A 50,629-nucleotide genomic window follows, 5' to 3' on the forward strand; every position below is an offset into this window, starting at 1 on the left:
ACGCAGTGCCTGGTCGACGACTTCAGCGAGCGCCTCGACGACGGCGAGATCCTGCCCACCCTGCCGCCGTGGCACGTCCAGGAGAACAAGTGGCGTCTCAGGGGCGGCCGCCCCGCGGAAACCAGGCGACCGCAGACATCACCGAAAGGGCAACCATGTCGAATCACCGTGGAAAACTCCGGCTCACCGGGGTTCGCGCGATCATCGCCGGCGCCGTGGCCGCGACCGCGCTCGGCGCCACAGCCATCGCGATCACCAACAGCGGCGTCGGCGAGGCGAGTCAGTCCCCGGATGCGCATGCCGGCGCACACGCCGCCGGCGCCGCCCCGGAAGCGGCATCCTCGGCCGGGAACACCGGACCGCTCACCGAAACGGACAAGACTTTTCTGGTCAAGGTCCGGCAGGCTGGGCTGTGGGAAATTCCCGCCGGACGCCTGGCCCAGACCCATGCCAGCAGCGAAGCGATCAAGCGGGCCGGCCTGCACGTGCTCGACGGGCACTCGCTCTTGGACCAGCTCGTCCGCGAAGACTCCGCCATCACCGGCGTGCAGCTCCCCGACCAGGCCACCCCTGAGCAACAGAACTGGGACCGCCAGCTGTCCGAGGCCCAGGGGCTGCAGTTCGACCAGCTCTTCGTCAGCCTGCTCCGCTCATCCCACGGCAAGATCTTCGCCACCATCGCCGAAGTCCGAGCCAGCACCCACAACGACCTCGTCCGGCGACTGGCCAGGCAGGCCAACCAAACCGTCATGGACCACATGGAGGTTCTCGAAGACACCGGTTTGGTCAGCGAGCAGACCCTCGACGAAGTCGGTGCTGCCGTCGCACCCCGCCCCGCGAAGTAGCACAGGCGAGGCCGCCCGGCACCGAGTACGGCCACCATGATGTCGAGCAGCGTGGATCCGAGCCCACGGCGAACGGTACTGAGATGGATCGGCAAACCGCAGCAGGCCCGCTCCTGCGGCGACAGGTCCGCCACACGTCACGCGAGGCCACCCTGGCCCGGCAGCTGAGCATGCGGCAAGGCGAGGACCGTGTAACGCTGCAGCAGGTCGGCCAGGTCGGACGCGGCACCACGTGCCGGTCGACCGCCTTCCCGCCGCCCCGCCACAACGTCGTCGACGAAGCGCGCCACCTCGCCCGGTTCGGGGACGAGCGGGTCCCCGAACCGGCCCAGCACCTCTCCCGGCCCCAGCTCCGCGTGTTCGAGCACCAGGTCCCAGCCCGACTCCGCTGACCAGACGAGCATGAGGTCACGTTCAGGAGCCTGAGCGCAACGCCGGCTCAAGGCCAGGTAGGCGGCGGGCGGGTCGAAGTCCCGGCCGACACCGCCCGGGAGCACGCCGACGGCCGCTGAGACCGCCCGCAGGTAACCGGCCAAGCCGACCTCCCAGGACCGAGGTCCGCGCTGCAGCACCTGCTCCCTCTCTCTTCTGCCGCGAAACCGGAACGAACGACGACGCGCACGGCACTGTGCGTCGCCGCCGTCCGGCCCCATGCCGTTGGCGACCGGGTACGGGCCGCTGCTTCCCCGCTCGTACCTGGTCGTCGCAGAGCGTTGCCCGCCGTTTACCCCGGCAGGCTGCCCACAGCATGCCGGAGAACCGAGGAGTTGAATCTGACGAATACCTTGCGATTCGGCCTGCCCGGCGCCAGGACGGCCGCCTGAGCTGCTTCCCTCCACGCCGGAGTCAGCCGGCCACCGCCGCCACCAGTGACACCACCGCGTCGAGATCGGCTGGAGTCGTCAGATGGCCGACGCCCGGGAAGACCCGCACATCGAGGTCCATGGTCCGCCGCACCGCGGGCACCAGCCGCCGGGGCGGCAGGAACCGGTCACGCTCGCCCACTCCTACGACACATGGCCGTTCGGCGCACCGCGCCAGCGCTTCGGGCGGTAGCGGCGGAGGTGCCAGAGTGGTGCGGCAACAGCGCGCCAGCAACGTCATCCACGTCACCTCGGTCTCCGGTGGCTGCACGCCGGGAGCGACGAACAACCGCAGCATCCGCCGAGTGTGTTCGGGCGTGGGACGCAGCAGCCACACCGACGATGCAGCTGCCAGCCGCGGGTCGACGCTGAGCCGGATGAACCCGGCGGGCGAGATCAACGCCCGGGCGGCGATCCGGGACGATCGGGCGGCCAGGGCCACGGCGGCGCCGAGCGAGTTGCCCACCACCACGACACCGTCAGCCTCCACGGCCGCGAGAGTCTCGTCCAACGCCCGGCCGTACCAGCCCGGCTTCGCCCGACGCGGCCGACGCGGATCGCTGAGCCCCGGCTGCCCCGGCAGGTCCACCACCGTCGTCCTCCAGCGGGCGGACAACGCCCGCAGCCACGGCAACGCCACCGCGGCGTTGAAACCCGTCCCCGGCACCACGACCACCCGCGCCGGCCCGGTACCGGCGGAGGTGACGTGCACCCGGCCCGCGCCGGTGTCCACAGTGGCGGTGGCGAGCGGGAAATCCGCATGCGCCAAGGCGTCGGAACACCACTGCCGCACCGCCTCTTGACCACGGGAGCTCCGGTACACGGTCGGCACCGAGCCAGTGTGTCCGGCCGCTCACGCCGGATCCAGTACCGAGCTCTCCCCACACCCGAAGCCCCGGAAGCGGTCGAAGACGGCCGGCCTGGGCTCTCACCGCCGCACTGCCCGTCGGGGAGGCGCTCGACCTCGGCACCTACCCACCCCTTCCACGCCACCCACTCGAGCCGGCCTGATCCAGCGCCCGGGGCAACGACGGAGGCTGAACGCACTTCCGTCAGGCAGTGCGGGCGAGCGGTACCGGGCCGGCTCAGCCCTGGCTGCCGGTGAGTTCTCCACTGAGCCGTCCGTGCATCGTCGCGCTGGGCTCGTTGAGACCGACGATCTCGACGGTCTTGCCGCGGGCGGCGTACTTGGTGGTGACCGCGTCGAGCGTGGCGACGGTGGAGGCGTCCCAGATGTGGGCGTCGCTCAGGTCGATCACGACCTTGCCCGGGTCCCCCGCGTAGTCGAACTGTGTCACCAGGTCGTTGCTCGAGGCGAAGAACAACTGCCCAGTGACGGCATAGACGACCTGGCCACCGTCCGGATCGGTCACCGCGGTGACCTGGGCCAGGTGCGCAACCCGCCGCGCGAAGATCACCATCGCGGCGAGGGTCCCGACCACCACGCCGATGGCGAGATTGCCGGTGGCCACGACGAAGGCGACCGTGACGATCATGACGGTGATCTCGCCGGCCGGCATCCGCTTGAGCGTGGCCGGGGCGATCGAGTGCCAGTCGAAGGTCCCGAACGCGACCAGCACCATGACCGCCACCAGAGCGGCCATCGGGATCTTCGACACGACCGGCCCGAACACCAGGCACAGGATCAGCAGGAAAACCCCGGACAGAAAGGTCGACAGCCGGGTCCGGGCCCCGGCGGTCCTGACGTTGATCATCGTCTGGCCGATCATCGCGCACCCGCCCATGCCGCCGAAGAATCCGGTGACGACGTTGGCGATGCCCTGGCCGATCGACTCCCGCGTCTTGTTCGACCGGGTGTCGGTGATGTCGTCGACGAGCTTCGCTGTCATCAGCGACTCCATCAGCCCGACCAGCGCGAACGCCACGGCGTAGGGCGCGATCGTGGTCAACGTCGCCACCGCGAACGGCACCTCCGGCAAGCCGGGGATCGGCAGGGACGACGGCAACGCCCCTTTGTCCCCGACCGTCGGCACCGCGATGCCAGCGGCCACCGTCAGCACCGTCAGGGCGACGATCGACACCAGAGGCGCCGGGACCGCCGTGGTGAGCTTCGGGAACAGCAGCATCAGCACGAGCCCGCCGGCGAACAGCGGGTAGACCGCCCACGGCACGTCGATCAGGTTCGGCACCTGCGCCAGGAAGATCATGATGGCCAGGGCGTTGACGAACCCGACCATGACGCTGCGCGGGACGAACCGCATCAGCTTGGCCACCCCCAGGGCACCGAGTGCGATCTGAATCAGCCCGCCGAGGATGACGGTCGCGACGAGGTAACCCAGGCCGTATTCCCTGGTCAAGGGGGCAACGACGAGCGCGATCGCCCCGGTGGCGGCCGAGATCATCGCGGGCCGGCCGCCGACGACCGAGATCACGACCGCCATCGTGAACGAGGCGAACAGGCCGACGCTGGGACTCACCCCGGCGATGACCGAGAAAGAAATCGCCTCCGGGATCAGTGCCAGCGCCACCACCAGGCCGGCGAGCACCTCGGTGCGGGCCACCTTCGGCGACAGCCACGCCGGACGCGCGCCACGAAGACGCGCAAGAGACAGGGAATTCGGCACGAACCAACCAGACATGCTCGGGACGCGCCTCGAAGCGCGCACAACGAAGCCGGAGGCATCGGCGACCCCGGTGAACGGCAGGGATCTCACGCCGTCCTCAACTCATACCTTACGTTAGGGTAGGGTTGCGGCGGCGGCGCCCCCAACGCAGCGATCTGAGGGCGGGATCACGGGCGTCGCGCCGGATTCGGCGCCGAAATCAGGGGGCGGTACCCGCAAGTCCGCCGGCCAGGTCCGCCAGCCGAGCGCGCAGTGTACCCGCGAACTCGTCGGCGATCCGCAGCTTCGTCCGCAGCTCGTCACGGCTGCGCTCGGCCGCTTCGGCGAACTCGGCCAGCCGCGCGTGCGGGTCCGGCAGGTCCGGATCACCGGGAGCCGGATCGAGAATGGCCAGCAGCTCCCGCATCTCCTCCAGCTGGAACCCGAGCGGCTTCATCCGCATGATCAGCCGCAGGCGTTCGATCTCCTGCTCCTGGTACAGCCGGAAGCCGCCCTGGCTTCGAGCACTCGGCACCACCAGGCCGACTTCTTCGTAGTAGCGAATGGTGCGCAACGACAGACCAGTGCGTTCGGCGACCTCGCCGATCTGCATCTGCCCACTCACGTCAACACCCTTCCTTCGAGTGGATTCACCGTAGCGCCCGGAACCGCACCCCGGCTTCCCGGATACATTTGGGACGCCTGCGGCGACACTAAGGTCATGAGATCTCCATGGCGTGCCGGCGGGCCGGCGCGGTGAACGTTCCCCCTCGGTTGCGACAAGCCTGGCTGTTTCTCACCTCGAAGTGGTCGAGCATCCTGGCGTTGACCGTCGCCGCGCTCGCCCTCGCCGGACTGTTCGTCGGCTACATCGCCGACATCACCGCAGCCGTGGCGGCGATCGGCCTCATCGGACTGACCGCCCTGCCGTTCCTCGCCCTCGGCATAGTCCTGATCAGGCACGAGTGGAAGAAGCCAAGCCCACAGCGGAGCCGGTACAAAGTCGCCGGCTGCGCCGTTCTGGTCCTGCTCGCACTCGCCGCCGTCGCGCCCCGGCTTTGGAGCGTGAGCACCCAGAATCCGGCAGCGGCGGCGGCACCAGCCGCCCGGCCAAGACACCGCAGTCCCCCGACACCACCCCGACGATCGCGTCCAGTGGCACCTCCGTGCCTCTGAACAAGGACTGCCCCAAGCCCGATCCGACGGACCCGTCGCTGCCCTCGGTCGACCTCAAGGTCGTCTATTGGTGCAAAGGGGAAGTCTTCACTTCGGACGGTCGCCTCGACCTCACCCATTACCAGATCAAGCTGCGCCCCCGCATCGTCAACAATACGAGCAGCCCCATCACCATCGCCATCACCAAGCCGAGCGCCGTGCGTCTCCTGGTCACCGGGAAGCAGGTCGGCGAAAGGTGGACTCCACCACCCCGCACCGCCCAGGCCGGGGACCGGCCGACCCTCGTCCAGTGCAACGGCCGGACGTTCTGGGCGATCCCACCCAACGTCCCCCGCGACGCGACTCGCGCCGGCGAAAGCGGGTACTACACCGGATTCGCGACAACCTGGGACGGAACGGAACTCGGCCCGGGACAGAGCTACTTCCATCCTCTGCGGCACGATCAGCGCGGCAAGCCGGTGCAGGAATCGGACCTGGTCTTCCAGGTGCCACTGGACGACGAAGCCGCCACCATCTACGGCCTCGCCGTGCTGGAAACGAAACCCGGAGGCGCGCTCCTCGGGGTGGCGCCCTTCACCGACTGGGGCCCACCAGTCGAACCGTCGACGTTCTGACCTGCACGTGGTGACCAAGCCGCTGACGTGCAGTCGTGAGTGCCCGTTCGAAATCAACCGGCGAGCGAGTCGAGAGCGGCGCGGAGCAGTCGACCAGCCCGAACGCGTGTTCACCCGTCCGACGCGACGACCCGACCTGCCTGCACCGCAGTGCGCCGCCCACAGCCGCTCCGCCCAGCACGTCGGACCATCCGACGAACCAACCCTGCTGAATCGCTGCGGTTCGGCCGGCCGCCCAGACCCTCGTGCGACCACCGGTAACACACCGCCGCCGAACCGGCGGGCGACAAGCCCCGGTGGTTCAGACCGCCCGCCGGAACTCCTCTTCGGTTCAACCGTCACCGTCCTTTCGCGCCGATCTTGCGTGAGACGCGGCTATGCCTCGAACCCGGCAAGCGGGCGCACTTCGATCGGCACCGCGATCGCGGTGGTCACCCGGGCGGCCCACGCCACCGCGGCGCCGAGGTCTTCGGCCTCGATGAGGTAGAAGCCGCCGAGGTGTTCCTTGCCTTCCGCGAACGGCCCATCGGTGTTCAGCACCTCACCGCCGGACTCCCGCACCACCCGCGCGGCACCCGGTTCGCTCAACCGGGCGCTGAACAGCCACGCTCCGGTCGCTTTCAGCTCCTTCTCCACCTCGCCGAGCAGCCGATGCGACCGACGCAGTTGCTCCTCGGTGGGCTCCTCACGAACTTCGCCCTCGACGCTGTGCACGGACAACAGGAACTGGGCCATGACTTCACTCCTTCCGGCGGACGGGCGCCGCCGTTCGCTCCTGATACGAACGAGTGTCGCCCGGATCGACAGATCCGCCAGACCGAACGACCGTCCGGGCGTCGACGTCGGCGCCGAGGGTGTCCTGCACTGTCTCGTCCACCCACAGCCGCCACGGCTGGAACCAGTAGATGCCTTCAGCGACCACGACCAGTGCGCCGATCAGCCAGGGCCGGTGTTCGCGGCGCGTTCATGGCGCAGGTCGTGACCGCGCTGAGTTCCGCCCGGTCCATCCCTGGTCGTTCCCACCCTCTTCGCCAGGGCCGCAGGCCCCGACGTTGAACCGCTCGGTCTCCCCGCTACCGACTGGTCGTGCTCGTCGGCGTGCTCTGCGTGATGAGCGCTGCCGTCGGGTGAAACCGCGCCGATCAGAACCGCTGACCCCGGCCGCGGTCCCCTAGTCTGAGCAAGCGCTCGTTCAGCACCAGCATGCCCGATCGAAATGGAGGCCAGACATGGCGGTGGATCCCCGCGGCAAGGACCTCAAGCGCTACCTTTCCGAGGATCCCGGCGGTCCGGTCGTGATGCTGAACCTCCTGCGGTTCCGCGACGGTGGCCGAGAGAGCTACGACCAGTACGCCAACGCTCTCAATGAGATCTTCCTGCCTCGCTACGGCGCCGAAGTGCTGTACGCGGGCGACGGCTCGACCCCGCTCGTCGCCGAGCAAAGCCAAGACTGGGACGCTGTCCTACTCGTGCGTTACCCGAGCCGTCAAGCGTTCAGCCGGATGGTCGCCGATCCGGAGTACCAGCAGGTCACCCACCTGCGCACCGAAGCGCTGACCGAAGCGGTCCTCCAGGCGACGACCCCTTGGCCGGGATGAAACTCCTCACCGGCTGCCTCGGCGCGGCACTCACTGCCCGCCGAGTTCGTCCCTCAGTCGCCCTTCTGCGTTACTTGTCGAGAACCGACATGCGCCCCGTAGGAGCTGACAACCCATTGGCAACGAACAACAACTTGTCCGGGCTGGCGACGATACGCAGGCCGACGATACGGCCGTCGTCGATCTCCGGCGCCACCACGGCCAGCAGCGTCCCTCCGGTTGCCGCAAGGATCGCTGTGCTCGCGTTGACCTCGGCGAACCCGAACCTGACGGGCACCACGATCTTCCGGAACGCCGCGACGAGGTAGCGCACAACACGGTCCCGGCCCACGACGGGGTGACGTGCGGTGGCGACACGACGGACACCATCGGCCCACACCGTGACATCCTGGGCCAAGATCGCTTCGAGACCGATCGCGTCACCGGCCTTGATCGCCACGAGGAACTGCTCGGCGAGACGCACACGCTCAGCGCGGACCGGCTGGCAAGACGAAGTCCGGTTCGCGAGATGCCGTGTCGTGCGATGGTAGAGCTGTCGGCAGTTGCCGGGCGACAGCTCCAGGATTTCCGCGATGGCGCGGTACCTGCACCCGACAGCGTTGCGCAGCACGAACACTGCCCGCTCGTGCGGCGTTCGATACTCAAGCAGGACCAGCAGGGCAAGAGAAACCGAGTTGCGCTGTTCAGCCGTTGCCAGTGGACCGAGCGTGGCGGTCAGGACCGGTGCCGGCAGCCACGAGCCGAGGTTGTGCGCGCGGGTCGCGCGTACCGCGCCAAGCCGATCGACGCACAGCCGGGTGACGGCTTTCATCAACCAGGCATCGGGGTGCGTGGCCGCCCCGCAGTTCGCTCGTTTCCAGCTCAGGTGGGCGTCCTCGACGACGTCTTCGGCCTCGTCCGCGACGCCCAGCAGCCGGTAGGCCAGTCCGAACAGCCGCTGCCGTCCTGTATCGAACTCCGCCGCCGGGAACACACGATGAGTATGCCGCACCTCGGACTGCGCCAGGACCGGGAACATTGGTCCATTGCCCCAGGCCGCGCTCCCGGCCCACCCAGCTGTTCCGAAGCGCTCAGGGGCGTACGCGAATGACCGTCTTGCCTTTGCGCCGCTCGGTCGGGTTGAGCGCGGGAACGGCGTCGTCGAGGGTCGTGACGGTGCCGATGTGCGCGCGAAGACGCCCGTCCCGGACCCGGTCGACGATCTCTGCCAGCTGGCTCGGGACGGACTCGACGACGAAGTCGATCGCGAGGCCGCCGACCGGGTGTGCCTCCACCGGCCCGACCACCGACACGAGCGTCCCGCCAGGCCGGATGATGCTTGCCGAGCGCCGTTGGACGTCACCGCCGATGACGTCGAAGACCAGGTCGACCCCGCCGATGTCGCCGAGATCGTCGTGGCCGAGGTCGAGGAACTCGTTCGCACCGAAGTCGAGCGCCGCCTGGCGGTCCGCCGCCCGCCCGGTCCCGATGACGTAGGCGCCGAACTCCCGGGCGAGCTGCGTCACCACGGACCCGACCGCGCCGGCGGCACCATGCGCAAGGACACTCTGCCCCGCCTGCAGACGGCCGTGCTGGAACAGGCCCTGCCACGCGGTCAGACCGGAGATGGGCAGGCTCGCACCCACCGTGAAGTCGACGTTCCCCGGCAGCGGCGCAAGGTTGCGGGCCTCCACGGCCACAGACTCGGCCAGGGTGCCATCGCGATGCCAGTCGGCGATCCCGAACACCCGCTGTCCCAGCGAGAGTCCCGTCGTGCCGTAGCCAAGGGAGGAGACCACGCCGGCGAACTCGTGGCCGATGATCGCCGGAACTCGATCGTGCCCGGAGCGATCGACCCACGTCGAAGGCCACTCCCACTCGGCGGGGACGAAGCCCGACGCATGGACTTCGACGACGACGTCGTTGATCGCCGGCGTCGGCTCAGGCCGCTCCACGAGCGTGATCCCAGCTGCCTCCGCGGCTTGGTCAGTGGCGACTATCGCCTTCATGGGTGCCTCCGCATGCCTCGTGACCGTAGTCAGTTTTTGGGCTTGACAGCCCATTAACTGCAGTGAACACCCGCCAGAATGGGCTGTCAAGCCCAATCCGCGGTAAGCTGTGCGCCATGGAAGCCACGACGGAGGCACGCGTGCCGCAGAAGCTCACGAGCAAGGGGCAGGCGACCCGGGCCCGCATCCTCGAGCACGCCGCGGAGCTCATCTACACCTACGGCGTCCACGCCACGAACAACGAGCAACTCCGTCACGCCGCCGGCGTCAGCGGCTCACAGCTCAACCATTACTTCCCGACCAAGGAGAGCCTGGTTCTCGCGGTCATCGAGTGGCAGGCCGAGCGCGTCCTCACCTTCCACCGCAGCGAGCGCTTCACCCACTTCGACAGCCTCGACTCGCTTCGGGAATGGGCGGACCACTACGTCGCCTACGAGCGTTCCTACCAGGCAGGCTGCAGTCTCGGCTCGCTCGCCAGCGAGATCACCAAGACCGATCTGGACGTCCACACGGAACTCGCGAACGCGTTCCAGCAGTGGCGCGACATCTTCCGAGACGGACTCGAGCGGATGCGGCAGCTCGGGCGCCTCAGCGCTGAGGCGGATCCCACCCAGCTGGCTCATCTCCTGCTCTCCGCCTTCCAGGGCGGCATGCTCCTCGCCCAGGTCGCCCGCGACATCGCCCCGCTGAGAGACGCCCTGCAGGCAGCCATCGACCACGTACAGACGTTCGCGGTCTCGCCGGGGCCAACGACCGGCTCACCGCCGGCCGGGCCGGGGACGAGCGAATCGATGCGCTGACCGAAGGCACGAACGGCGCCCAGCAGCCGAAACGCCTGACCCCGCCTCTGTCCTGGTGAGTACGACGCTGGTCACGCAGCCCAGTGCCCTGGTCCGATCGCGCCGTTTTCGTGACGAACCTCGATCCGCCGAGTCTTGCCGTCACACCCAGCTCGAAAAATGAGGACGTCCTCGTGCGCGATCAGGTGCAGCGGCAGGCCCGCCTCACGCTGCTTGCGGATGAAGTCCCGCTGGAAAAAGCTGCCGTGTGCGACGAGTTCGCTGTCCGCAATCCGGGCAAGCAGGGCGACGCACCGCTCGACCGGAATCAGACCGGCCGCGACGCCGCACGCGATGACCTGCGAGGGCAGGTCGATCAGCTCGGCGTGCTCGCGCCACGGTCGGACGGTGATCACTACGTGACCGCCGGGCTGCATGACGCGGGCGCAGGCGGTGAGGATGCGGGTGAAGCCTGCCAGCAGGCGGTGGTGGCCGATGTTGGCGAGGTTGCCGCGGTCCAGGGCGCTGCCGTAGCGGTAGTGGCGCTTGCTGACCTTATCGACGCCGGTCTCCCTGTTCGTGCTGACCAGCCCATGCACTGACGGACCATACGGCGGCGAGGTGACCACCAACGCGACCTGTCCGACGTACTCCGCTGGCAGCAGCGTCTCGAGCTGGCGGGCGTCGCCGCGGACGACTTGGCCGTCGTGGTCGTGGCCGCGCTTGCGCGCGAGGCGAAGGTTCGCGCGAGCGATGTCGCTCCAGTGCGGCTCGTACTCGACGCCGACCGCGCGGCGGCCGAGGTCGATCGCTTCGACCAGGGTGGTGCCGATCCCGCACATCGGGTCCAGCACCAGCTCGCCCGGCGTCGTGTAGTGCTCGATGGCGTGCGCGGCGACGGCGGGCAGCATTTTGGCCGGATGCGCGGTCGACTCGGACACGTATCGGACCTTGCGCTGCGCGGCCGGTGACGTCTGAGCGGTCGCCCACACCGATACCGGCAATTCCTCTCGGTCCGTCGGCATGCCGACGGACCGGGTGTCCGAAACGTCTCCGGCGGGTATGGGCGAGGCGAGGTCGAGAGCGTTGATGAACGCGCGCGGCAGCGGCATGGTCGGCTCGTCGACCGGCGACTGCGCGGTGCTCGATGGCGTGGCGGTCATGGGGCACACCTGTCCTTCTGCTGGTCGGTCATCGGAGGTCTGCGGTGTCGGCGTGAGCCTGGGCAAAGACGAGGACGTCGCCGTGCACGCGCGTGTGCGGCGTCGGCGAGCCAGGCTTCCACGCGCGGCGGTCGGCGTCGTCGCGCACCGGCCCGTCGGCTTGAGGCGGCTGGAGGCGGCCGTTCCGGATCGCGGTGTGCAGGGTGACGATGTGCTGGAGGTAGAGCAGGTCGGCGTTTTGCGCGGCGGCGATCATCGCTCCCGAGCGGTCGATCAGGCGCCCGCTTGACCAGTCGCTGTGGGTGTAGACGGCCAGGACGCCGCCGAAGACGAGCCTGCCGGCGGCCGCGATCGCAACCGTCTCGACCGAGCCGTCGTCTTCGTGATGGGGCGGCAGCACCGTGATGATCAAGTCGGCCCGTGTGCGGTCCGTGGCCTGCTTCGATGCGTCTGCGCCGTGCGGGGTTTGCTTCTTCGGCGCCGCGAGCCTGATCGCCGCTTCTGCTGGCGATGGCGCCGCTGGGACGAGGTCGGCCACCACGGTGTCGCGCCCCAGCGCCCGCACGGCCTCGCACGCGGCGACCAACTCGCGAGCGCCGGGTGCGCTGCACACTTCGGTCGTCGGCCATGGAGCGAGCAGGATGCGAGCACCGGCGGCGGAAAAGCTGGTCGTGATGGACTCGACGATCGGCACGGGCCAAGTCGCCGTTGGGTCGATCGGATCCGGGCCCGTCGCCCACACGGTCGGCGGGATAGGGGGCAGCTCACGGGTACGTTCCGACGGGCCGGCCGTCTTCGCGGATCGTCGCGGGCGCGCGCTCGAGCCGCTGGGATCGGGTGCGCCCGGGTAGGGAATGCCGTTGGCGGGCCGGGTGCGTGGTGGGCGGCTCGAGTCGTCGCGATTGGACGGTCGGTTGGCCGGGGACTGCGGACGTCGGGTCACGAGCGAAACCTCCGAAGGCGTGCCGCTGACGACCAGGTCGGCGGCTTCTGCACTGTCACGGGCTAACTCCAGGAACAGCGTCGGCAAGAGACATCACCGCTCCGAATTAGCTTCTCCCTAAGCCGACGACCGATCGTCCTAAGAGGCCGTGCGACACGTCCGTCCGCTTCGGACCGGGACCCACGGATTTCGCGGCGCGTGTGCAGGTGTGAAACGTCTTTGATGCGACTTCGACACGGCGCTGACCTGGGCATGAAGCGGTTTTGAGGCGGCTGGACCGGCTTCCTGGTGACGTCACTTGTCGCTCGTTCAGGAGTGCCGTCATGGACTTGACCTCGTCACAGAAGAAGCCCGAATTCTGGATCTCAGCGCGCAGTCGTCGGCCCGAACCAGGTGTGTTCGACTGCGCCCGTACCGCGTTCGCCTGGCTCGTCACCGGCCCGCACCCGGTCGCCCTCGACGGCCGGCGGATTCGCGGGCTGCCGCCGCGGCCGGTGCCGCTGGACGAAGTCGGCACCACGTTGATCGCCAAGGGCTGTCCACAGGAGACGCGGGACGCGGTATGGACGGCGCTGGTTACGCGGTCGCGCGCCGAGGGCGGCACGTGGACGGTCGCCTGTGTCGGGCTGGCACTACCGGTGCTGATCCCGGTCGCGGCCAAGCTGACCAACCGGTTCCGCGGCGAAGTCCACGACATCCACGCCGCGGTGCTGACCGGCTTCCTCGAAGCGCTCACCGACGTCGACCTCACCCGGCCGGCTATCCTCGTACGGCTGCGCTGGGCCGCCTACCGCTCCGGTCACCGCGCACTGCGCGATGCGCTCGACGCCGCAGCCCCGGTAGCCGATCTCGGCGCTCGCGCCCTCGGGCCTCAGGACACCGGCGGACATCCGGACTTCGTTCTACTGGCTGCGGTGGAGGCCGGTGTCCTGACCGCCGCAGAGGCGTCGCTGATCGGCGATACCCGGTTCAGCGAGCTGCCGCTGGCCGACGCCGCGCACGCACGCGGCCAGACCTACAAGGCGACCCAGCAGGCTCGCCACCGCGCCGAGCGCAAACTCGCCGACTACCTCACCGCCCTCCGCGAAGGCGGCGCGACGCCGGCGCGGCGAGGTCGAACCGCGCGCCGGATGCAGCTGCAGAACCGGCCCGGCGCGGAGAAGACGCGGCGCCCGGTGTCTCCCAGCACCTCCAATCCCGGAGTTGGGGACCGCGGGACGCGCTTGCCCGCACGTCCTCGCCCATCCCGGTCCGAACTGGAACCGGGCGCCGTTCAGGAGACGTCCTCATGCGACTGATCTCGCTCCGCACCGGTCATCACCCCGCTGCAGCCCGCCAGCCATCGAACCGGCGCAACCACCGAACCCGAATCCCCGCATCGAGCGGTTCGCACACCAGTCCTGTGCCGAAAGCTCCGACCTCTACTCCCCGACCGCGACGTCGGTCAGGCATTCTGCTCGGCTGCGCACTGGCCGCTACGGCGCTGGTGCTCAGCGGGTCCACAGCGCACGCCGAGACCGTGCAATATGTCGCGCTCGCGCAGACGGTCGACCAGGTCTTGTCGAACATCCGCTCGTGGATCATGGGCATCCTCGCCGGCGTCGCGCTCGTGTTCCTCACCATCGGCGGGCTCCGCTACTTGATGGCGTCCAACGACCCGGGCGAAATCGAGAAGGCGAAAGGCGCCTTCAAGGCCGCCGGCATCGGGTTCGGTCTGGCCGCTCTCGCGCCGCTCGTGGTGGAAATCCTCAAGACGATCGTCGGCGGGGTGTAACCGATGTCCGCCCCGCGCCGGATGATCGCGCCCCCTCAACGTACTCGCGCTGACGAACCTCGGCGGTGGCGTCGTCGTATCCGGCGAGCCGGCCTGGGAGCCGCGTCGCTGGTGGTCGTGCTCGGCCTGATCACGTCGGCCTCGGCGGCCTCGAGCCCGCCACTTGGGGCACCCGCGAGTCAGCTCGCTCCCGCGCAACCACCGCTGCCGTTACCGCCCAATCCCAGTTGCGCGCCCGGCGCTACCGAACCGGCCTGCAACCTTCCAGGCGACCCGCCGAGCCGGACGATCCCGGCCTCTCCCCTACCACCGATCACCACGTTGCCCGCGCCGCCGACCTGCTTCCCGGGGTCGCTGGCACCCGACTGCGCGCCGCCGCCCAGCTCGCCGCCGTGTAAGGGACCGAACTGCATCCCGCAGCCTTCCACGTTGGTCCCGAGCACACCCCCGCCGGCGCTGGTTCCCAACGGGACCGGCGACGCCGCGGAATGCGGTCTGACCGACCTCACGGGATGCATGGTCGTCGCAGCGAGCGCGTTGTTCGCTGCGGTCGTCGCGGCCGGTCTGAACCCGCTGCTGGACCTGCTCGGCAAGACGCTGCTGACCACGCCAGAGCCAGATCAGCTGCCGGGCTTGGGTGCGATCTGGGTCGGATCGTGGCACATCCTGCTCACCGCCTACGTCGTGCTCGTGCTGCTGGCCGGGCTGATCATCATGGGCTACCAGACGCTTCAAGCCCGCTACACCGTCAAAGAAATCGCGCCCCGACTCGTCGTCGGTTTCCTCGCCGGCACACTCTCGCTATTCCTCGCGACCAAGGGCATCCAGATCGCCAACGCGGTCTCCACCGCCATCCTCGGAATCGGCGCCGACCCGGCCGAGATGACCCGCAGCTTGATCACGATGGTGCAGAGTTCCCTGCACGGCGGTGGGTTGTTCCTCGGCATCCTCGGGCTCGGCCTCGTGGCGATGCTGCTGGTGCTGCTTGTCGTCTTCATCGTGCGTGTGATCGCCACGATCCTGCTGATCGCTGCCGCACCGATCGCGCTGATGCTGCACGCGCTCCCGCACACCGAAGGCGTCGCCTACCTGTGGTGGAAAGGCACCGGTTGCGTCCTGGCCATCCAGGTCGGCCAGTCACTGACGCTCGTGGTGACCGTGCGGATCTTCTTCGCCCCGGGGGGCTTCACCATCTTCGGGCCGTCGTTGTCGGCTCTGATGAATCTGCTCTTGTGCGTCGCGCTGTTCTACGTGCTGATCAAGATCCCGTTCTGGTTTCTCGCCCCGCTGCGATCCGGTCGCGCCAGCCTGCTCGGACGGATCGCACGCGGCGTCATCGCCTACAAGACGATGGGGCTCCTCGCCGGCACCGCAGCCAACCGGGCCGGCGGACGACCTCGCGTTGCCGGGCCGAACGCACCTGCTGATCCGCCGTCAACTCGCTCCGGCCAGTTCTTTTTCCCAATGCGAGTGCACCGTGTCTCCCGCCCCGCCCGGAGCACGCGTCGCGGCTGGGACGAACCGCTCCGCGACGGCGCCCTCAACGAGCTCGGACCGGGACGTGGTCAGCTGTCGATGTTCAGCTCCGCCGTGCGCGACGGCGAGACGACGGTTCGCGCGAACCCGCGCGCCTTGCCTCCGAAGGATCTGCCGAACGCGCTGCCCGCCGACCAGCTCGGACTGCCGATCACCGTGCGCCATGACCCCGACCGCACACCGCGGCGCACCCTGGCCGACGATCTTGCCGACCCAATGACCTCGGCCAAGCCAAGGCGGCAGCCCGGCTTGCTGATGCCGGACGGGCGGATCAACCGCAACGCCCGTCCGCCCGCGAAGCTGCCCAACGCGCTGCTCGCACCGAGTGCCGGCATGCTCCCGATCCACCTGCCACGCCAGCCACCACGGGCCGCGCGCCGCAGCCTCGCCGACGAACTCGGCGACCCAGCCCGCACCAACCACGCGCCGCAGACCGGGCCGGGCCTGCTCACCTCGTCGGGACAGATCAACCGGGCAGCCCGCGCTCGCCGACGCCCGGCTCCCGACGTCTACAGCGGCAATCGGCCACTTGCCGCCGGCCAGTACCCGCTGCCCCTCGGCGTGCACCGCCAGCCGAAACCGACACCACCACCCGAACCTGCACCGACACGAAACCCAGCCGACAAGCAGCTGCCGTTGCCGGTGAACTTGCCGTCCCGGCGGCGCTGCCCGAAGTCGAAGTGAGGTAGCGAGGCCATGTCTCGTCCCGTGCGCATTCCCGCCGACGTCGACCGCCCCGACCGCGTGCTCGGCCCGCTCACCGCGCGGCAGCTGGCGATCCTCGGCGTCAGCGGCCTGCTGCTCTACGCCCTCTACAGCGCCACCCGCCCCATCCTGCCGCTGCCGGTGTTCCTGCTCCTCGCCGTGCCGATCGCGCTGGCTGTCACGGTGCTCGCGCTCGGCCAACGCGACGGCGTCGCACTTGACCGGCTTCTGCTGGCCGCGATCCGGCAACGCTTCACCCCTCGCCACCAGGTATCCGCGCCCGAAGGCGTCCAGCCCGCCCCGGCTTGGCTCACCGCCGGGCACGAGCCGTCGCGGAACGAGGTCGCGCCGACACCACTGGAACTCCCCGCTCGCGGCGTCACCAGCGGAAGTACGGCGGGCGTCGTCGATCTGGGATCGGACGGGCTCGCGGTGATCGCCGCGTGCTCGACAGTCAACTTCTCCCTGCGGACGCCCGCGGAGCAGGAAGCGCTCGTCGCGTCGTTCGCGCGCTACCTGCACTCGCTCACCGCGCCCGTGCAGTTCCTTGTCCGCACCGAACGCCTCGACCTCGCCCCGCAGATCGACGAACTTCGTGACCACGCCGGCGGACTCCCCCACCCCGCGCTCGAGGCCGCCGCGCTCGACCACGCCGACTACCTGACCCAGCTCAGCCAGCACGCCGACCTGCTGCGCCGCCAAGTCCTGCTAGTCCTGCGCGAGCCCAGACGGCCCGCCGTCGCCGACAGCGTCAGCTCGACGCTGAGACACCTACGGCGGAAATCCGCTGCGGAACCGCTTGATCCCACAGCACGTCAGGCAGCCGAACAGCGGCTCGCGCGACGGCTGAGCGAGGCCACCGAGCTGCTCGCGCCGGCCGGGATCGTCGTTACCGCCTTGGACGCCGCGACTGCGACCGGCGTGCTGGCCGCCGCCTGTAATCCCGACACCTTCCTACCGCCGTCGGCCGCGCTCGCCGGGGCCGACGACGTCGTCACTGCCGCACCGATCACCGACCTGTACGACGACGAATTGGAAGGTAGGTGAGCCGCGATGTCGCGCATCCATGACCTCGGATCAACGGCCGAGACGTTCACCCCGGACTCGCTGTCGGTCGGCGCCCGCCATCTCGAGGTCGGCAACGAATGGGTCGCCTCGTTCGGCGTCACCGGCTACCCGCAGGAGGTCTACCCGGGCTGGCTAGCGCCGCTGCTGACCTACCCCGCCCGGCTCGACGTGTCCGTCCACGTCCAGCCAGTCGACCCGATGACCGCGGCGAGCGGGTTGAAGAAGCAACGCGCCCGCCTGGAATCGTCGCGGCGCCACCACGCCCGGCACGACCAGCTCGACGACCCGGATCTCGACGCGGCGGCCGAGGACGCCGCCGACCTCTCCCGCCGGATCGCCCGTGGTGAAGGCCGGCTATTCAAGTTCGGCCTTTACCTGACCATCCACGCGCCGGACGAAGAAACCCTTGAGGAAGAGGTGTCGGCGCTGCGGTCGTTGTGCGCGTCGCTGCTGCTGGACGCCAAGCCGGCGACATACCGCTCTCTGCAGGGCTGGGTGACCACCTTGCCGCTCGGGCTGGACTCCCTCGGTCTGAAGAGGACGTTCGACACCGCCGCCGCATCCGCGGCATTCCCGTTCACATCACCGGACTTGCCTGCGACGGACCCGACCTCGTCGGTACCGAGCGGTGTGCTCTACGGGTACAACGTCGGCTCCCAAGGGCTGGTGCACTGGGACCGGTTCGCCTGCGACAACCACAACTCCGTCGTCCTCGGCCGGTCCGGCTCGGGAAAGTCCTATTTGGTCAAGCTCGAGACCCTGCGCAGCCTGTACCGGGGCATCCAGGCGTTCGTCATCGATCCCGAAGACGAATACGCTCGCCTCGCCGCGCAGGTGGGCGGCGCCTACGTTCACCTCGGCGCCGGCGGTGTCCGGCTCAACCCCTTCGACCTGCCCCTCCACACCACGGCGGCCGGACGGCGGACCGCGCCGCACGACGCCCTGAACCGGCGCGCGCTCTTCCTTCAAACTGTGCTCGCAGTGTGCCTCGGCTCCGAGCTTAGTGCCGCCGAACGTGCCGTCCTGGACACGGCGATCATGGCGGCGTACGCGGGCGCCGGCATCACGACCGATCCGCGCACCTGGACCCGGCCGGCACCGTTGATGCGCGACCTGCGCGACACCCTCTCGGCCGCAGGGGACGGCGCGGACCTCGCCGCCCGGCTGCACCCCTTCGTCGACGGCGCGTTCGCCGACCTCTTCTCCGGGCCCACGACCACCACGCCCGACGGCCACCTCGTCGTCTTCTCCCTGCGGGACCTGCCTGACGAGCTGAAGGCGATCGGCACGCTGCTGACCCTCGACGCGATCTGGCGGCGAGTGTCCAACCCAGCAGACCGTCGCCGCCGGCTGGTCGTCGTCGACGAGGCATGGCTGCTCATGCAGTCCCCCGACGGGGCGAGGTTCCTCTACCGGATGTCGAAGACCTTCCGCAAGCACTGGGCCGGGCTCACCGTCGCCACTCAAGACATCGAAGACGTTCTCGGTAGCGACCTCGGTCGCGCCATCGTCGCCAATGCCGCCACCAGCGTGCTGCTGCGCCAGTCCCCGCAGGCGATCGACCAGATCGCGGCGACCTTCAACCTGTCCGAAGGCCAGCGCCAGTTTCTGCTCACCGCGGATCGCGGCCAAGGCTTGCTCGGCTCCGGCACCGAATGGGTCGCCTTCCAAGCCCTCGCCTCGCTCACCGAGAACGTCCTCGTCACCACCGACCCCGCCGAGCTCGCCCAGATCGCGCAGGACCTCGGCGACACCGCCCTGGACGACGTCGTCGACCTCGGCCCTGCCAACTCGGAGGTCAGCTCATGATTTGGCACCACGGGTGGATCGGCGGCTACCTGACCGATCCGTGGAGCGCCGTGAGCCAGCTGCTGACTGCGGTCCTCGAAGAGGCGTCGAGCTGGGCACCGATCGCGCTTTCGGTGCTCGTCACCATGATCTCGGGCCACGCAGTCGGCCGGTGCTGGTGGCGAAGCCGCTGTCACGCCGCGCTGCTGACCGACGCGCGGTGCATCAGCGTCCTCGCCCCGCCGACCGTCGACCCTGCCGGCGGCGTCCTGCTGTGGTCCAACCTCGTCGGCCTGCTCCGGCCGAGCTGGCGGCGCTGGTTCGCCGGCCAGCCGCACCTGGCGTGGGAGTACCGGTTCTCCGAGCACGGCGTCTCTCTGCGGCTGTGGGTTCCGGGCGTGATCCCGCCCGGCCTCGTCGAGCGGGCGATCGAGGCTGCCTGGCCGGGCGCGCACACCCGCGCGATCCTCACCGATCCGCCGCTGCCCGAGCCTGGCCGAGACCGGCGGGCGGTCACGGTCGGCGGCCAGTTGCGGCTCGCCCGATCCGAGGCACTTCCGATCCGGACGGGGTTCGACGCCGACCCGATCCGGGGCTTGCTCGGCGCGCCGGTCGGCCTCGGCCGCGACGAGTACGCCAGCGTCCAGGTCCTCGCCCGGCCGGTCACCGGCAGGCGAGTCGGCCGAGCTCGTCGCGCGGCACGGCGGTTGCACGCCGGCGCCTCCGGACGGCTGGGCGGCCGCGTCCTCGACCTGCTCACGCCGGGCGCGGCGACTCGACCTCGACGTACTCGTGATGCCCGGCGAATCAGCCAGGACCCGCAGCTGTCGCTGGAGTACTCCGCGCAGAACCGGGCAATCGTCGGCAAGCAGCGCGGCTCGCAGTACGAGGTCGTCGTCCGCTACGCCGTCACAACCCACCTGGCCAACGCCGCTGACGCCGAGGCACGGCAAGCGCGCGACACGGCCCGCGGCCGCGCGCACGCCCTCGCCGCCAGCTTCGCCAGCTACACCGAGCACAACTACTTCACCCGGACCCGCCTCCGCCACCCGGAGCGCGCGCTCGCCGAGCGTCGTCTCGGCCGCGGCGACCTGCTGTCCGTTCCAGAGCTGGCGGCGATCGCACACCTGCCGGTCGACGCGGAGATCCCCGGCATCGAGCGCGCCGGCGCGAAAGCCGTCGCCCCGCCACCGGGCGTCGCCGTGCCGGGTCCCGAGGTCAAGCCACTCGGCGTGGCCGACAGCGGGCACACCCGCGGCGTCGGGCTGCGCGTGCCGGACGCCCGTCACCACCTGCACGTGCTCGGCGCCACCGGCTCGGGCAAGTCGACGCTGCTGGGCAACTTGATCCTCGACGACGCAGACGCTGGCCGCGGCATCGTGCTCATCGATCCCAAGGGCGACCTCGTTACCGACGTCCTCTCCCGACTACCGCGCGAAGCCGCCGACCGGGTCGTGCTCTTCGACGCCGACTCGCGGCAACGCCCGCCCTGTCTCAACCCCCTCGAAGGCGGCGAGACCGACCGCGAGGTCGACAACCTCGTCTCCGTCTTCCGCCGCGTCTACTCCGCGTTCTGGGGCCCGCGCACTGATGACCTCATGCGCGCGGCGTGCCTGACCCTTCGCGCCCAGGAAAGCGTGCCGACTCTCGCCGACCTGCCCAAGCTGCTGACCAGCGAAGCCTTCCGGACGCGGATCACCGCTGGGCTGATCGACCCGGTCCTGGCCGGGTTCTGGGAGTGGTACGACGAGCTCACCGACTCCAGCCGCAGCCAGGTCATCTCCCCGCTGATGAACAAGCTCCGCGCGTTCCTGCTGCGGCCCTTCGTCCGGGACGCGATCGCCGGCGGCCGGTCCACCGTCGACATGACCCAGATCCTCAACGAAGGCGGCATCTGCCTGGTCCGCATCCCCAAGGGCTCGCTCGGGGACGAAACGACCCGGCTCGTCGGCTCTCTGGTCGTCGCGCGCACTTGGCAGGCCACCACCGGTCGCGCCCGCGTCCCGCAACGCGAACGCTCCGACGCCTCGCTGGTCATCGACGAGTGCCACAACTTCCTCAACCTGCCCTACCCGCTCGAGGACATGCTCGCCGAAGCCCGCGGCTTCCGCGTCGCCATGACGCTCGCCCACCAGCACCTCGGCCAGCTCCCCCGCGAGCTGAAGGAAGGCATCTCCACCAACGCAAGGTCGAAGATCTTCTTCAACGCCTCCCCTGAAGACGCCCGCGAACTCGCCCGCCACACCGCACCGCGGCTGTCCGAACACGACCTCGCGCACCTCGGCGTCTACCACGTCGCCGCCCGGCTCGTGGTCAACGGCGCCGAAACCGAGCCGTTCACCATGACCACCACTCCCCTGCGCCCCGCCGTCCCCGGGCGCGCCAAGGAAATTCGCGCGGTCCTCCGCCGTCGCCAGTCCGAGCTTGCGGGGCGGACGGCTCCGCCGGACCGGACGACCCGCGACAGCTCGAGGCCGGACGCCCACGGCCGCAAGACCGATCCCCGCCGCGCGCGGCTCTGAGACCCGCGGAGGTTCCCGTTGATCACCACCACGACCCGGCAGCACCAGCTGCGCCAGCACCTTCCCAGCGGCACCACCGCCCGCGCCGCCAACACAATTGAGCACCAAGCTGCACTCGCCGCCCGCCTCACACCGCGGGACAAGTGGCTGCTGGCCCTGCTCTACGAACACCGCGTTCTCACCTCTACCCAGGTGCAGGACGCCGCGTTTCCGTCCGGCCGTTCCGCCCGGCAGCGGCTGCGCGAGCTGTACCTCTGGCGCGCCGTCAGCCGCTTCCAACCCTTCCGCCAGCTCGGCTCCGCGCCGATGCACTACGTCCTCGGACCCGCCGGCGCCGCCGTGCTGGCCGCCGAACACGGATTGGAGGTCAAGGACCTCGGCTACCGGCACGACCGCGCGATGGCCATCGCCCACAACCAGCGCCTCGCCCACACCGTCGGCGTCGGCGACTTCTTCACCTCCCTCATCGCGCGCAGCCGCAGGTTCGACCCCGAGCCGAATGGTGAGGGGGTCACCGCGTGGTGGTCGGAGTCCCGCTGCGCCCGCCACTTCGGCGACCTCGTCATCCCCGACGCCTACGGCCGCTGGTCCACCGCAACCGGCGAGCTCGAGTTCTTCCTCGAATACGACACCGGCAGCGAGTCGCTCACCAAGGTCTCCCGCAAACTGCTCGCCTACGCCCGCCTCGCCGACTCCACCGGCATCGCCACCCCGGTGCTCTTCTGGCTGCCGACCAGCCGCCGAGAGGCCGGCGCGCGCTCCGCGCTCACCCGTATCCACGCCGACCTCGACCAGACCGCCGACGTCCCCGTCGCCACCGCGGCAGCCGACATCCTCGATCCGAGCGCGACCTGCCCGAGTCCGGCCGACCAGGTCTGGCTTCCGCTGAACGCGAGGTCATCGAACCGGACTTCGCCGCGATATGCGCTCGGCGAGCTGGCGCGCGCCTGGCCGGCCCTGGCGTCGGCGGCGACCTCTGATCTTGACGACGCTACTGCCGGCCAGGCCGTGGCCTACCGGCTGCCGCCGCCTCCGCCCCTCCCGCCGCACGCCACACCCAGCCGAACTCGCCGTCCCGGGTCCTGATCACGCGAGGAGCGCTTCATGGGATCGAAGATCGCGGTCGGCGTCGCCGTCGTGCTCGCGATGCTGCCGGTGCTGCTCGGAGCCGTGCCGCAGGCCGTCGTCACCTCGCTCACGGGCACCGGCAGCATGACCTGCACGCCCAGCGGGACAGCGGATACTGTGCCTGGCTACGGGCCCGACCAGCTCGCCAACGCGGCGGTCATCACTTCGGTCGGCAAGCAGCTGCAGGTCCCCGAACCCGGCTGGGTCATCGCGGTCGCAGTCGCCATCCAGGAATCCACCCTGCGCAGCCTCGATCACGGCGACCGCGACAGCCTCGGCCTCTTCCAGCAACGCCCGTCCCAAGGCTGGGGCACGCCCGCGCAGATCATGGACCCGACCTACGCGGCGACGCAGTTCTACCGGCACCTCCAGGCCGTGTCCGGGTGGCAGCAGATGAGCCTCAACGACGCCGCCCAGGCCGTCCAACGGTCCGGCACACCGGACGCCTACGGCCAGCACGAGGCGGCTGCCGAAGCCATCGTGGCCGCGGTCGCCGGGGTGGCCTGCGAGCACGCGGGCGCCGGGGACTGCGCGAACATCACCGCGCCGACGCCCGCCGCGCTCACCGCCATCAACTATGCCTGCGGGCAACGCGGGTTGCCGTATGTGTGGGGCGGCAACGGGCCACTAGACGGCGACGCCGGATTCGACTGCAGCGGCCTGACCCGAGCCTCCTACAGCGCCGCCGGCATCCCGCTGCCGCGGACCTCGCGCGAGCAATACGCCGCCGGACCGCACGTGCCCGCCGGTGCACCGCTCCTGCCGGGCGACCTCGTCTTCTACGCCACCGCCGGGCGCGTCCACCACGTCGGCCTGTATATCGGCAGCGGCAACACGATCGACGCCCCCGACTTCGGGCAAGCAGTGAAGCTAGAGCCATATCGCCACCCCGGCGACGACTACATCGGCGCCACCAGGCCCACCACACCCCGTTGAGTTCCCCACATAGGCACTTCCGGGCGATACGTGTGTCTTGTTTGGACGATGGCTTGACATGAAGCGGCTGACCGAGCGTCCATAGACAGGTAGCCCGAACCACCGGATGCGCACCGGCGGGCCAACGCCCCGGCCGGGTCATGACCATCCACCGCTTCATCCGAAACGGAGCTCGTCATGCCCGAAACCCAGAACACCCAGCCGAACGACACCAAGCCCGAAACCGCGGAAACCAAGGTTCGCCGCGCCCTGGAGGCAAACCCCGGCACCACTGCCGCAAAGCTGGCCAGCGCGGCCGGAGTCGGACGTTCCACAGCCACGAAGATCCTTTCCCGCTGGGCCAACGAAGGAGTGGTAACCCGAACCACGGGCAAGGACCAGTCAGTCCCTGTCACGTGGACGATTACTACGACAGTGCAAGAGGCGGAAGCCGCTCCCGGCGACGCCGACGAAGGAATAGCCGATTCCTCGCCCACGACCGACCTCGACTCCCATGACACCACCGGCCAGGCAACCCCGGAAGTCCCGACGGCTGACACACCGAAGCAGGAGCGACTCCCGAAGGGAGCGCTCTACGAACTGGTGAGGGAATTCCTGCACGAGCATCCCGGCGAGGAGTTCGGACCCGTCAAGATCGGCACCGAGCTGAGCCGATCCAGCGGGGCCGTGAACAACGCCCTGGAGAAGCTCGTCACCAACGGCGTGGCGACGAAGACGTGCGAGGCGCCGAAGCGCTTCACCTCCAGCTGACTCGCAGCCAACACCGTCGCGGGCTGGTCCGGTCGTCATCTCGGCGACCGGGCCAGTCAGACGGTCTCCGCCTGCGCATTCAGCTGGTACCGGCGACGCGCCTCGGCGATGTCGCCGACGTGCTGCTCGGCCCATTCCCGCACCGGGGTGAGCACCTCGAACAGCGAGCGCCCCAGCGGCGTGAGCGAGTACTCCACCCTCGGAGGCGTCACCGAAGGGGTCTCGACCCGGTCGACGATCCCGTCGTACTCCAACGCACGCAACGTCTCGGTCAGCGCCTTGGCGGTCACCCCCTCGACGACCTTCTTCAGCTCGGTGAACCGCATCGGGCCCGCATCCAGGGCATTGAGCACGGTCGGCACCCAGCGCGCACCGACCACATTCAGCACGGCCCAGCTCGGACACCGGGCGGCGAGCAAGTCGTGAGCGGCGCCCATTGCCTGACTCCTCCTGGTTTCGTTGAAGATACCGACATCTCGACGATACCTTCGCCCGCATGAGAGAACGGGCTGAAGAAGGATCACTGTGGACCTGGAGCTGAAGGGCAAGACCGCCCTCGTCAGCGGCTCGTCGTCCGGCATGGGCCTGGCGATCGCGGAAGTCCTGGCCGAGGAAGGCGCCAACCTGGTCATGGTCGCCCGGCGCGCGGACGTACTGGCCGGACACGCCGCGCGGATCGGCGCGCACGCGATCGCGGCGGACATGAGCCTGCCCGACCAGCCCGCGCGCGTGGTCGCGGAAACCGTGGAGCGGTTCGGCGGTCTGGACATCGTGCTGTGGAACAGCGGCGGGCCACGCCCGGGCAGCGCGCTCGGCTTGACGGCCGAGCACGTGGTCGAGGCCGCCGAGCTGGTGCTGCTCCCGCTCGTCCGTCTCGTTCAGGCCGGGGCCCCGCACCTGCGGCGGAGTTCGAGCGGGCGGATCCTGGCGATCACGACGAACGGCGTCCGGGAGCCCACTCCGGGCATGGCCGCCTCCAACGCGGTCCGGCCCGGGATCCACGGGTACCTCAAGACCCTGGCGACCGAGCTGGCGCTGGACGGGATCACCGTCAACACCCTCGCACCGGGGCGGATCGCCACGCCGCGCCGGGACGAGGTGTACCCGGACGGGGTGCCGCCACACCTCACCGAGGAAATTCCGATCGGACGCTGGGGAACCGCCCGCGAGTTCGCCGACGTCGCCGCGTTCCTGGCCTCGCCCCGCGCCTCGTACGTGACAGGCACGACCACCTACGTCGATGGCGGCCTGACAAGGAGTGCGTCATGACCGGAGTGAGCCTCGATGTCGCCCTCGCACTGGTGCAAGCGGCCGCGCTGGGCGTACCGATGGCAATCGCCGTGGTCAACGGCGGTGACGCACTCGTGACGTTCGCCCGCGCCGACGCCACGCCGTTCCCGCTCACCGAAGCGGCGATAGGAGAGGGCTTGCCACCGCCGCGGCGTTCACCCCGCCCCGTCGGCCGAGGTCGCCGCGGTGATCGACGGGCACGTCGAGTTCACTACCTCGATCAACGTGGCCACCGGAGGCCGGGCGGATGCTCGGCAAGCGCGGATTGCCGATCGTCGGGGCCAGCTGGGGACCAGGACCTCGCCGTCGTCGAGGCCGCTGTCGCGACGGCGGTCGGCACCCCGTAGGCAGACGGCCGATAGCATGTTTCAGCGCTTGACGGCGGCGCGGAGCGCGACGGTGGCAGCGTAGCTGCAAGGCGGGCAACCAGATACGGGCCCGGTCGCGGGGGTGGCGACCGGCCCGCTTGGTGTTCCCCCGTCGAGCGCGCCGAACGGCCGCACCAGTCGGGTCAATTCCAAGGCTTCCGGCCCACCTCGGCCGGGTGGGGAAAGCAGCAGTCGTCGTCGCAGTCCTGCGCGCCTGCACTGATGACGAACGGACAGCCCTCCCGGTGAGCCTTCGTGAAGGTGACGCTGCCGTCAGGGTGCTCAAGAACGTACAGCGCACCACCGTGGTCGTATGCCCACACGATGTCATCGGGTTCGACGCGTTTCTCGCCATCGAAGCCGTAGCTGGTGGCCAGTAGTGCGCTGATCGCGCCGTTAACGTGGGGCGAGATGGTTCGTGTGGCCGGTTGGACCGCGAGCATTCCGGCGGCCCTGCGCAGAAGTACCTCGGCCAACTCGCCGAGGGTGGCAACGACTTGGACGTCCGAGCCCGGTGTCGGCGTGTCGTGCCACCAGTTACCGGGGCCGTCTGCGGCGACGCTCGTCCAGGCCCCGTCATCGCTGAGCACCTCTGCCACAGCGAAGCTCCGGTTGATGTAGTAGCCGCGTTCGATCCTGGCTCGCAACGTGTGTCCGGGCAACTCGACGACACGGGTGTAGTGGTAGCTACCGGAGCTTGCTCCTGATATTTCATCGCGCTCGTTCATGCTGATACTCCTAGGCCGGGTATGGGTTGAGTGTTTGCGCGGGTCAGTGCCGGGCGACGGCGCGGAGCGCGGTGGTGGCGGCGTGCCCGATGGCGCGGGCGGCGGTCGTGGGGTCGGTCAGCACGTGGACGGTGGCCCCGTCGAGCGGGGTATCGACCGGGCTGGTCGTCAGCCACAGCACGGCGCATCCGGACGCGCCCAACCGGTCGAGCTTCTTCTGCCCGTCGCGGCGGGGCTTGTCGCGGTAGTTGCCGTCGGACACGATCACCACCAGCCGAGCCGCGCCGGGGCGAGACAGGCCGAGGGAGCCGTCGAGGGCGTCCAGCGCGCGGGGAATGTCCTCGTAGTTGTCGCGGGAGCAGAACTCGGTCACCTCGGCCGGCGGCTTGCCCGGGCGAGTCAGCGGGCGCACGTGATGCCCGAAGATCACGCTCGCGGTGTCGGCAGGCACCCGCGTGTGGCGGGCGGCGTTGGCCAGAATCCAGGCTGCCGAGGCCACGTGAGCGCGCGCCCAGCCCATCGAACCGGACACGTCGCACGCGATTCCGACCCGCAGCGGCGGCACGGTCACCGGCGTGCGGATGGTCCGGGTGAACGGCTCGGCGGTCACCACGGCACCGGCGGCACGCTGGGCTTCGGCCGCACGCACACCACGCATCCGCAGCCGTCCCGGCGGCACCTCCGAGGTGGAGCGCACGGCCACGCGTTCCCGGGTTCCGGCAGTGTCCAACGCCCGCGCGAGAACACGGGCCGCCGTGCATTCCTCCGGCGTGGGCGGCCGGGTGCCCGCCGTTCGGGTGTCGCCACCACGAGCGCCGCCGGTGCCGAACACCCGCCGCGCCGCCTCTCGTGCGTCCTTCTCGGCGGCGTCTTCGCGTTCCTTCGCGGTGGCGGCGACGGCGGCCGGGTCCTCGGGGGCCTTCTCCCCCGCGACTTTCGCCGCCACGCCGCCCAGCACGGCGGCAATGGCGTCTGCCAGCGGTGACGGGCTGGCGGGGGCATCGGGTCCGGGTGAGCCGCCGGACGGGGCGGGTTGCGCGGCCGGGTCCGGGCTGTCGGGGTCGGTGCCGAGGATCTCGCACCACTGGCGCCCGAGGTCGAGCATCTCCTCGCCCGCGTGGTCAGCGGTCCGCAGCGCCTGCCGCCACACCGCCCGCAGCTTGCCGAGGACTTCCGCGCCGAGTACGTCCTCGACGACCCGGGCGACGGGGTAGACCTCGGCGTGGGTGAGCACCCCGCCGTCGGCCCGTCCCAGCAGCAGCGCGGCGGTGTGCGCAGCGTCGGCGGGCGTCATCTTCGGGGCCGTCGAGGGGTCGGCGTACAGGTGCAGGTCGGTGGCGACGATGCCCTTCACGCACGCGCGCAGCCAGTGCCGGTCGTCCGGGCGGCGGCGGATGTGCGCCGCCTCCATCCGTGGCTCTTCCAGCAGCATGGCGGCGGCCACCACGGCGGGCGGGGCGCCGTCCGGCGGTTCCCACGCGGTGTGTTTGGCGTGTCCGCACTCGTGGGTGAGGGCACCCCATGCCGGGGCGTAGCGGGCGCGGTCGGACAGGTTGGCGGGATCCACGGTCGCGGGGTCCACGCCGAGGTGGTCGCCGTCGACTTCGATCAGCGCGCGGTGCGGGTAGAAGCAGGCGGGTGCCCTGCCGCCCGCGCCGGGGGCGACGCTGACCACGAGGTCGTCGCGGTCGGCGATCACGGGGACCTCGTCGGCGAACGCGGCGGACAGGGTCAGCCATTCCGGGCGTGCGGGGAACACGGCGGCACCGGTGGCGGTCGGGTCGGCGGTGAAGTGGGCGCTCATGGCGCGGGTCCTTTCATGACGGTTCGCGGCGTGGGACGTCAGGGTTTGGTGGGGATACGGGCTCCGAGAGCGAGCGGGGTGACGGTCTTGCCGAAGACGTCGCGCACCACGGCAGCGACGGTGGCGCGGTCCTCTTCCGGCGCGATCCCGACCAGGTTCCCGGCGGCGGAGTCAAGGTCCCACGCATCGGCGAGCTTCTTGAACGCCAGCAACTCGCGTAGCTGCGGGGCCCACCCGATCTCGCCCCGCTCTTGTCGGGTGGCGAGGTTGCGCGCCACGCGCACGGCCTTCTTGTCGACCCCGAGCTGTTCGGCGAGGGCGTAGTCGCTGGAGACTTGGATGTGCACGGAGAACCGGGAGGACAGGGCGTCGGTGAGGATGGCACCGTGGACGCCGGGGTTGTGTCCGGCGACGACGTAGAACCCCGGGGCGGCGTGGACGACTTCGCCGCCGTTGGCCTTGATCAGGATTTCGCGGCGTCCGTCCATTGCGGGGTAGACCACGGCGAGCACGGTCGGCGGGATCAGGGTGGCGTCGTCGATGAACAGCGGCACGCCCGTGCGCATGGCGCGGACCAGTGGGCCGTGGACGAACACGAAGTCGCCGTCGGGGGTTTTGGTGTAGTCGCCCACCAGGTCGGCGACCACGGTGTCACCGTCGCCCTGAACGGTGAGGCAGTCGTTGAACGCCGCCTCCACCACCGACGTCTTTCCAGTGCCGGGCGGTCCGTACAGCAGGGCGGCGACCCCGGCGTCACGCAGCCGCTGTAGCGCGGTCACGTCGGGCATCCCGGACAGCAGTCGGGGGTGGTAATCCATGCCGTTCGGACGTTTCACCGGGCCGGTGACCTTGCGCGCCGGTCGCGTCGTGATGCTAGCGGTTGCGGACGGGGCCGGTGTGGGCGTGGGCGCGGCGGGTGCTGTGCTGGCGGGTTTCGGCCGTCGTGTGCGGGGCGCAGGTGACGGGGCGGGGGTGATGGCGGGCGCGGCGGCGGATGGCGTGGTCGTGGTGGCCCGGTAGCTCACCGGGGCTATCGTGACGACTTCAGCTTGCCCCCGGTCCGTCAGCGCTTGGCACGCGTTCCCGACCGCGCCGGATGACCGGTTCAGGGTGCGCGCGATGCTGCCCGGGGTGTGGGCGGTCGCGGGGTCGTCGGCGAGAACCTTGGCGACCATGGCACGAAGTTCGCCGTTGCGGAGCCGGGTCACTGTCGCACCCGCCGGGGTGGTCGGTCCCGTAGCGGACGGGGTGGGCGTAGTCATGGCGGGTGTCCCTTTCAGACGTGGCGGGTGGCCGGTATTTGCGCCGCCCGTTTCAGACGGTCCTGGATCTTGATTTCCGGATTTCCGGCGACACAACAAAAGTAGCTCGACAAACCGGCTGCGCGCAATACTTTTCCGCACCCCATTCAGGTGACACATTCCGCGCAAACGAAAGGATCGCAGATGGTTTAACCGAAGCGTTTACGCAGGTCAGCGAAGAGCAGAACGTCGACGGCAGCTCCAACACAAGGAAGCGGACGCGCATTTCTTTTGCGATTAAAAGAGAAGGGATGGTGGTCACGGACACGAGGTGAGATGACCATGGGAGCGGAGTTGCAGGAACATGAACATGGAAGCCTGGCCGACGAGGCGGGCCCGATGTGCTTACCTGCTTGTCGCCAAGCGAGTCTGGGATATCAGCGGATCCCCGCGTGGAGGTGCTGACCTGCACGTATGCGTCCCCAGGGAGGATCCGCCTTAGCCGGCCCTCGGAGCGCCAGGGCGATCGGCGGGTGCACGGGAACCCCCGGCGGCCGCCGGGCAGCCAAAGGTCGCTACCCCGGCTCGATGGACACCCGCGAAAGAGCCACCCGCCGCGCCGGCGGGGCGTCGCGTCCCTTCACGACAAGCATCGCAGGACTCCGACGACTGCGTCACGAATGGCAGCAACTCTGAACGGAAACACCAAGAGGATTTTCTGCGCGATGATGATCAGTACGTCGACACTAACATCCGTCGCAGCTGATCAGCCATTTCGGCGTCGAGGTATTTCAACCACGCCGACATGATGCATCAGCTTCCGGGCCCGCGATACCGGCGTGAAGTCCTTGGAGGCGCTCGGCGAGCTCGATTGTCGCAGGTGTCGGCGTTTCGTCTATCTCGGCGAGGCGTGCTTCCAGCAGGCGCAGCGTTCTGGGTATCGCGTCGTGCCGGCCGAGGTTGTGTTCGAGTCGCATGATGTCGCGGTAGAGCAGCTCGTTGTGCGGGTCGAAGTCCCGCGCCGATTCGAGCAACTCCAGCGTGGACTCGGGATCGCTGTGAACCCGGTCGCGAGCGAGGGCAGCGACAGCGTCAAGGGCATCGCGGCGCACACCTTCCCGCAGTGCGGTGAGCCATTCGGCTTCGACGCCGGTCGCCAGCTCGCCGCCGTAGCCGGCGACGATCGCGGCGTTGGCCACGGCGCGCTGCTGATCGTCGGTGGTGGCGCGGCGTCGAGTGAGCGCGTCGGCGAAGGACCAATAGTCGACCGTGACGACGGCGGGCTCGAGGCGATACCGGCCGTGCTGCGCGACCACAAGGTCGCCGATGTCGGGCGCGGTGGCTTTGTGGATGGTGCTGCGCAGGCGGGACAGGACGGTGCGCAGCACCGCGGCCGGGTCCTGCGCCGGGCGACTGGCCCAGAGGCTGTCGATGATCGCGGCCCGTGGAACTCCTTGCGGGTGCAGGGCGAGGTAGAGCAGCAGGTCCCACAGCCGTCGTGACAGGTTGCCGGTGATTTCGACCGTGTGGTCAGGGCGCGTGAGGTCCGGACGCCATGACAGCGTCGGCTGACCGAATACCGACAGCACCAGCGGCGTGGCCCCGTCGTGCTGGGTGTCGACGGTCAGTGCCGTGATCGGCTCGATTTTCGCGTCCGCTTGGTAGGGGGTCGGCGGGTTTGCGATCTCCAACCCCCGGGTGGGCTGGGAAGCAAATTCGGGATGTTCGTCTCGTGCGCCGTGTGCGGCATCGAAGAGGGCGAACAGCTCGCGGGTCGCGGATTCGGGGAGGGAGAAGGCTCGCCGGCCGCGCAGCGCCTCCCCCGGGCCGGGTGAGGTCGCGGTGATGGTGCCCGCGGTGTCCACGTAGGCCGTGACGCCAGGATGCCACTGGCCGAGCAGGAGCGCGGTCGTGCCGCCTTCGGCGAGGGCGCGCTGCAGTCGAGCGCGATCAGGTTCGCCTGCCGGTGCGCTGGCCACGAGGATCCATCGAGTGCTCTCGGGCGGGTTTTCGCTGTTGAGGTATTCGAGGGCGGTGGCGAGGTCGCCGACAGCGTGGACGCAGGCCGGCAGCTCGGCGCCCGGCTCCGGGACGCCGAGCAAGCCACGCAGGTCCACGGCCGGCGCGACGACCTGCGGATGGCGGGTGGAGGCCATGGCCGTAAGCAGCAGCGCGCGGGCCGCGGCGTGGCTGCCGGGGCCGATGAGACCGAGGCCGTGCGCGGCCGCGAGGTCCAGCGCAAGTTCCGCGGCCGCTTCATCGGCTGGCTCACCCAGCTCGAGCCCCGTACCCAGTTCGGGAACATCGGCGACGTCGAGTGCGGTTTGGGCGTGCTGGTGTGCCAGGTGTAGCTGATAGACGACCGGCGCGACAGGCAGGTCGTCGCCGCGTCGGCCGCTGCCAGGCCGGTAGCCAGCACGGTGACGTCGTCGAGCGACCACCAGCGCCGCGCTGATAGCGCCCGCCAGCCCGAGGCCGACGTACACGCCGGGCTCCCACAACGAGCCAGGGCCTGGAGCAGCAGCGGACGGTGCCGTCGGGCTCGACGGGGAGGCAGTTGCGGGCTCCGCGGGTGGCGGCTGCCGCTGCGGTGGTGTGGGGTCGACAGTCCTGGTCGTCGGTGGTAGGCGGATCCGGTCGCCCGGGTGGATCAGGCTGGGCGAGGTCAGCGTGCGACCGCCGGGCTGGGTGCTCTTGGCGTTGAGGCGCCAGATCTCCGGCCACCGGTCTCCGTCGCCGAGGCGGCGTTGCGCGATCCGGTACAGCGAATCGTGGACACCGTCCCACGGTGGACGCACCAGCTCGACGTCCTCCGCTCGGCTGTCAACAGCCGATGGCGCGGTGACCGACGAGCTCTCGCCGACCTGGACCGCGCTGCTCCCGCCGGACGCGGCCAGAGCGGTGCGGCTGACGAACGACACGACAACGGCGGTGATGAGCACCGCAGCGACCCGGCGGAGCGGGCCGCCGCGCCAGGCCGAGTCCGGCCGACCTGCGGTGAGGACGAGGTCGCGCAGGCACCTGGCCAGCTCGACAAGGAACGCACCCCACAGCAGCCACGCGCCGCACGCGAGCACGTCGAGCAGCAGACTTGTCGACAGCCGGGCCGTCAGCACCTCGCCGAGTTCCGCCGTGGTGGGCAGGTGATCTGGGAGGGGCCAGCCGATGAACCGCACCAGCGCCCAGGGCAGCCCGGCGCACAATCCGGACAGCAGCGCGAACGCCACACCGGCCCGAAGCAGCTGCCCTGCGCCCCGCACGAGCGCACAACGAACTCGCCGCGGTCCGGTTCCGGTCTGCCGTTCTGCAGGCACAACAGTGTCCCTGGCTCAGCTTCGCTGGCTCTGGACAACCGGCGGTTGCGTGCCCGCCGTCGGCGGCGACGCCGGTCGTGGTTCCGGCGGCGCGACTGCCGGTGACGTTCCGGGCTGGGTCTCCGGTTTCGGTCGGCGGCTGCCAGGCGGTCGACCTCGCCGAGCGCGAGGTTTGCCGGCGGTAAGCCACCTGGTGAGGTCAGCGGCCGGGACGTCAGTGAACTCGGTCAGCTCGTCGATGCCGATGACATCCGCCGCCGCGACGAGCACGGTGCCGAGCTTGCGCTCGACCTCCGCCAGCTCCTCGGCCAGCGCAGCTCGACGATGGGCAAGTTCACCGACCTCCCGGGCTGCGGCGGTCCTCCTGGCGCTCTTCTCCGCGTCGGCCTTCTCGACTCGCCGTTCGATCTCATCGGTCGTGATCATCATTCTTTACCTCCGGTGTTCAGGGCTCCAGTGCATGGCCGCCACACGTTGAGCAGCAGGCAACCTCCATCCGGCTGCCGATAACCCTTGGCGACGATACGAACAGGCAAACAACGACAATGGTGAAGGCCCCCGGCATCCATGGGTATGGCTCCGGCTCGGAGCGTATGAGGAGAGAGCAGCACGATGGCAGCAACGGACGTGGCGCTGGTCAACATCAGAGGGTGGCTTGAAGGTCCCCGGGATGACATCGCGCTCATCAGAGACTTCGTCGAAGACGAGGTCGTAAACGAGTGGTACAACTTCGGCTGGCGATTCCCTCATCAGCAGAACACCGGCCACTGGTACGCGTTCTATGGCCTGCAAGTCGAACCCGACAGCCTCAACTGGTTCCTGAACCAGTTGCGTCAGCTGGCACCCCTCGCCGCGTCCGGGATCACACCCCTGATCCGAGGCCTGTTCATCATCAGCGACGAGCAAATGACCATGACCCAGCTGCACGTCAAGGACGGCCAGGTACATCTCGAGCCAGGTGACAGCCAGCACGCCTACCTCGACGCATAGCGTCTCCTGTCTGGGCGCCACCAGCCGAGCTATCGTGAAAACGAAGGCATACATCTCAGTTCACCTCGGTCTGCACTCCAGAATTCGCGAACTCAAGGGAAATCTCGGTCACTCCGCGCTGGGGATGGGCTGCGCCGCTGCCGTGGGCGCCGATCGACGGAATGCCGATCAGCGACAACAGCTGGGTGCGCTGGCTGGTCGTGACGGTGACGGTCACAGTGTCGGCGGTGGCCGTCACCTCGCCGGTAGCGCCGACACCGGCGAGGTAGCGGCGGGCGAGACCGTCGGCTTCTGCGGGGACCAGCCGGAGCGTGCCGCTGGCCCGGTAGGCGGCGAGGTCGACCGCTTGCGCGCCGGCTCGTGCGGCGGACTCGGCCTGGCCGGTGGCTCGCACCTTCGCGGCCAGTGCGAGACCACCGTCGAGCCCGAGGCCGGCCAAGGCCATAAGTGCGAGCATCAGCACGACGACGAACGCGGAGACCTGGCCGTCCTCGGCTCGCCACCAGGCAGCGCAGCGGGCGTCCATCACGCACCTCCAACGGTCGGGTGCGATCGGTAGGTGTCGACGACCTCGCTGGCCTCGGCGCTGAGGACCCGGCTGCCGGGGACGCCGAGGACGAGGGCCTGGCCGAAGTCGACGGTGCAGCGGACGCTGACGACGACGATGCTGCCTGGGCTCGACGAGGTCGTCGTGCTGACCGTGGCGTCGCGGCACACCAGCCCGGCGTGCGTCAGCGCCGATGTGGCGGTTGCTTCCGCAGCGGCGGCGGCGGCCGCGGGAGTGCGCTGCAGGCTTGCGGCACGCGCTGCCTGGTGCGCGGCGTCGTCGAGGCGCAGTCGCGCGTCGACGCCACGGTGGACGACCACGGCGACAAACACCAACAGCATGACCAGGACCGGGGCGATCAGGACCGCTTCGACGGTCACCGACCCGCACTCGGCACGCCACCAGCCGACCCGGGGCTGTGCCGCGGTCATGGAACCGGCTCCGCGGTCGGCAGTTCCCACGGAAATCGTCCGGCGCCTGTCAGGTCGCGAGCTGCGGTGACGTACGCGAAGACGGACTTCGGCAGCTCCTCGGCGACCTCGACCATCGGGCGGATCGACGCGGCGTGCAGTTCGGCGTGGACGGCGCTGGTGTGGTCGACGAGTTCGGCGTGGCGAAGCTTCGCTTCCCATTCCCGGGTGAGCGTGACGCAGCCCTGGATGTGGAACGCCAGCTCGCCGAGCAGGGTGTCGAACTCGGTGATCGCCGCGGCGGTCGCGGTCGCGAGGTCGGTCTCCCCTGGTAATGCTGCGAGCCGTGCGGCGTGCCGGCGAGCAGGCGCTGTCCTGGCCAAGCGTGTCAGCGCGTCCCAGACCGTTTGGTGGGCTCGCTCGGGCAGCTCGGAGTCGATCCAGTCGCGTGCCGGGGTGGCGTGGAGCTCGCCGACGAGGTCGATCAGGAGTCCGGCCGTATGGTGCGCCGCGGTGCCGAGGTCGGCGAAGTCATCACTTCGAAGGAAGAACTCCCCGGGAGACCGCTCCAGCGGACAGCGGCATCCGGGCTGATGCTGGTGATCGGTCGGGAGACAGGCCGCGGTGATGCCCGCGTCGCAGAGGCCGCTCAGGAGCAGCGCGATGGCGCCACCGACCGCCAGCGCACCGCCGAGTGACTCCGCGGCGCCCATACCCAGCACCAGCGCGAGAACCAGAAGCCCCGCTGCGCAGCGAGCCGAGACTGATCGCGCGAGGAAACCACGAAGGACTTGCCAGCGCCAGCGTCTTGTGGTGAGTGCGGGGTTCCACAGCATGATGTCCGGACCGTCGGCGAAGTCGCCGACGGTCACCGCATCCGGTTTCTTGAGCAGTGACATGGCTTCTCTCCCTTCGGTCAGGCGTCCGGAACGAACCTTTCGACCTCGCCTGCGGCTTCGGCGTGCACGTGCAGGTGCATGCCGGGCAGCACCGCAACGGCCTCGCCCTGCACGCTCGCCGAAACCGAGGTCTCGGTCCGCACGACGTCGATCTGCGACGACCGCAGCGGCCCCTGCGCAAGTTCGTCGAGCATCTGCTGGCCGGCGGCCCGGCCAGCTGTGGCGGTGCCGTTCTGGACGCGGGCCGCGGCGAGCGCTTCGGCGGCGGCAGCTTGAGCGACATGGGTCGCGTGCGACCAGAGGGCGAACTGGATGATCGCCAACAGCGCCAGCAGGAGCAGCGGTGTCGCGATCACCAGCTCGGCGGTGACGGCGCCGCGCTCTCCCGACAGGGCGCGCCTAACGCGCCAAGCAATCGCGACGACCGGATTCGCCGGCATGTCAGCCGCCGAGGCCGAGGTCGATGCTGTTGGCCTTCGCCGTCAGCTTCGCGGCGATGATCGCGATCAAGGCGATGGCCAGCACCGCCATGAGGGCGGTCACGATGACGGTGGTCGTGATCTCGCCGCGGTCATTGTCCTTACGCAGCAGACGAATGCGTGCAGTGGCGAGGGTCCAGAGCGTTCGGTAGTAGGCCAGCATGGTGTGTCTCCTGTGGACTTTGTCTGAACTGTTTCAAGTTCGTTGAGCGCGCCCGCCTGCTGGCAGGGCGTTGTTCCTGGTAGACCCCGGTTCACTCGTTGGCGTGAAGATCTCGACGAAGTGTCCAGATTCTTGACGAACTGCCGATGTTCTCGACGTATCTTGGCGTCGGATGAACCGAGGTATCAATGGCCTTGACGGTGGTGCGCTCGCTGGGCAGCGCTCGGCGCCCGCGGACTGCGCAAGAGCTGGAAGACTTCGAGCAGGAACTGGTCGACCAGTTCGCACTGGCCCTTGCAGGCTCGGGCGTCAGCGACGGCGTGGTGGCTTCGGACAGGTCTGCGGTCTTCCAGTTCCTCAAGTTTGTCGGGCGTCCGGCGTGGACCGTGCAGACCGAGGACGCCGACCGCTTCCTTGCCGCGCAACGGAAACGCGGCCTCGCCAGATCCACCATCTACCAAAAGACCGTTCGACTGGCCGTCTTCTTCGAATTCCTGATCACTCGCTATCAGGGCGACATCCACGCTCTGACCGGCTACGTCGTCACACAGCCGATCGACGAGTTCAACCGGCCCACAAGCACCGACCATGGCATCCTGCGAATCCCGCCGGCCGAGGACGAGGTGGACACCCTGTTCTCGGCATGGCGGGACAGCCTGCCGGAGACCCGCAAGTTCCTGCCCGCAGCCCGAGACTACTTCGCAGCGTCGTTGTGGCGCAGGGTCGGCCTGCGGATCAGCGAGTCCGCGATGCTGGACATCCGCGACTGGCGACCAGATCTCGGCGAACACGGCAAGCTTCACGTGCGCTTCGGCAAAGGCAGCAAAGGCAGCAAAGGCCACGGTCCGAAAACCCGGCTGGTGCCCGCCATCAACTCCGTCGACGCGCTGATCGAGTGGTGGCTGACCGACGTGCGACACCAGTTCGGCTACGACTGGGCAGACCCCGACGCGCCGCTGCTGCCCAGCGAGCGCCGCGACCGCAACACCGGACGGTGTATGCGCGCGGGCCCGAATGCCTTGCGCGCCGGGTTCGTCGACGCCGTGCAACTGTGGTTGCCATCCTGGGTAGGACGTCTGACCCCGCACGTACTGCGGCATTTCTGCGCCTCGTCGCTGTATGCCCGGGGCATGGATCTCAAAGCCATTCAGGAACTTCTCGGACACGAATGGCTGTCCACCACGACCCGCTACATCCATGTCCATGACGAGCACGTCGAACGAGCGTGGGCGGCCGCCAATGACCGTGTCGCCGCCCGGTTCAACGGTAAGGAGGAATGATCCGATGCGCTGGAACCTGCGCATGAAAGCAGCCGAGGCGGGCATCTGGAAGTCCACAGAGATGCGCCGTCGACTGGCAGAGGCAGGTATGGAGGTCAGCGCCGGGAAGATGTCGGCCCTGTGGACGGGGACACCCACCACCATCCGGCTCGACGACCTCGATGTCATCTGCTCGGTGCTGGAATGCCAGCCCACGGAGCTGCTCATCTGCGAGCCGGACAAAGTGGCCGCGCGCAAGCCGAAGAAGGCCGCAGAAACGACCGGGTCAGGCGGGACACCGGTCATCAAGCCGCGGCTTGGCCGACACCGCAGCATCCCACCGGCATAAGCCGCGTTCGGCGGTGCGAGCAGTGCGGCGTCAACCCTATCGCCTACAGCGGACGCCGCTCCTGCTACGTGTGCGTACCTCGAGTCTGGAAAAGACCGGTTCGGTGCAAGCGATGCGGATCGGACAAGGACTACTTCACCGCAGGCCTGTGCCGGCACTGCCACCGCCAGGCGCCGCTGGTCACGCACTGCCGGGACTGCCTGGCCTGGGGCATCACCCGGTGGCACGGCGGCGTCTGCCAGGCTTGCCGCGGCTGGAATCACCGTTTCCCCACCCCGTCGCGGTGCCCTTCCTGCGGGCGCATGGTGCCGCTGAATGAGCGCGGCTACTGCCGGCTGTGCTGTCGGCAGGCTCACTTCGTCCGCACGCCCCACTACGCGATCGACGTCGTCGAGGCCAACCGGCAAGGTCAGCAACTGTTCATCGCCGACCTGTTCCGGCAGAAACGCCCTACCCCGCCACCGATCCCGGCCGCGGCATGGCCGAGCCACTACCCGGTCTCGCATAGGCAGCTCACACTGTGCGACCTCGAACGTGACTACACCGCCGTGCGGCCGGCAGAACTCGCCCTGCCGCTGCCCGACCTGGCCGTCGCCATCGACGACGTCCTCGCCGACCACGCCGGCCGGCACGGCTGGGGCAAAGGCTTGCACAGCAACACCCGCAACGCGATCCGCATGCTCCTCGCCACTCAGGACACACCCGGCGCACCCATCACCGCCAGCGCTGCCGCGGCCGTCTCGACCAGTCGCTCGCTGGACAACCTCAAGTCCGTCCTGGAAATTCTGGACGCCGCCGATCTGCTCGACGACGATCGTGTGCCCACCCTCGACGCCTACGCCGAACGACAGGTCGCCGATCTGCCCGAGCCCATGGCCAATGAGTTTCGTGAGTGGTTCCAGGCGATGCGCGACGGCAGCACCACACCGCCACGCTCTCGACCGCTCAACCCCGCCACCATTCGAGCCCGGATCACTCACGCCGCTGCCGCCATACGCACTTGGGCAACCAGCAATGGCTTTTCCTCGCTGCGAGAGGTCGGTCGAGACGACGTCATCGCGGTCATGCCCGCCCAGGCCTACCGCTACCGCCAGACTCTGACCGCGTTGCGGACGATGTTCCGATTCCTCAAGGCCCGCCGCCTCGTGTTCACGAACCCGACGCTCCGGCTGCGCGGCCCCCAGGTCGGCAACCATCCGTTGCCGATCGACTTGACACCGGTGCGCCATGCGATGCTCAGCACCAAACCCATTCGAGCCGCGCTCGCCGCACTCATCGCGTTCCATGCCCTGCGCCCCAAGGATGTGTGCGTCCTGCTGCTGACCGACGTCCGAGACGGGCACCTTCACATCGACGGACGCGCGATGCTCCTCGCAGAACCTGTCCGCACCAAACTCGCCGCCTGGCTTGAAGAACGTGCAAGGCGCTGGCCGCACTCGATCAACCCGTACCTGTTCATCAACCTGCATACCGCGGTCCGCGCCTGCCGAGTCGACCCGACCTGGATCAGCGCCACCATCGGCTTCTCCGCGCAAGCCATCCGCGAAGACCGCATCCTCCACGAGGCAATCACCACCGGAGACGTCCGGCGACTGTCCGACCTCTTTGGACTCACCATCGGCGGCGCCGAGCGATACACCCACACCCGGCAGCTCGACACGACCGACTGACACTTGGGTTCGCGAACCCAAGCACTCAACTATGCTGATCACGAGGACCTCCCTTCGGGTTCGTCGCGGAAATTGCTTCAGAAATCGCGAACTCATAAACTTCTTAGAGGCCGTTGAGGACCTGGGTCACGGCCGGGTAAGCGATGAATCCGAGGAAGCCGAGGAACAGCAACGTCACCGGCAAGGCCATGCGTTCGGTGGCGGCCTGGGCGTCAGCTTCGGCGGCGGCGACCAGGTGGGTCCGCAGCGCCTTGGCTTTCGCCGCCAGGGAGGTGCGGATCTTGGCACCTTCGGTGCCGGCGAGGGAGATCGATGCAGCGAGCTCGGCGAGTTCGGTGATGTCCAGCTGCTCGCCGAGGCGGCGGAGCGTCGACCACGGCGTGGTGCGTGTCAGCTGGGCAGCGTCCAGCGCGCGGCGCAGCTGGGTGAACGCCGGTCCGCGTCCGACCTCGGCGGCCGCCAGGAGCGCGACCTCGACTCCGGCGCCACCAGCGAGGGTGATCCACACGAGGTCGAGGAAGGCCGAGAGCGCGCCGCGGAAACCGGCACGCGCTCGCGCCGCCTTGGCGCGCACCTCCAGGTCGGGAGCGACGAACCCGCCCGCTGCAAGTCCAAGAGCGGCGACCAAGGGGACTTCGACGCTGACCGGCACGTCCGCGAGCGCGAGCAAGCCCTGAAGCAGAAGGGGCGCCACCAGGCCGGTGCAGCTGACGACGACCTTGACGGCGAGGTGCGTGTCGGCAGATCGCCCGAGAACTCGCAGGTCGCGTTCGAGCTTCTCCCCCGGCAGGCCCAGCCTCCGAAGACCGGGTACGAGCGGTCGCACCACGGTCACAGCCCAGCCGGCCTCCGCCACGTCCACGACCGGAGCCGCCACTGTCGAGTTCGCCGTCGAGAGGTGCTCGTGAAGAGAGGGTTGCGGCGGGACTGCCCAGGTCAGGACCATCCACAACCCGATGCCGGTACCTAGCCCAAGGCAGATGAACAGGATCATGCGCGCTCACCGTCCCAACGAGATGAGGCAGCAGCGGTCGGCTCGGGCGGCTCGCTGAGCGTCAGCATCCGCGCGCTGGCGCGGCCGGCGGCGATCCTGACCAGCCAAGCGAAGCCGGTTCCGAACAGGCTGCCGATAACAAGCAGGACGGCTTGGCCGAGTGCACCGTCGTACGCGGTCAGGTACGCGCGGTTGAACACCACGACGCCCACCGCAAAGGCGATCGTGGTGGCCACGACGACCCGCACCGAAGTCCGGGTCCGTGCGCGGCCTGTCTCGACACGCATCCGCATCGCCGCCTGCGACCGTGCGGTCTCCGCCAGAGAGTCGAGCAGCTCGCCCAGCTGCCGCGCCTGGTGCTCGGCGGCCAGGACCAGCGCGGCAAGGACCAGGTCGGCGGCCGGGTCGGCCAGCTCCTCCGCCAGCTGCCGCAACGCCGGAGCAAGCCGGTGCCCGTTCTGCAGCCGCGAGGCGAGCCCGCTGATCTCGTCGCGGATCGCGGCGGGCGCCAGCGGGGCGGTGGCGAGGATCGCCTGCTCGAGGCCGGCCGCGGCCGAAAGTGTGTCGCGCAGCATCTCTGTCCACGACGCAACCGCCTCGATCCGCGCGACACGGCGCACGTGGACTCGGTCCGGGCCGACCAGTCGCGGCAGGAACCAGACCGCCCCGGCAGCGAGCGCTCCCCCGACGAGCCACCCGGTCGCGGCTCCGGTCAGCAGGCCGGCGCCCAGCGCGAGCCCCAGCCGAAGCCCCCAGGTCCGATCGGCCCGCCACGGCGAGGCCGACCGCGGGCGGCGAACCAGCTGAGGACCACGGAGGCCGACGAGGACGAACAGCAGTCCGACGGCGGTACCGAGCCCCGCCAAGCCGGCGACGAGGGTCGTGGTCATGGCGCCCACCACCCGGCGGGCTCAGTCAGGAGCTCGGGATCGAACCCGGCTTCGATGAGGTCGTCGAGGGTGTCGGCGCGGAGCGCGCCGGCGACTGGGCGAGCTCGACGGTCGGTGCCGGGGCGGTAGACCTCGTTGGAGACGACCGTGCCGCCGTCGGCGTCGACGACCTCGCGGATCGAGGAGATCACCCGGGTCGTGCGGTCGGCGGCTTTGTCGAGGTGCACGACGAAGTGCACGCTGGAGGCCACCAGCAGGGCGGTCGCCTCCAGCGACAGCCGCTCTGCGCTCTGCGCGGCGTAGGAGGCGAGGCGGGTGAAGGCGATCCTCGAGCTGCTGGCGTGCAAGGTGGCCATCGAGCCGTCGTTGCCCTGGGACATGGCGTTGCACATCGGGATCACCTCAGGTCCGCGGATTTCGCCGACGATGACGCGGTCCGGGGACATTCGCAGGCCCCAGCGGACGAGCTCGGCCTGGCTGATCGCGCCGGCCCCCTCGATGTTCGCCTCCCGGGCCTGCAGCGCGGTGACGTCGGCGTGCAACTCCGGGTCGAGCCCGAGACCGAGTTCGAAGGCGTCTTCAACGGTGACGATGCGCTCCAGCGGGTCCATCTCCGCAGCCATCGCGCGCAGCAAGGTCGTCTTGCCGAAGCCGGCGCCGCCGGTGATGAGGATGTTCTTTCGGGACCGGACCAAAGCACGCAGGAATCGCTCCAGGCCGACGTCGAGGGTGCCGCGCCGACGCAGCTCGGCAAGGCTGGTGGTCAGGTAACCGTGCCGGCGGATCGAGCACGCCGTCACCCCGCCGGCGGTGAGGCCGAGCACCGCGAAGAGACGCTCGCCGCCGGGCAACTGGAGGTTCAGCGCCGGCGAGCCGCGGTCGAACCGGCGCTCCTCCGATGACGCGCGGGCCGCGAGCGTCCGGACCAGGTCGGTCAGTTCGTCGTTCGACGCGGCGACCGGTGCAACCTGCGCCCGCGTGCCGTCGGCGTACTGGACGAAGACCCGGTCGAAGCGGTTGACGTTGATCGTCTCGACCTTCGGATCCGCCAGCAACGGCTGCAGCCCACCCAGCCCGAAGACTTCGTCGAGCACGGCCTCGGCGATTCGACCCTCGACGTCCGGCGGTAACAGCACACGACCGGCCTGCAGTTCGGCCTCGCTGTGCGCGGCTCCAGCCGATCGCAAGAGTTCCCGGGCGAGCTCACGACGGCGTTCGGCAGTCACCGGAGTGCTCTCGGCTTCGGCCCGGTTCGGCAGGTCGGTGGCGAGCGCATGGTGGAGGACAGCACGAAGGCGTGCCTCCGGACTGGCCGCGGACGAACGGCGATGTTGGTCGAGCACGGTCATGGCGAAACCTCCTCTCCAGGCAGGGCGACTTCACGGGCGGCGTTGTGCAGCTCAGGAGCGATGCGGACCCCGTACGGCGGAACGCGCTGAGGCGGGACACCCGGCACGTGCTGCCCGACGGCCGATTCGGGAGCTTCTATCGACGACCTTCCGGCAGCGAGAATTCGTGCGACCCCGACCGCAACTCGGGTAAGCCCGCCCTTGCGCGCACGCCCTGGGATCGCGTGGCCGGTGAGACTCGTGGCCGCGGCCGGGTCGTAAGGGATCCGTGCCATGACCGGGACGCCGAGCTCCCGCTCGACTTCCTTCGTCGGGTGGCCCCGGCCCGCGAGGACCAGGCACGGCCGTGCAGCGATCCTGCCCAGCTCCTGGAGCCGGGCGGCCAAGTGCGCGAGTTCGTCGCTGTGCGTGCCGGAGATCAGGAGCAGCGCATCGGCTTCCCGGATCATCGGCTCCGCCGGTGATCCGGCATCCATGCGCCCGCAGTCCGCGAACATCACCACCCCGGGCTCGCGCGCAGCTCGGCGAAGTGGTGAGCCGGCCGGTATCAAGGTGCTCAACGCTGCGCGAGCTTGCGGTCCGCCGGCTGGCCCGAGGACAACCGGCAGCCCGTCCGCGAGGACCTGCGTGTGGTTCCACACGGCATTGGCCTCGATGGACTGGCGCGCCGCGGCGGCGAGGCTGAGCAGGCCAGGCGAAGGTGCGAGCCCGAAGCGTTGACCGAAGTCTCCCCCTGCCGGGTCGCACTCGACGACGACCCGGCGAACGGCGACCGGCCAGTTCGCGGCCAACGCGACAGTGAAGGTGGTGACGCCTGGCGAGCCCTTCACGCTGGTCAGGACGATCAACATCAGCGCTCACCACCCGCGAGCATGACCAACGCGACCTGCCCCGCAGGCACGCGGGCTAGGGCCGGCGCCGTGGCGCTGGGCATCTGCAGCGAGATCACCGTCGTCTGGTCGCTCTCGGCCCGCGCCACGCAGGTCACCGTCGCTGCCCAAGTCGGCCCGTCGCCGCTGCCTTGCGCGGCCGGGAGCGCCGACGATGAAGACGCCGTAGCGAGCACGACGAGGACAGGAGCTCCCGGAGCGAGTTCGAGCGGGAACTGGCCTGCCTTGAGACCCACCGCCACAACCGCCTGGCCGGCGGCGGGGATCGCCGACGGCCCGAGGCTGCCCGGGGTGAGCAGCGCGCCGGCAGTGAGGCTGGTGGCCATCGGCTTGCCGAGCACGGTGGCTGCCTGGCCGGCCGGAATGGTGGCGACCCCGTCGGCCGCGGAGATCTCGACCTGGTGCACGTCGGCTGGTTCAAGAACATGTCCGACGTTCACGGTTCAAGAACATGTCCGACGTTCACGGGCCGGGCGATCGCCAGCACCGAGACGCGGCCTTGAGCGCCGGCTGCCCACCAGAGCGCTCCGCCGACGCAGACCACGACGAGCAGCACGCCCGCCAGCAGGTGCGGCAGACGCCGTCGCGCCCGGCGACCGGTCGGCACGGCAGCGAGCCGGCCATTCTTCCCCAACCACGTTACGGAACCCACTTCGGCTCCCGTGCTGCGTTGACTCGTGCTGGTCATGACGTGCCTCCCCAGGCATGGTTCGACCGCACCGCGCATCATCGGAAAGTGTTGACGCGCAGCAAGAATTGGATTCGTTTGGCGCAGAACCGGTGAGTTTCAGCGGTGTCCGGTACCGAGCGCCTGCACTTCGGCGACGCGGAAAGCCGCGGTCGCCGACGTGGTCAGGCCCGGCAATGTGCCGCTGGCTCCGGCACCCGACCAGGTCACCGTCCAGTGCACCGTCGCCTTGACGGCAAAGTGCTGCCCTGGCACCACAGCTGATGAGCGGCGGTAGGTGTGGCCGCAGTCAGGCGAAGACGCCTGCGGATCCCCAGCGGCCGGGTAAGGGGTTCCGGGACCCGAGCAGGTCACGTCCTCACCGTCGCCCATCGACCACGAGACCGTGGTCGGTGTGGCCACCGCGGTGACCGACACGCCCGGTACAGCAGCAGTGGCCTGCCGCGCGCCCCAGCCGCCACGGTCCAGCCACATCCACGTCGGCAAGCTCACGAGCTTGTCGCCGGGCGGATTCGCCTCGATCCGGGGTGTCGGCAACCGCAGCTGTGCCCGCGCCTGGTCGGCCAGCTCTTGCGGCGAAGGCAAAGTGGCGGCCGCTGGAACTTGACCGTCCGGAAGCCAGATCGGAGCCCGGTAGAGGCCGTCGTGGACACCTGGGCCAGAACATCGGTAGATATACCACGCGCCTGCCTGCGCCTGTCGACGACTGAAGCGCGCGAAAGCCACCGATGCACCGCTTCGCACGACGTCGTGGTGCGCGATGGTCTGCACGCCGTTCGCCGGGGGCTGGTAGTTGCTCCGGACATACGAGCACTTCGCCGCGGTGTCGTTGTCGCCGATGATGCTGTCACCCCAAGGCTGCTGTTGCCCCGGCGCCGGACGGGGACGCGTCGGCTGGCCGGGGACTCCGGACGGCTGCGGTGCCTTACCGCCGTCACGGCCGGCGCCGACGTCACAGGAGGGGTTGCCGCTCTGTCCGCAATGGACCTCCCCCCAGCCATCGGCGAGCGCCGACGACGTCAGCACCAAGCAGAACCCGAGCGCTGTGGCAGCGCATACCGCTGCCTTGCTCAGCCTGAACATGATCCGACCTCGTGGACGGCGAAGGTGGAGACCTTCCAGGAGCCGTCGACTGCCTTCTTGACGAGCGCCTCGATCCGGCGGTGGCCGCCGGGGCCGTCGTCGGCGGGCTGGCCGTTGTCGGCGCGGTACTTGAGCCAGTTCGTCGAGTCGCCGCAATCCGCGATGGTGACGGTCGTCGGGTTCTCCTCAGGCTCCGCCCACTGGACGCTCGGATGGTTCACCGGTCGTCCCTTGGTGACCAGGCCGTTGTAGTGATCGGTGTAGAGGCTGCGCGAGATCGTCTGCAACGCCTCGGCAGTCGCGTTCTGCGCGAGCTTGGGCGACTGCCAGTCGGAAGTGGTGGCGGCATCCGTCATGTCGCTCCACATGCCGACGTAGGCAGCCGTCGCACGTTGCTTCGCGAGGTCGGCCGGCCGAAGCGCGACGCTTGTGGTCGCCGGCGTGCTTGACGACGTCGTCGGCTGACTCGGCTCGGTTGCGCTGCACCCACCGAGCAGGACAACGGCCGCAGACGAAGCGACGGTGATACGGACGGTTTCACACAGGTTCATGGATTCCCCTCCCACTACGATGATCAGCTGGTCGCCGGACCTGGAACACCACCGCGGCGGAGGTTCACTCGTTGGAAGGACGAGCGATGCGCCGGGTCGCCGCGCTGGCGAGCATGGCCTCGTGGGGACGGGAAGCAACACGAGCGAAGAGCCGGTGGCACGGTGAATGCCTGGCTCACCGCGGGCAGCGCGGCTGTCGGCCTGGTGCTGGGAGCTGCCGCCAGCTCGATCACCAAGACGCTGCTGCGGCAGCCGGCTCGCGTCGCGCAGTCCAGGTGGCTCGGTGCGGTCATCACCGCGGCGCTGCTGGCCCTCCTCGGCTGGCGCATCGGCTTTCGAGGAGAGCTGGCGGTCTACGTCTACGTCGTGGTGCTCGGCGTCCCGCTGGGGGTCATCGACTGGGTCGAACATCGGCTACCTCGAATCGTTCTGCTTCCCCAGCTGGCTGGCGCCACTCTGGGGCTTGGCTTGTTGTGCTTCCTGCGCTCCGACCCGGCTGCCGGCCTGCGAGCCTTATGGGCGGCGCTCGCGGCGGCGGGCTTCTACCTGCTGCTCGCCGTCCTAGTCGAGGGAGGCGTCGGCTCCGGTGACGTCAGCCTCGCGGCCGTCGTCGGCTTGGTGGCAGGCTGGTCAGGTTGGCTCCAGTTCGCCGGCTCGCTGATGCTTGCGTCGCTCGGAGCCTTGCTTCTGCTGCTCCTGCCCCACCACGGCAGCCGGCGGCGAGCCGTGCCGTTCGGGCCGTGTCTCCTGGCGGCTATGACGGCGGTGCTCGCGATCTCGGGCTGAGTCGATCAACGCCGACGCGGAGGGCGCCGCAGAGGGGGCAAGGGCGCCCACCGCGTCGACTGGCCGAGGACTGGGAGACGTCCTCGAGTCCGTGGTTACGCCGGCCCTCGAAGCCCGGGTAGCAACCGACGCCGCCGTTCCACCATGCCCCGGTTTCTCCCATCGGAGGACGGACCGAAGGCCGGCGCTTTCGCGGCCGATGCAATAGTTCAATCTTCCTGCGACCGTTTATCTGATCATCGAAAAGGGTGATCGCACGACACGAACTGCAAGCGCCTTGTTCGCACGAATGGGTGGCTACGCCGGACCGTAGTAGCCGGGAGAGCATCCCACACCGCCGTTCCACCAGGCGCCGGTGACACGCCACCTGATTACCGGCTGAAGATCGGTAACTCCCGGCCCTACGCAGTAGTGGTAGATGTTCCCCCAAATGTCCTGGACGTCGAGCATGACGGTGGACCCGATGCCGCCATCGCAGTGCCGGTACTCACCCCAGCTCTGGTACCCGCACGACATCCTCGGCTCGTAACGAACAGCAGCGTCCGCGGCCGGCGCCAGTGCAGCGCCGAGCATGGCGATCACGACTGATCCTGTGGCGGTGATTCGGCCCGCCAGGCGGAGAAATTTCGAATTGTTCATCACGGCCTCCAAACCGATCCATGTTCTTGCTATGAATCCGGTCTACAGGCCGCGGTCCCACGCACTGCAAACGGCGCATGACACGGACTTTCAAGTACGCATGACGGCGCCCGTCAACTTCACTCGACAATCGAGGAGGACTGCCGTCAACGACCTCGGCAATTGGTCGACAGCGTCTATCCGTACGACTTCCGCTCGACTACGAGCAGTTCGAACTCGGCCCGTCAGCGGCGACCTCGGCGGCAGATACTCCAACGTCGCTCCCGCGATCGCCAGCGGCCTTATGCCACGGTCCCACGAATCAGCGCACTGCGGTCTCGTTGACTCTGTTGTGGAATCCCCAGCGGCCAACACGACGACGGCTACTTCATCTTCGACGTGGGAAAGGCAAAGTCATCGGCGCGGTGACGCGATCGACCGAACCGAGGGTGCCCGCCGGTGTCATGCAGTGTGTGCCACCGGCAGGTCCCATTCGATGTGGTGTCCGGTCAGCCAGGCCGCCGTGTTGCGCGGGCCGCTCTTGAGACGCTTGGAGATCGCCAGGTCTCGGATGATCCGCTTGATCGGGCCGGGTGTCGCCGTGCCGCCCATCCTCGCGCTGGTGGCCACCAGACGCTCGACTCTCTCCCGGCGCAGTGCTTCGTAGGCTCGGAACGCCGTGGCCGGATCGGGCATGTCGCGTAGGCATTTCGCCAAGACGACCGCGTCCTCCATTGCCATCGACGCGCCGTGGCCGGCGTTCGGTGCGGCGGCGTGGGCTGCGTCGCCGATGACGAGCATCCGGCCGGCGTGCCACCTCGGTGTCGAGGCGATGTCGTAGCCGTTGCTCGCGCGGATCTGCTCCGATGCCTCGACGATCGCGGCCGCCGGCGAGCGGTCATGGCGAAGCAGTGCTGTCGCTTGCTGCTTCCACTCCTCGAGTGACGTCGACGCGAGTTCTGCCTTCGACAGCTCCGGACGCGGCAGGTTCACGAACCACCACGTCTCGTCGTCCGGCGCAGTGGTGTAGGCGAAGAACACGCGCTTGCCGTAGATCATCCGATATACGCCCGGCACCGGGTCGACCGGCGCCTGCCGGGCGTACCCGCACAGCACGACCGTTCCGGTGTACCGCGGCTCTGGCGCCTCCGGGTCGATGAGCACCCGGGTCGCCGAGCGGATGCCGTCGGCGCCGATCAGCAGGTCGCCTTCCTGGCGTGTGCCGTCGTCGAAGACGGCCGCTACCTCGTGGTCGAGGTCGGTGTCCACGTCGTCGAGCCGCGCGCCGTGCTCGATCTTGATCCCACGCCGGCTGGCCTCTTCGTGCAGCACTCGGTACAGCTCGGCCCGCTTGATGGTGTGCGGCCCGTACGCGCCGGCCGAGCCGCCGCCGATGGGTGCTTCGCCGAGCTGCTTGCCCGAGCCGCTCCAGAACAACGCGCGGTCGGCCGGGAAGGAGGCCTGCAGCACCGGCTTGTCGGCGTCGATCGCGTGCAGGGCGTCGAAGCCGTTGTTCATGATCGTCATGAACGCGCCGACGTCGTCCGCCCCCGTCCGGTAGGCCTCGTAGACGACGGAGTCGATACCCGCCTTCTGCAGGGCCATGGCCGTGACCGGCCCGGCGATACCTCCGCCGATGATCAGCGCTTTGGTCATCCCACTCCCCTCGTCTCCAGGCCACGAGCCAGCCGCACCAGCTCGCGAACGTCCGAATCCAGCCCGTCACCCTCCGGGAGCGCGACGGGCACCGCCTTCGTCTGAGCCGGTTCACCGGCCGCGTGAGCGGCGAGCGCCTGCTGCAGACGGCTCGGCAGGTCGGCAGAGGTGTCCGTTCGCGCCAGATATGGACTGATCCGGACCAAGCCGTCGCGGCACTCGACGACCCGCCGGTAGTACCTGCGGTGCGTCCCACGGAGACGCAGCGCGTCACGCCAAGGTGCGGCAGGCACTCGATCCAGTGCGTCATCGGGAAACTCCGAGTGCAGCACCGTCCACAGCGGGGCGAGCTGCCGATACCCACGGCGGTGACGCCACCAGATCCGCATCGCACCCACCCTGGTCATCGCGGCCGGGTAGCTGACGCCGGCCAGGAAGAGCAGGACGCCCGGCATCAGCAGGATGGTGACGGCGAACGCACCCACCACCGTGCCGGCGGAACCGGCGCGATCTGCGACCCCGACGTGATAGATCAGGCCCAGCACGATCGCGGGCACGAAGACGCAGTTCGCCAAGACGATCGCGACCAGGCCGACGGCAGCGATCCGCAGACCTCGAGCCAGCCTGCCGCCCGCTTCCCGGGCGTACCGCCAAGCCCAGACCGCCGCCGCGGCGAAGCCGACCGCCATGAACACGTCGGCCGCGATAAAGAAAACCGCCACGCTGGGCACCGACTGGTCGTTGGTGCGAGCGGAGGCCGGTGTTGCCAGCGCGGCGACTGTCGTCGCTTCGTGAAAACTGACCCCCAGGAGTCTTCCGAAAGTTGACCCCCTCTGAGGTAGGAGGGTGCTGAACGTGGAGGACTGGGCGGAG

General features: G+C 69.3%; 53 protein-coding genes. 22 read left to right on the forward strand and 31 right to left on the reverse strand.

Going from position 1 to position 50,629, the window contains the following annotated elements:
* Nucleotides 1-89 precede the first annotated feature (89 nt).
* Nucleotides 90-845 carry a DUF4142 domain-containing protein gene (locus AB0F15_RS34045; protein ID WP_360279541.1) on the forward strand — a complete coding sequence of 252 codons (756 nt, stop codon included), beginning with the start codon at nucleotides 90-92 and terminating at the stop codon, nucleotides 843-845.
* A 137-nt stretch (nucleotides 846-982) separates the two neighbouring features.
* Here the strand turns inward: AB0F15_RS34045 and AB0F15_RS34050 are convergent, their stop codons facing one another.
* From AB0F15_RS34050 to AB0F15_RS34065, 4 genes are all read right to left on the reverse strand, one after another.
* A complete protein-coding gene (locus tag AB0F15_RS34050) occupies nucleotides 983-1,417 on the reverse strand; it encodes a DUF6292 family protein (RefSeq protein WP_360279544.1) in 435 nt (144 codons plus the stop codon).
* A 274-nt stretch (nucleotides 1,418-1,691) separates the two neighbouring features.
* Complete coding sequence (locus AB0F15_RS34055) at nucleotides 1,692-2,540, reverse strand: alpha/beta hydrolase (RefSeq protein WP_360279547.1); 849 nt, start codon at nucleotides 2,538-2,540, stop codon at nucleotides 1,692-1,694.
* A gap of 253 nt (nucleotides 2,541-2,793) precedes the next feature.
* The gene (locus AB0F15_RS34060) at nucleotides 2,794-4,308 is read right to left on the reverse strand and encodes a SulP family inorganic anion transporter (RefSeq protein ID WP_360279550.1); all 1,515 of its coding nucleotides are present in this window, start codon (nucleotides 4,306-4,308) and stop codon (nucleotides 2,794-2,796) included.
* 184 nt (nucleotides 4,309-4,492) lie between these two features.
* Entirely contained in the window at nucleotides 4,493-4,897 is a 405-nt protein-coding gene (locus AB0F15_RS34065) for a MerR family transcriptional regulator (protein ID WP_360279553.1), read from the reverse strand.
* Nucleotides 4,898-5,097: 200 nt separating this feature from the next.
* On the opposite strand from AB0F15_RS34065, the gene AB0F15_RS34070 reads away from it, so the two are divergent.
* A complete protein-coding gene (locus AB0F15_RS34070) occupies nucleotides 5,098-5,448 on the forward strand; it encodes a hypothetical protein (RefSeq protein ID WP_360279556.1) in 351 nt (116 codons plus the stop codon).
* Nucleotides 5,439-6,062: a hypothetical protein gene (locus tag AB0F15_RS34075; RefSeq protein ID WP_360279559.1), complete on the forward strand. Its 624-nt coding sequence runs from the start codon at nucleotides 5,439-5,441 to the stop codon at nucleotides 6,060-6,062. The genes AB0F15_RS34070 and AB0F15_RS34075 overlap by 10 nt, the downstream gene beginning before the upstream one ends.
* Nucleotides 6,063-6,437: 375 nt before the next feature.
* Here the strand turns inward: AB0F15_RS34075 and AB0F15_RS34080 are convergent, their stop codons facing one another.
* Nucleotides 6,438-6,797 carry a YciI family protein gene (locus tag AB0F15_RS34080; protein WP_360279562.1) on the reverse strand — a complete coding sequence of 120 codons (360 nt, stop codon included), beginning with the start codon at nucleotides 6,795-6,797 and terminating at the stop codon, nucleotides 6,438-6,440.
* Between the two features lie 494 nt (nucleotides 6,798-7,291).
* Between AB0F15_RS34080 and AB0F15_RS34085 the strand changes: the two genes are divergently transcribed.
* Nucleotides 7,292-7,660 carry a DUF1330 domain-containing protein gene (locus AB0F15_RS34085; protein ID WP_360279565.1) on the forward strand — a complete coding sequence of 123 codons (369 nt, stop codon included), beginning with the start codon at nucleotides 7,292-7,294 and terminating at the stop codon, nucleotides 7,658-7,660.
* A 70-nt stretch (nucleotides 7,661-7,730) separates the two neighbouring features.
* Here the strand turns inward: AB0F15_RS34085 and AB0F15_RS34090 are convergent, their stop codons facing one another.
* Together AB0F15_RS34090 and AB0F15_RS34095 are read right to left on the reverse strand one after the other, a co-directional pair.
* On the reverse strand, nucleotides 7,731-8,678 hold the full coding sequence (locus AB0F15_RS34090) for a sigma factor-like helix-turn-helix DNA-binding protein (protein WP_360279568.1): 948 nt from the start codon (nucleotides 8,676-8,678) through the stop codon (nucleotides 7,731-7,733).
* A 52-nt stretch (nucleotides 8,679-8,730) separates the two neighbouring features.
* Nucleotides 8,731-9,648 (reverse strand): NADP-dependent oxidoreductase, encoded by a 918-nt coding sequence (locus AB0F15_RS34095; protein ID WP_360279680.1) that lies wholly within the window; start codon nucleotides 9,646-9,648, stop codon nucleotides 8,731-8,733.
* Between the two features lie 116 nt (nucleotides 9,649-9,764).
* On the opposite strand from AB0F15_RS34095, the gene AB0F15_RS34100 reads away from it, so the two are divergent.
* Nucleotides 9,765-10,448: a TetR family transcriptional regulator C-terminal domain-containing protein gene (locus AB0F15_RS34100; RefSeq protein WP_360279571.1), complete on the forward strand. Its 684-nt coding sequence runs from the start codon at nucleotides 9,765-9,767 to the stop codon at nucleotides 10,446-10,448.
* A 71-nt stretch (nucleotides 10,449-10,519) separates the two neighbouring features.
* Here AB0F15_RS34100 and AB0F15_RS34105 read toward each other — a convergent pair whose 3' ends face one another.
* The gene (locus tag AB0F15_RS34105; RefSeq protein ID WP_360279574.1) at nucleotides 10,520-11,590 is read right to left on the reverse strand and encodes a DNA methyltransferase; all 1,071 of its coding nucleotides are present in this window, start codon (nucleotides 11,588-11,590) and stop codon (nucleotides 10,520-10,522) included.
* A gap of 28 nt (nucleotides 11,591-11,618) precedes the next feature.
* A complete protein-coding gene (locus AB0F15_RS34110; RefSeq protein WP_360279576.1) occupies nucleotides 11,619-12,284 on the reverse strand; it encodes a hypothetical protein in 666 nt (221 codons plus the stop codon).
* A gap of 572 nt (nucleotides 12,285-12,856) precedes the next feature.
* Here AB0F15_RS34110 and AB0F15_RS34115 point away from each other — a divergent pair.
* From AB0F15_RS34115 to AB0F15_RS34155, 9 genes are all read left to right on the forward strand, one after another.
* Complete coding sequence (locus tag AB0F15_RS34115; RefSeq protein WP_360279579.1) at nucleotides 12,857-13,831, forward strand: sigma-70 family RNA polymerase sigma factor; 975 nt, start codon at nucleotides 12,857-12,859, stop codon at nucleotides 13,829-13,831.
* 152 nt (nucleotides 13,832-13,983) lie between these two features.
* Nucleotides 13,984-14,307: a pilin gene (locus tag AB0F15_RS34120; RefSeq protein ID WP_360279683.1), complete on the forward strand. Its 324-nt coding sequence runs from the start codon at nucleotides 13,984-13,986 to the stop codon at nucleotides 14,305-14,307.
* A 516-nt stretch (nucleotides 14,308-14,823) separates the two neighbouring features.
* A complete protein-coding gene (locus tag AB0F15_RS34125) occupies nucleotides 14,824-16,527 on the forward strand; it encodes a hypothetical protein (RefSeq protein ID WP_360279581.1) in 1,704 nt (567 codons plus the stop codon).
* A 12-nt stretch (nucleotides 16,528-16,539) separates the two neighbouring features.
* On the forward strand, nucleotides 16,540-17,595 hold the full coding sequence (locus tag AB0F15_RS34130; RefSeq protein ID WP_360279584.1) for a PrgI family protein: 1,056 nt from the start codon (nucleotides 16,540-16,542) through the stop codon (nucleotides 17,593-17,595).
* A gap of 6 nt (nucleotides 17,596-17,601) precedes the next feature.
* Nucleotides 17,602-19,425, forward strand: a complete 1,824-nt coding sequence (locus AB0F15_RS34135) for a DUF87 domain-containing protein (RefSeq protein WP_360279587.1) — start codon at nucleotides 17,602-17,604, stop codon at nucleotides 19,423-19,425.
* On the forward strand, nucleotides 19,422-21,926 hold the full coding sequence (locus tag AB0F15_RS34140) for a DUF87 domain-containing protein (protein WP_360279590.1): 2,505 nt from the start codon (nucleotides 19,422-19,424) through the stop codon (nucleotides 21,924-21,926). Before AB0F15_RS34135 ends, AB0F15_RS34140 begins: the two co-directional genes overlap by 4 nt.
* Nucleotides 21,927-21,944: 18 nt before the next feature.
* Nucleotides 21,945-23,012 carry a replication-relaxation family protein gene (locus AB0F15_RS34145; protein WP_360279593.1) on the forward strand — a complete coding sequence of 356 codons (1,068 nt, stop codon included), beginning with the start codon at nucleotides 21,945-21,947 and terminating at the stop codon, nucleotides 23,010-23,012.
* An 18-nt stretch (nucleotides 23,013-23,030) separates the two neighbouring features.
* A complete protein-coding gene (locus AB0F15_RS34150; protein ID WP_360279596.1) occupies nucleotides 23,031-23,990 on the forward strand; it encodes an NlpC/P60 family protein in 960 nt (319 codons plus the stop codon).
* A 177-nt stretch (nucleotides 23,991-24,167) separates the two neighbouring features.
* The gene (locus tag AB0F15_RS34155; protein ID WP_360279599.1) at nucleotides 24,168-24,740 is read left to right on the forward strand and encodes a hypothetical protein; all 573 of its coding nucleotides are present in this window, start codon (nucleotides 24,168-24,170) and stop codon (nucleotides 24,738-24,740) included.
* A 56-nt stretch (nucleotides 24,741-24,796) separates the two neighbouring features.
* On the opposite strand, the gene AB0F15_RS34160 is transcribed toward AB0F15_RS34155, so the two are convergent.
* Complete coding sequence (locus AB0F15_RS34160; RefSeq protein WP_360279602.1) at nucleotides 24,797-25,177, reverse strand: helix-turn-helix domain-containing protein; 381 nt, start codon at nucleotides 25,175-25,177, stop codon at nucleotides 24,797-24,799.
* Nucleotides 25,178-25,265: 88 nt separating this feature from the next.
* Here AB0F15_RS34160 and AB0F15_RS34165 point away from each other — a divergent pair, with 88 nt between their 5' ends.
* Nucleotides 25,266-26,009, forward strand: a complete 744-nt coding sequence (locus AB0F15_RS34165; RefSeq protein ID WP_360279605.1) for an SDR family oxidoreductase — start codon at nucleotides 25,266-25,268, stop codon at nucleotides 26,007-26,009.
* Complete coding sequence (locus tag AB0F15_RS34170) at nucleotides 26,006-26,377, forward strand: hypothetical protein (protein WP_360279608.1); 372 nt, start codon at nucleotides 26,006-26,008, stop codon at nucleotides 26,375-26,377. The genes AB0F15_RS34165 and AB0F15_RS34170 overlap by 4 nt, the downstream gene beginning before the upstream one ends.
* Before the next feature lie 164 nt (nucleotides 26,378-26,541).
* On the opposite strand, the gene AB0F15_RS34175 is transcribed toward AB0F15_RS34170, so the two are convergent.
* Genes AB0F15_RS34175 through AB0F15_RS34185 form a run of 3 tightly spaced genes read right to left on the reverse strand, consistent with a single transcriptional unit; the run spans nucleotide 26,542 to nucleotide 30,192 of the window.
* A complete protein-coding gene (locus tag AB0F15_RS34175; RefSeq protein ID WP_360279611.1) occupies nucleotides 26,542-27,126 on the reverse strand; it encodes a hypothetical protein in 585 nt (194 codons plus the stop codon).
* A gap of 43 nt (nucleotides 27,127-27,169) precedes the next feature.
* Nucleotides 27,170-28,930, reverse strand: a complete 1,761-nt coding sequence (locus tag AB0F15_RS34180) for a VWA domain-containing protein (protein WP_360279614.1) — start codon at nucleotides 28,928-28,930, stop codon at nucleotides 27,170-27,172.
* A gap of 38 nt (nucleotides 28,931-28,968) precedes the next feature.
* Nucleotides 28,969-30,192, reverse strand: a complete 1,224-nt coding sequence (locus tag AB0F15_RS34185) for an AAA family ATPase (RefSeq protein WP_360279616.1) — start codon at nucleotides 30,190-30,192, stop codon at nucleotides 28,969-28,971.
* Nucleotides 30,193-30,197: 5 nt separating this feature from the next.
* Here AB0F15_RS34185 and AB0F15_RS34190 point away from each other — a divergent pair, with 5 nt between their 5' ends.
* Nucleotides 30,198-30,506, forward strand: coding sequence for a hypothetical protein (locus AB0F15_RS34190; RefSeq protein ID WP_360279619.1), 309 nt, complete (start codon nucleotides 30,198-30,200; stop codon nucleotides 30,504-30,506).
* 456 nt (nucleotides 30,507-30,962) lie between these two features.
* On the opposite strand, the gene AB0F15_RS34195 is transcribed toward AB0F15_RS34190, so the two are convergent.
* Together AB0F15_RS34195 and AB0F15_RS34200 are read right to left on the reverse strand one after the other, a co-directional pair.
* Nucleotides 30,963-33,398 (reverse strand): BTAD domain-containing putative transcriptional regulator, encoded by a 2,436-nt coding sequence (locus AB0F15_RS34195; protein ID WP_360279622.1) that lies wholly within the window; start codon nucleotides 33,396-33,398, stop codon nucleotides 30,963-30,965.
* A gap of 102 nt (nucleotides 33,399-33,500) precedes the next feature.
* Nucleotides 33,501-33,914 (reverse strand): hypothetical protein, encoded by a 414-nt coding sequence (locus tag AB0F15_RS34200; protein WP_360279625.1) that lies wholly within the window; start codon nucleotides 33,912-33,914, stop codon nucleotides 33,501-33,503.
* A gap of 183 nt (nucleotides 33,915-34,097) precedes the next feature.
* Between AB0F15_RS34200 and AB0F15_RS34205 the strand changes: the two genes are divergently transcribed.
* Nucleotides 34,098-34,475 (forward strand): hypothetical protein, encoded by a 378-nt coding sequence (locus tag AB0F15_RS34205; RefSeq protein ID WP_360279627.1) that lies wholly within the window; start codon nucleotides 34,098-34,100, stop codon nucleotides 34,473-34,475.
* A 55-nt stretch (nucleotides 34,476-34,530) separates the two neighbouring features.
* Here the strand turns inward: AB0F15_RS34205 and AB0F15_RS34210 are convergent, their stop codons facing one another.
* The 5 genes from AB0F15_RS34210 to AB0F15_RS34230 are packed head-to-tail and all read right to left on the reverse strand — an operon-like array spanning nucleotide 34,531 to nucleotide 36,973.
* Nucleotides 34,531-35,001, reverse strand: coding sequence for a pilus assembly protein TadG-related protein (locus AB0F15_RS34210; RefSeq protein ID WP_360279630.1), 471 nt, complete (start codon nucleotides 34,999-35,001; stop codon nucleotides 34,531-34,533).
* On the reverse strand, nucleotides 35,001-35,453 hold the full coding sequence (locus AB0F15_RS34215; protein ID WP_360279633.1) for a TadE/TadG family type IV pilus assembly protein: 453 nt from the start codon (nucleotides 35,451-35,453) through the stop codon (nucleotides 35,001-35,003). Before AB0F15_RS34215 ends, AB0F15_RS34210 begins: the two co-directional genes overlap by 1 nt.
* Nucleotides 35,450-36,331 (reverse strand): hypothetical protein, encoded by an 882-nt coding sequence (locus AB0F15_RS34220; protein WP_360279636.1) that lies wholly within the window; start codon nucleotides 36,329-36,331, stop codon nucleotides 35,450-35,452. The genes AB0F15_RS34215 and AB0F15_RS34220 overlap by 4 nt, the downstream gene beginning before the upstream one ends.
* A 17-nt stretch (nucleotides 36,332-36,348) precedes the next feature.
* A complete protein-coding gene (locus AB0F15_RS34225; RefSeq protein ID WP_360279639.1) occupies nucleotides 36,349-36,771 on the reverse strand; it encodes a TadE/TadG family type IV pilus assembly protein in 423 nt (140 codons plus the stop codon).
* Nucleotide 36,772: 1 nt separating this feature from the next.
* The gene (locus AB0F15_RS34230) at nucleotides 36,773-36,973 is read right to left on the reverse strand and encodes a hypothetical protein (RefSeq protein WP_360279641.1); all 201 of its coding nucleotides are present in this window, start codon (nucleotides 36,971-36,973) and stop codon (nucleotides 36,773-36,775) included.
* 188 nt (nucleotides 36,974-37,161) lie between these two features.
* Between AB0F15_RS34230 and AB0F15_RS34235 the strand changes: the two genes are divergently transcribed.
* The 3 genes from AB0F15_RS34235 (at nucleotide 37,162) to AB0F15_RS34245 (ending at nucleotide 40,251) form a co-directional block, all read left to right on the forward strand.
* Nucleotides 37,162-38,253 carry a tyrosine-type recombinase/integrase gene (locus AB0F15_RS34235; RefSeq protein WP_360279643.1) on the forward strand — a complete coding sequence of 364 codons (1,092 nt, stop codon included), beginning with the start codon at nucleotides 37,162-37,164 and terminating at the stop codon, nucleotides 38,251-38,253.
* Nucleotides 38,254-38,257: 4 nt separating this feature from the next.
* Nucleotides 38,258-38,581: a helix-turn-helix transcriptional regulator gene (locus tag AB0F15_RS34240; protein WP_360279646.1), complete on the forward strand. Its 324-nt coding sequence runs from the start codon at nucleotides 38,258-38,260 to the stop codon at nucleotides 38,579-38,581.
* Nucleotides 38,582-38,883: 302 nt separating this feature from the next.
* Nucleotides 38,884-40,251 carry a hypothetical protein gene (locus AB0F15_RS34245; protein WP_360279649.1) on the forward strand — a complete coding sequence of 456 codons (1,368 nt, stop codon included), beginning with the start codon at nucleotides 38,884-38,886 and terminating at the stop codon, nucleotides 40,249-40,251.
* A 103-nt stretch (nucleotides 40,252-40,354) separates the two neighbouring features.
* On the opposite strand, the gene AB0F15_RS34250 is transcribed toward AB0F15_RS34245, so the two are convergent.
* The 8 genes from AB0F15_RS34250 to AB0F15_RS34285 all read right to left on the reverse strand — a co-directional run bounded on the left by AB0F15_RS34250 (nucleotide 40,355) and on the right by AB0F15_RS34285 (nucleotide 46,696).
* Nucleotides 40,355-41,245: a type II secretion system F family protein gene (locus AB0F15_RS34250; RefSeq protein ID WP_360279651.1), complete on the reverse strand. Its 891-nt coding sequence runs from the start codon at nucleotides 41,243-41,245 to the stop codon at nucleotides 40,355-40,357.
* The gene (locus tag AB0F15_RS34255; RefSeq protein WP_360279654.1) at nucleotides 41,242-42,135 is read right to left on the reverse strand and encodes a type II secretion system F family protein; all 894 of its coding nucleotides are present in this window, start codon (nucleotides 42,133-42,135) and stop codon (nucleotides 41,242-41,244) included. Before AB0F15_RS34255 ends, AB0F15_RS34250 begins: the two co-directional genes overlap by 4 nt.
* Nucleotides 42,132-43,484 (reverse strand): ATPase, T2SS/T4P/T4SS family, encoded by a 1,353-nt coding sequence (locus AB0F15_RS34260; RefSeq protein ID WP_360279657.1) that lies wholly within the window; start codon nucleotides 43,482-43,484, stop codon nucleotides 42,132-42,134. Before AB0F15_RS34260 ends, AB0F15_RS34255 begins: the two co-directional genes overlap by 4 nt.
* The gene (locus AB0F15_RS34265; protein ID WP_360279659.1) at nucleotides 43,481-44,335 is read right to left on the reverse strand and encodes a carbon monoxide dehydrogenase maturation protein; all 855 of its coding nucleotides are present in this window, start codon (nucleotides 44,333-44,335) and stop codon (nucleotides 43,481-43,483) included. Before AB0F15_RS34265 ends, AB0F15_RS34260 begins: the two co-directional genes overlap by 4 nt.
* Complete coding sequence (locus tag AB0F15_RS34270; RefSeq protein ID WP_360279662.1) at nucleotides 44,335-44,814, reverse strand: hypothetical protein; 480 nt, start codon at nucleotides 44,812-44,814, stop codon at nucleotides 44,335-44,337. Before AB0F15_RS34270 ends, AB0F15_RS34265 begins: the two co-directional genes overlap by 1 nt.
* Entirely contained in the window at nucleotides 44,811-45,062 is a 252-nt protein-coding gene (locus AB0F15_RS34275; protein ID WP_360279665.1) for a hypothetical protein, read from the reverse strand. Before AB0F15_RS34275 ends, AB0F15_RS34270 begins: the two co-directional genes overlap by 4 nt.
* Before the next feature lie 99 nt (nucleotides 45,063-45,161).
* Nucleotides 45,162-46,145 (reverse strand): hypothetical protein, encoded by a 984-nt coding sequence (locus AB0F15_RS34280; RefSeq protein WP_360279668.1) that lies wholly within the window; start codon nucleotides 46,143-46,145, stop codon nucleotides 45,162-45,164.
* Nucleotides 46,133-46,696 (reverse strand): hypothetical protein, encoded by a 564-nt coding sequence (locus tag AB0F15_RS34285; protein ID WP_360279671.1) that lies wholly within the window; start codon nucleotides 46,694-46,696, stop codon nucleotides 46,133-46,135. Before AB0F15_RS34285 ends, AB0F15_RS34280 begins: the two co-directional genes overlap by 13 nt.
* Before the next feature lie 162 nt (nucleotides 46,697-46,858).
* Between AB0F15_RS34285 and AB0F15_RS34290 the strand changes: the two genes are divergently transcribed.
* A complete protein-coding gene (locus AB0F15_RS34290; RefSeq protein WP_360279674.1) occupies nucleotides 46,859-47,482 on the forward strand; it encodes a prepilin peptidase in 624 nt (207 codons plus the stop codon).
* A 297-nt stretch (nucleotides 47,483-47,779) separates the two neighbouring features.
* Here AB0F15_RS34290 and AB0F15_RS34295 read toward each other — a convergent pair whose 3' ends face one another.
* From AB0F15_RS34295 to AB0F15_RS34305, 3 genes are all read right to left on the reverse strand, one after another.
* Entirely contained in the window at nucleotides 47,780-47,947 is a 168-nt protein-coding gene (locus AB0F15_RS34295; RefSeq protein WP_360279686.1) for a DUF6355 family natural product biosynthesis protein, read from the reverse strand.
* A gap of 615 nt (nucleotides 47,948-48,562) precedes the next feature.
* Complete coding sequence (locus AB0F15_RS34300; RefSeq protein WP_360279677.1) at nucleotides 48,563-49,756, reverse strand: NAD(P)/FAD-dependent oxidoreductase; 1,194 nt, start codon at nucleotides 49,754-49,756, stop codon at nucleotides 48,563-48,565.
* On the reverse strand, nucleotides 49,753-50,565 hold the full coding sequence (locus AB0F15_RS34305; protein WP_360279689.1) for an MAB_1171c family putative transporter: 813 nt from the start codon (nucleotides 50,563-50,565) through the stop codon (nucleotides 49,753-49,755). Before AB0F15_RS34305 ends, AB0F15_RS34300 begins: the two co-directional genes overlap by 4 nt.
* Nucleotides 50,566-50,629 lie beyond the last annotated feature (64 nt).

It is taken from the genome of Amycolatopsis sp. NPDC026612 (assembly GCF_040638285.1).
Classification (GTDB): Bacteria; Actinomycetota; Actinomycetes; order Mycobacteriales; family Pseudonocardiaceae; genus Amycolatopsis.

What these genes read in the sequence shown, in the direction of transcription:
- AB0F15_RS34060 (WP_360279550.1), bottom strand. Translation starts at nt 4,308, where the DNA reads ATGTCTGGTTGGTTCGTGCCGAATTCCCTGTCTCTTGCGCGTCTTCGT.
- AB0F15_RS34080 (WP_360279562.1), bottom strand. Translation starts at nt 6,797, where the DNA reads ATGGCCCAGTTCCTGTTGTCCGTGCACAGCGTCGAGGGCGAAGTTCGT.
- AB0F15_RS34085 (WP_360279565.1), top strand. Translation starts at nt 7,292, where the DNA reads ATGGCGGTGGATCCCCGCGGCAAGGACCTCAAGCGCTACCTTTCCGAG.
- AB0F15_RS34090 (WP_360279568.1), bottom strand. Translation starts at nt 8,678, where the DNA reads ATGTTCCCGGTCCTGGCGCAGTCCGAGGTGCGGCATACTCATCGTGTG.
- AB0F15_RS34095 (WP_360279680.1), bottom strand. Translation starts at nt 9,648, where the DNA reads ATGAAGGCGATAGTCGCCACTGACCAAGCCGCGGAGGCAGCTGGGATC.
- AB0F15_RS34100 (WP_360279571.1), top strand. Translation starts at nt 9,765, where the DNA reads ATGGAAGCCACGACGGAGGCACGCGTGCCGCAGAAGCTCACGAGCAAG.
- AB0F15_RS34105 (WP_360279574.1), bottom strand. Translation starts at nt 11,590, where the DNA reads ATGACCGCCACGCCATCGAGCACCGCGCAGTCGCCGGTCGACGAGCCG.
- AB0F15_RS34115 (WP_360279579.1), top strand. Translation starts at nt 12,857, where the DNA reads ATGGACTTGACCTCGTCACAGAAGAAGCCCGAATTCTGGATCTCAGCG.
- AB0F15_RS34125 (WP_360279581.1), top strand. Translation starts at nt 14,824, where the DNA reads ATGGTCGTCGCAGCGAGCGCGTTGTTCGCTGCGGTCGTCGCGGCCGGT.
- AB0F15_RS34130 (WP_360279584.1), top strand. Translation starts at nt 16,540, where the DNA reads ATGTCTCGTCCCGTGCGCATTCCCGCCGACGTCGACCGCCCCGACCGC.
- AB0F15_RS34135 (WP_360279587.1), top strand. Translation starts at nt 17,602, where the DNA reads ATGTCGCGCATCCATGACCTCGGATCAACGGCCGAGACGTTCACCCCG.
- AB0F15_RS34140 (WP_360279590.1), top strand. Translation starts at nt 19,422, where the DNA reads ATGATTTGGCACCACGGGTGGATCGGCGGCTACCTGACCGATCCGTGG.
- AB0F15_RS34150 (WP_360279596.1), top strand. Translation starts at nt 23,031, where the DNA reads ATGGGATCGAAGATCGCGGTCGGCGTCGCCGTCGTGCTCGCGATGCTG.
- AB0F15_RS34155 (WP_360279599.1), top strand. Translation starts at nt 24,168, where the DNA reads ATGCCCGAAACCCAGAACACCCAGCCGAACGACACCAAGCCCGAAACC.
- AB0F15_RS34160 (WP_360279602.1), bottom strand. Translation starts at nt 25,177, where the DNA reads ATGGGCGCCGCTCACGACTTGCTCGCCGCCCGGTGTCCGAGCTGGGCC.
- AB0F15_RS34170 (WP_360279608.1), top strand. Translation starts at nt 26,006, where the DNA reads ATGACCGGAGTGAGCCTCGATGTCGCCCTCGCACTGGTGCAAGCGGCC.
- AB0F15_RS34175 (WP_360279611.1), bottom strand. Translation starts at nt 27,126, where the DNA reads ATGAACGAGCGCGATGAAATATCAGGAGCAAGCTCCGGTAGCTACCAC.
- AB0F15_RS34180 (WP_360279614.1), bottom strand. Translation starts at nt 28,930, where the DNA reads ATGAGCGCCCACTTCACCGCCGACCCGACCGCCACCGGTGCCGCCGTG.
- AB0F15_RS34185 (WP_360279616.1), bottom strand. Translation starts at nt 30,192, where the DNA reads ATGACTACGCCCACCCCGTCCGCTACGGGACCGACCACCCCGGCGGGT.
- AB0F15_RS34200 (WP_360279625.1), bottom strand. Translation starts at nt 33,914, where the DNA reads ATGATGATCACGACCGATGAGATCGAACGGCGAGTCGAGAAGGCCGAC.
- AB0F15_RS34205 (WP_360279627.1), top strand. Translation starts at nt 34,098, where the DNA reads ATGGCAGCAACGGACGTGGCGCTGGTCAACATCAGAGGGTGGCTTGAA.
- AB0F15_RS34210 (WP_360279630.1), bottom strand. Translation starts at nt 35,001, where the DNA reads ATGGACGCCCGCTGCGCTGCCTGGTGGCGAGCCGAGGACGGCCAGGTC.
- AB0F15_RS34215 (WP_360279633.1), bottom strand. Translation starts at nt 35,453, where the DNA reads ATGACCGCGGCACAGCCCCGGGTCGGCTGGTGGCGTGCCGAGTGCGGG.
- AB0F15_RS34220 (WP_360279636.1), bottom strand. Translation starts at nt 36,331, where the DNA reads ATGTCACTGCTCAAGAAACCGGATGCGGTGACCGTCGGCGACTTCGCC.
- AB0F15_RS34225 (WP_360279639.1), bottom strand. Translation starts at nt 36,771, where the DNA reads ATGCCGGCGAATCCGGTCGTCGCGATTGCTTGGCGCGTTAGGCGCGCC.
- AB0F15_RS34230 (WP_360279641.1), bottom strand. Translation starts at nt 36,973, where the DNA reads ATGCTGGCCTACTACCGAACGCTCTGGACCCTCGCCACTGCACGCATT.
- AB0F15_RS34235 (WP_360279643.1), top strand. Translation starts at nt 37,162, where the DNA reads ATGGCCTTGACGGTGGTGCGCTCGCTGGGCAGCGCTCGGCGCCCGCGG.
- AB0F15_RS34240 (WP_360279646.1), top strand. Translation starts at nt 38,258, where the DNA reads ATGCGCTGGAACCTGCGCATGAAAGCAGCCGAGGCGGGCATCTGGAAG.
- AB0F15_RS34245 (WP_360279649.1), top strand. Translation starts at nt 38,884, where the DNA reads ATGGTGCCGCTGAATGAGCGCGGCTACTGCCGGCTGTGCTGTCGGCAG.
- AB0F15_RS34250 (WP_360279651.1), bottom strand. Translation starts at nt 41,245, where the DNA reads ATGATCCTGTTCATCTGCCTTGGGCTAGGTACCGGCATCGGGTTGTGG.
- AB0F15_RS34255 (WP_360279654.1), bottom strand. Translation starts at nt 42,135, where the DNA reads ATGACCACGACCCTCGTCGCCGGCTTGGCGGGGCTCGGTACCGCCGTC.
- AB0F15_RS34260 (WP_360279657.1), bottom strand. Translation starts at nt 43,484, where the DNA reads ATGACCGTGCTCGACCAACATCGCCGTTCGTCCGCGGCCAGTCCGGAG.
- AB0F15_RS34265 (WP_360279659.1), bottom strand. Translation starts at nt 44,335, where the DNA reads ATGTTGATCGTCCTGACCAGCGTGAAGGGCTCGCCAGGCGTCACCACC.
- AB0F15_RS34275 (WP_360279665.1), bottom strand. Translation starts at nt 45,062, where the DNA reads ATGACCAGCACGAGTCAACGCAGCACGGGAGCCGAAGTGGGTTCCGTA.
- AB0F15_RS34280 (WP_360279668.1), bottom strand. Translation starts at nt 46,145, where the DNA reads ATGTTCAGGCTGAGCAAGGCAGCGGTATGCGCTGCCACAGCGCTCGGG.
- AB0F15_RS34285 (WP_360279671.1), bottom strand. Translation starts at nt 46,696, where the DNA reads ATGAACCTGTGTGAAACCGTCCGTATCACCGTCGCTTCGTCTGCGGCC.
- AB0F15_RS34300 (WP_360279677.1), bottom strand. Translation starts at nt 49,756, where the DNA reads ATGACCAAAGCGCTGATCATCGGCGGAGGTATCGCCGGGCCGGTCACG.